Source organism: Caballeronia sp. GAWG2-1 (assembly GCF_023631405.1).
Classification (GTDB): Bacteria; Pseudomonadota; Gammaproteobacteria; order Burkholderiales; family Burkholderiaceae; genus Caballeronia.
Map to the genome: position 1 here is coordinate 1 of NZ_JALQDD010000017.1, position 57671 is coordinate 57671.

General features: G+C 61.5%; 47 protein-coding genes and 3 pseudogenes (1 of these 50 running past the window's edge). 10 read left to right on the forward strand and 40 right to left on the reverse strand.

Going from position 1 to position 57671, the window contains the following annotated elements; translation table 11 throughout:
- The 7 genes and pseudogenes from NCR98_RS33480 to edd all read right to left on the reverse strand — a co-directional run.
- On the reverse strand, window positions 1-4338 hold a 4338-nt coding region (locus tag NCR98_RS33480; RefSeq protein WP_350029507.1), incomplete at its 3' end, for an ESPR-type extended signal peptide-containing protein.
- A gap of 429 nt (window positions 4339-4767) precedes the next feature.
- Complete coding sequence (locus NCR98_RS11245) at window positions 4768-5895, reverse strand: DUF2827 domain-containing protein (RefSeq protein WP_250526235.1); 1128 nt, start codon at window positions 5893-5895, stop codon at window positions 4768-4770.
- A gap of 46 nt (window positions 5896-5941) precedes the next feature.
- Window positions 5942-7093, reverse strand: a complete 1152-nt coding sequence (locus NCR98_RS11250) for a DUF2827 domain-containing protein (protein ID WP_250526236.1) — start codon at window positions 7091-7093, stop codon at window positions 5942-5944.
- Window positions 7090-8247, reverse strand: coding sequence for a DUF2827 domain-containing protein (locus tag NCR98_RS11255; protein WP_284503822.1), 1158 nt, complete (start codon window positions 8245-8247; stop codon window positions 7090-7092). The genes NCR98_RS11250 and NCR98_RS11255 overlap by 4 nt, the downstream gene beginning before the upstream one ends.
- Before the next feature lie 444 nt (window positions 8248-8691).
- Window positions 8692-8799, reverse strand: a pseudogene (locus NCR98_RS11260) (hypothetical protein); the annotation flags it as partial.
- A gap of 1082 nt (window positions 8800-9881) precedes the next feature.
- The gene (gene eda, locus NCR98_RS11265) at window positions 9882-10514 is read right to left on the reverse strand and encodes a bifunctional 4-hydroxy-2-oxoglutarate aldolase/2-dehydro-3-deoxy-phosphogluconate aldolase (protein ID WP_250526237.1); all 633 of its coding nucleotides are present in this window, start codon (window positions 10512-10514) and stop codon (window positions 9882-9884) included.
- 85 nt (window positions 10515-10599) lie between these two features.
- Window positions 10600-12489: a phosphogluconate dehydratase gene (gene edd, locus NCR98_RS11270; protein ID WP_250526238.1), complete on the reverse strand. Its 1890-nt coding sequence runs from the start codon at window positions 12487-12489 to the stop codon at window positions 10600-10602.
- A 299-nt stretch (window positions 12490-12788) separates the two neighbouring features.
- On the opposite strand from edd, the gene NCR98_RS11275 reads away from it, so the two are divergent.
- The 3 genes from NCR98_RS11275 to NCR98_RS11285 all read left to right on the forward strand — a co-directional run bounded on the left by NCR98_RS11275 (window position 12789) and on the right by NCR98_RS11285 (window position 15590).
- Window positions 12789-13628, forward strand: coding sequence for a MurR/RpiR family transcriptional regulator (locus NCR98_RS11275; RefSeq protein ID WP_244826223.1), 840 nt, complete (start codon window positions 12789-12791; stop codon window positions 13626-13628).
- Between the two features lie 337 nt (window positions 13629-13965).
- Window positions 13966-15270, forward strand: coding sequence for a hypothetical protein (locus NCR98_RS11280; protein WP_502799743.1), 1305 nt, complete (start codon window positions 13966-13968; stop codon window positions 15268-15270).
- The gene (locus NCR98_RS11285; protein WP_250526240.1) at window positions 15267-15590 is read left to right on the forward strand and encodes a hypothetical protein; all 324 of its coding nucleotides are present in this window, start codon (window positions 15267-15269) and stop codon (window positions 15588-15590) included. Before NCR98_RS11280 ends, NCR98_RS11285 begins: the two co-directional genes overlap by 4 nt.
- Before the next feature lie 13 nt (window positions 15591-15603).
- Here the strand turns inward: NCR98_RS11285 and NCR98_RS11290 are convergent, their stop codons facing one another.
- The 9 genes from NCR98_RS11290 to NCR98_RS11330 all read right to left on the reverse strand — a co-directional run bounded on the left by NCR98_RS11290 (window position 15604) and on the right by NCR98_RS11330 (window position 25016).
- Window positions 15604-16020, reverse strand: a complete 417-nt coding sequence (locus tag NCR98_RS11290; RefSeq protein ID WP_250526241.1) for a CopD family protein — start codon at window positions 16018-16020, stop codon at window positions 15604-15606.
- A gap of 9 nt (window positions 16021-16029) precedes the next feature.
- A complete protein-coding gene (locus tag NCR98_RS11295; protein ID WP_250465734.1) occupies window positions 16030-17301 on the reverse strand; it encodes a glutamate-5-semialdehyde dehydrogenase in 1272 nt (423 codons plus the stop codon).
- 127 nt (window positions 17302-17428) lie between these two features.
- Entirely contained in the window at window positions 17429-18529 is a 1101-nt protein-coding gene (gene holA, locus NCR98_RS11300; protein WP_250492717.1) for a DNA polymerase III subunit delta, read from the reverse strand.
- Window positions 18530-18551: 22 nt separating this feature from the next.
- On the reverse strand, window positions 18552-19103 hold the full coding sequence (locus NCR98_RS11305) for an LPS-assembly lipoprotein LptE (protein ID WP_244828112.1): 552 nt from the start codon (window positions 19101-19103) through the stop codon (window positions 18552-18554).
- 53 nt (window positions 19104-19156) lie between these two features.
- Window positions 19157-21751 (reverse strand): leucine--tRNA ligase, encoded by a 2595-nt coding sequence (gene leuS, locus NCR98_RS11310; protein ID WP_250526242.1) that lies wholly within the window; start codon window positions 21749-21751, stop codon window positions 19157-19159.
- A 459-nt stretch (window positions 21752-22210) separates the two neighbouring features.
- Entirely contained in the window at window positions 22211-22639 is a 429-nt protein-coding gene (locus NCR98_RS11315; protein WP_244826228.1) for an ExbD/TolR family protein, read from the reverse strand.
- 14 nt (window positions 22640-22653) lie between these two features.
- Window positions 22654-23319, reverse strand: a complete 666-nt coding sequence (locus NCR98_RS11320) for a MotA/TolQ/ExbB proton channel family protein (protein WP_250526243.1) — start codon at window positions 23317-23319, stop codon at window positions 22654-22656.
- A gap of 5 nt (window positions 23320-23324) precedes the next feature.
- Window positions 23325-24122: a 4-hydroxy-tetrahydrodipicolinate reductase gene (gene dapB, locus NCR98_RS11325; RefSeq protein ID WP_250526244.1), complete on the reverse strand. Its 798-nt coding sequence runs from the start codon at window positions 24120-24122 to the stop codon at window positions 23325-23327.
- Between the two features lie 102 nt (window positions 24123-24224).
- Complete coding sequence (locus NCR98_RS11330) at window positions 24225-25016, reverse strand: outer membrane protein assembly factor BamE (protein WP_250526245.1); 792 nt, start codon at window positions 25014-25016, stop codon at window positions 24225-24227.
- A 231-nt stretch (window positions 25017-25247) separates the two neighbouring features.
- Here NCR98_RS11330 and fur point away from each other — a divergent pair, with 231 nt between their 5' ends.
- The gene (gene fur, locus NCR98_RS11335; RefSeq protein ID WP_244826232.1) at window positions 25248-25676 is read left to right on the forward strand and encodes a ferric iron uptake transcriptional regulator; all 429 of its coding nucleotides are present in this window, start codon (window positions 25248-25250) and stop codon (window positions 25674-25676) included.
- Window positions 25677-25861: 185 nt separating this feature from the next.
- On the opposite strand, the gene alc is transcribed toward fur, so the two are convergent.
- Both alc and NCR98_RS11345 read right to left on the reverse strand, forming a co-directional pair.
- Window positions 25862-26881, reverse strand: a complete 1020-nt coding sequence (gene alc, locus NCR98_RS11340) for an allantoicase (protein WP_250526246.1) — start codon at window positions 26879-26881, stop codon at window positions 25862-25864.
- Between the two features lie 41 nt (window positions 26882-26922).
- Window positions 26923-28242: a C4-dicarboxylate transporter DctA gene (locus NCR98_RS11345; protein ID WP_244828113.1), complete on the reverse strand. Its 1320-nt coding sequence runs from the start codon at window positions 28240-28242 to the stop codon at window positions 26923-26925.
- 231 nt (window positions 28243-28473) lie between these two features.
- Here NCR98_RS11345 and NCR98_RS11350 point away from each other — a divergent pair, with 231 nt between their 5' ends.
- The gene (locus NCR98_RS11350; RefSeq protein WP_244826234.1) at window positions 28474-29169 is read left to right on the forward strand and encodes a FadR/GntR family transcriptional regulator; all 696 of its coding nucleotides are present in this window, start codon (window positions 28474-28476) and stop codon (window positions 29167-29169) included.
- A 189-nt stretch (window positions 29170-29358) separates the two neighbouring features.
- Here NCR98_RS11350 and gap read toward each other — a convergent pair whose 3' ends face one another.
- Both gap and tkt read right to left on the reverse strand, forming a co-directional pair.
- The gene (gap, locus tag NCR98_RS11355; protein ID WP_244826235.1) at window positions 29359-30369 is read right to left on the reverse strand and encodes a type I glyceraldehyde-3-phosphate dehydrogenase; all 1011 of its coding nucleotides are present in this window, start codon (window positions 30367-30369) and stop codon (window positions 29359-29361) included.
- A gap of 42 nt (window positions 30370-30411) precedes the next feature.
- Window positions 30412-32463, reverse strand: a complete 2052-nt coding sequence (gene tkt / locus NCR98_RS11360) for a transketolase (protein WP_250465645.1) — start codon at window positions 32461-32463, stop codon at window positions 30412-30414.
- 347 nt (window positions 32464-32810) lie between these two features.
- On the opposite strand from tkt, the gene NCR98_RS11365 reads away from it, so the two are divergent.
- Together NCR98_RS11365 and NCR98_RS11370 are read left to right on the forward strand one after the other, a co-directional pair.
- Complete coding sequence (locus NCR98_RS11365; RefSeq protein ID WP_244826237.1) at window positions 32811-33224, forward strand: VOC family protein; 414 nt, start codon at window positions 32811-32813, stop codon at window positions 33222-33224.
- Window positions 33225-33288: 64 nt separating this feature from the next.
- On the forward strand, window positions 33289-34026 hold the full coding sequence (locus NCR98_RS11370) for a 16S rRNA (uracil(1498)-N(3))-methyltransferase (RefSeq protein WP_250526247.1): 738 nt from the start codon (window positions 33289-33291) through the stop codon (window positions 34024-34026).
- 98 nt (window positions 34027-34124) lie between these two features.
- On the opposite strand, the pseudogene NCR98_RS11375 reads toward NCR98_RS11370, so the two are convergent.
- From NCR98_RS11375 to NCR98_RS11385, 4 genes and pseudogenes are all read right to left on the reverse strand, one after another.
- Window positions 34125-34520: pseudogene (locus tag NCR98_RS11375) on the reverse strand (barstar family protein); the annotation flags it as partial.
- A gap of 69 nt (window positions 34521-34589) precedes the next feature.
- Window positions 34590-34697 (reverse strand): annotated as a pseudogene (locus tag NCR98_RS33665) (barstar family protein); the annotation flags it as partial.
- A 15-nt stretch (window positions 34698-34712) separates the two neighbouring features.
- Window positions 34713-35231, reverse strand: a complete 519-nt coding sequence (locus NCR98_RS11380; protein ID WP_250509480.1) for a ribonuclease — start codon at window positions 35229-35231, stop codon at window positions 34713-34715.
- 452 nt (window positions 35232-35683) lie between these two features.
- Window positions 35684-37978: an NADP-dependent malic enzyme gene (locus tag NCR98_RS11385; RefSeq protein WP_244826241.1), complete on the reverse strand. Its 2295-nt coding sequence runs from the start codon at window positions 37976-37978 to the stop codon at window positions 35684-35686.
- 263 nt (window positions 37979-38241) lie between these two features.
- Here NCR98_RS11385 and thiL point away from each other — a divergent pair, with 263 nt between their 5' ends.
- Genes thiL through NCR98_RS11400 form a run of 3 tightly spaced genes read left to right on the forward strand, consistent with a single transcriptional unit; the run spans window position 38242 to window position 40315 of the window.
- On the forward strand, window positions 38242-39246 hold the full coding sequence (gene thiL / locus NCR98_RS11390; RefSeq protein ID WP_250526284.1) for a thiamine-phosphate kinase: 1005 nt from the start codon (window positions 38242-38244) through the stop codon (window positions 39244-39246).
- The gene (locus NCR98_RS11395; RefSeq protein ID WP_244826242.1) at window positions 39236-39775 is read left to right on the forward strand and encodes a phosphatidylglycerophosphatase A family protein; all 540 of its coding nucleotides are present in this window, start codon (window positions 39236-39238) and stop codon (window positions 39773-39775) included. The genes thiL and NCR98_RS11395 overlap by 11 nt, the downstream gene beginning before the upstream one ends.
- Before the next feature lie 39 nt (window positions 39776-39814).
- Window positions 39815-40315 (forward strand): CinA family protein, encoded by a 501-nt coding sequence (locus NCR98_RS11400; RefSeq protein ID WP_250526248.1) that lies wholly within the window; start codon window positions 39815-39817, stop codon window positions 40313-40315.
- 156 nt (window positions 40316-40471) lie between these two features.
- Here NCR98_RS11400 and pyrF read toward each other — a convergent pair whose 3' ends face one another.
- The 16 genes from pyrF to mpl all read right to left on the reverse strand — a co-directional run.
- Window positions 40472-41284, reverse strand: a complete 813-nt coding sequence (gene pyrF, locus NCR98_RS11405; protein ID WP_250465655.1) for an orotidine-5'-phosphate decarboxylase — start codon at window positions 41282-41284, stop codon at window positions 40472-40474.
- 132 nt (window positions 41285-41416) lie between these two features.
- On the reverse strand, window positions 41417-42550 hold the full coding sequence (locus NCR98_RS11410) for an aldose 1-epimerase (protein ID WP_250526249.1): 1134 nt from the start codon (window positions 42548-42550) through the stop codon (window positions 41417-41419).
- An 81-nt stretch (window positions 42551-42631) separates the two neighbouring features.
- Complete coding sequence (locus NCR98_RS11415; protein WP_250526250.1) at window positions 42632-43507, reverse strand: SMP-30/gluconolactonase/LRE family protein; 876 nt, start codon at window positions 43505-43507, stop codon at window positions 42632-42634.
- Window positions 43498-44286 carry an SDR family NAD(P)-dependent oxidoreductase gene (locus NCR98_RS11420; RefSeq protein WP_244826247.1) on the reverse strand — a complete coding sequence of 263 codons (789 nt, stop codon included), beginning with the start codon at window positions 44284-44286 and terminating at the stop codon, window positions 43498-43500. The genes NCR98_RS11415 and NCR98_RS11420 overlap by 10 nt, the downstream gene beginning before the upstream one ends.
- Window positions 44287-44361: 75 nt before the next feature.
- Window positions 44362-45378, reverse strand: a complete 1017-nt coding sequence (gene araH / locus NCR98_RS11425; RefSeq protein WP_244826248.1) for an L-arabinose ABC transporter permease AraH — start codon at window positions 45376-45378, stop codon at window positions 44362-44364.
- Window positions 45379-45402: 24 nt separating this feature from the next.
- A complete protein-coding gene (gene araG, locus NCR98_RS11430) occupies window positions 45403-46917 on the reverse strand; it encodes an L-arabinose ABC transporter ATP-binding protein AraG (protein ID WP_250526251.1) in 1515 nt (504 codons plus the stop codon).
- A gap of 59 nt (window positions 46918-46976) precedes the next feature.
- A complete protein-coding gene (locus NCR98_RS11435) occupies window positions 46977-47984 on the reverse strand; it encodes an arabinose ABC transporter substrate-binding protein (protein ID WP_244826250.1) in 1008 nt (335 codons plus the stop codon).
- A gap of 113 nt (window positions 47985-48097) precedes the next feature.
- Complete coding sequence (locus NCR98_RS11440) at window positions 48098-48877, reverse strand: SDR family oxidoreductase (RefSeq protein ID WP_250526252.1); 780 nt, start codon at window positions 48875-48877, stop codon at window positions 48098-48100.
- A complete protein-coding gene (locus NCR98_RS11445; protein WP_250465664.1) occupies window positions 48874-49560 on the reverse strand; it encodes a 2-dehydro-3-deoxy-6-phosphogalactonate aldolase in 687 nt (228 codons plus the stop codon). The genes NCR98_RS11440 and NCR98_RS11445 overlap by 4 nt, the downstream gene beginning before the upstream one ends.
- An 18-nt stretch (window positions 49561-49578) precedes the next feature.
- On the reverse strand, window positions 49579-50541 hold the full coding sequence (locus tag NCR98_RS11450) for a 2-dehydro-3-deoxygalactonokinase (RefSeq protein WP_244826253.1): 963 nt from the start codon (window positions 50539-50541) through the stop codon (window positions 49579-49581).
- Entirely contained in the window at window positions 50538-51419 is an 882-nt protein-coding gene (locus NCR98_RS11455; protein WP_244828117.1) for an IclR family transcriptional regulator, read from the reverse strand. Before NCR98_RS11455 ends, NCR98_RS11450 begins: the two co-directional genes overlap by 4 nt.
- Before the next feature lie 443 nt (window positions 51420-51862).
- On the reverse strand, window positions 51863-52615 hold the full coding sequence (mtgA, locus tag NCR98_RS11460) for a monofunctional biosynthetic peptidoglycan transglycosylase (protein WP_250526253.1): 753 nt from the start codon (window positions 52613-52615) through the stop codon (window positions 51863-51865).
- Window positions 52615-53463, reverse strand: a complete 849-nt coding sequence (gene aroE, locus NCR98_RS11465; RefSeq protein ID WP_250492725.1) for a shikimate dehydrogenase — start codon at window positions 53461-53463, stop codon at window positions 52615-52617. Before aroE ends, mtgA begins: the two co-directional genes overlap by 1 nt.
- Window positions 53464-53524: 61 nt before the next feature.
- Window positions 53525-55615 (reverse strand): ribonuclease catalytic domain-containing protein, encoded by a 2091-nt coding sequence (locus NCR98_RS11470; protein WP_250526254.1) that lies wholly within the window; start codon window positions 55613-55615, stop codon window positions 53525-53527.
- An 83-nt stretch (window positions 55616-55698) separates the two neighbouring features.
- Window positions 55699-56298 carry a YqiA/YcfP family alpha/beta fold hydrolase gene (locus tag NCR98_RS11475; RefSeq protein ID WP_244826257.1) on the reverse strand — a complete coding sequence of 200 codons (600 nt, stop codon included), beginning with the start codon at window positions 56296-56298 and terminating at the stop codon, window positions 55699-55701.
- Window positions 56295-57671, reverse strand: partial view of a UDP-N-acetylmuramate:L-alanyl-gamma-D-glutamyl-meso-diaminopimelate ligase gene (mpl, locus tag NCR98_RS11480; protein ID WP_244826258.1) — the 3' portion only. 18 nt of this gene lie beyond the right edge of the window; the window shows 1377 of its 1395 coding nt (coding positions 19-1395); its start codon lies off the right edge, out of view — the gene reads right to left on this strand; its stop codon occupies window positions 56295-56297. The genes NCR98_RS11475 and mpl overlap by 4 nt, the downstream gene beginning before the upstream one ends.

The window sequence follows — 57671 nt, forward strand, 5'->3', positions numbered from 1 at the left end:
CAGCGAGTTCAGGCCCGTGGAGAGCGAGCTGATGCCGGTCGAGCTCGACGCCGACAACGAGTTGATGCTCGTGGAGGCCGACGTCGACAGCGAGTTCAGCCCCGTCGAGAGCGAGCTGATGCCCGTGGAGGTCGAGGACGACAGCGAGTTCAGACCTGTGGAGAGCGAACTCACGCCGCTGGAGAGCGAACTGACGCCTGTCGAGAGCGAACTGATGGCCGTGGAGGTCGAGGCCGACAGCGAGCTCATGCCCGTGGACAATGAGCTGATGCCCGTGGAGGTCGAAGCCGACAGCGAGCTCATGCCCGTCGACAATGAACTGATGCTCGTGGAGGTCGAAGCCGACAGCGAGTTCATGCCTGTCGACAATGAGCTGATGCCCGTGGAGGTCGACGCCGACAGCGAGCTCATGCCCGTGGAGAGCGAGCTGATGCCCGTGGAGCTCGAAGCCGACAGCGAGTTGATGGCCGTGGAGGTCGAGCTCGACAGCGAGTTCACGCCGGTGGACAGCGAGTTGATGCCAGTAGACGTCGAGGACGACAGCGAATTCAGCGCCGTGGACAGCGAGCTCATGCCCGTGGAGAGCGAGCTCACGCCCGTGGACAGCGAACTGATGCCAGTAGACGTCGAAGCCGACAGCGAGTTCACGCCGGTGGACAACGAGCTAATGCCGGTCGAAGTCGAAGCCGACAGCGAGTTCATCCCCGTCGACAACGAACTGACGCCTGTCGAAACCGAGGTGGACAGCGAGTCGAGACTTGTCGAGACAGAATTCACAACCGTCGAAGTTGACGCGGACAAGCTGCTTAGCGTGCTAGTCGTTGTACTCAAACCGGTGGAGAGAGAACTCACGCCCGTCGAGACCATTGTCGAAAGCGACGTAATGATGTCGATGCCCGAAGTCGACAACGCAGTGGACAACGAGGTGATGCCCGTCGACGCCGACGCTGAAAGCGAAGTCAACTGACCGAAGTTCACCGCGTCGAGCGAGCTCGTCCCAGCTGCCACGTTGGTGAGTTTGACCGCCGAGCCGCCTGCATTCAACGTCACCAGGGAATGCGTCGAATCGTCGTACATCACGGCATTGCCGACGACGGTCGACAGGCTCGTGACGTTGCTGTTCGTGGTGCTCAAGCCCGTCGAAAGCACGTTGACGGTGCTGTTGGTCGTGCTCAGACCGGTCGAAAGTATGCCAACCGTGCTCGACAACGAGGTAACGGAGCTATTGGTGGTACTCAACCCCGTCGACAGACTGTTGATCGAGCTATTGGCCGTGCTCAAGCCGGTCGACAGCGAGCTCACGCCCGTCGAAGTCGACGCCGAGAGCGAACTCACATTCGTGGAGAGAGAGCCAACGGTGCTGTTGGTGGTGCTCAGACCCGTGGAGAGGCTGCTCACCGCAGTGTTGGTGGTGCTCAAACCCGTCGACAGTGAAGTAACCGATGTGGACAGGCTATCCACCTTGCTGCTCGTCGTGCTCAGGCCCGTCGACAGACTATCGACCTTGCTGCCGGCTGTGCTCAGACCCGTCGACAGCGTGTTCACCGTGCTGTTGGTCGTGCTCAAACCCGTCGACAGCGAACTCACGCTCGTCGAAGCCGAGGCCGACAGCGTGCTCATGCCCGTCGACAAGCTGTTGACTGAACTGTTGGTCGTGCTCAGACCGGTCGACATGCTGTTCACGGCGCTATTCGTCGTGCTCAAACCCGTCGATAGGCTGCTGACCGCGCTGTTGGTCGTGCTCAAACCCGTCGACATCGAACTCACGCTCGTCGAAAGCGAACTCACTGCGCTCGTCGCTGTGCTGAGGCCGGTCGAGAGACTGTCGACCTTGCTGCTCGTCGTGCTCAAGCCGGTGGACAGGCTGCTAACCGCGATGTTCGTCGTGCTCAGGCCCGTGGAAAGGCTGCTGACCGCGCTATTGGTGCTGCTCAGGCCCGTCGACAGCGACGTGATGCCCGTGGATGCGGAAGCAGAAAGCGAATTCAGGTTTGTCGACAGCGAGCTAACTGTAGTGTTCGTTGAACTCAAACCCGTCGACAGACTGGTTACCGCGCTAGTCGTCGTGCTCAAGCCGGTCGACAAACTGCTCACCGCGCTATTCGTGGTGCTGAGACCAGTCGAGAAAGAGTTGACCGTGGTCGACATGCTCGTGACCGAGCTGTTAGCCGTGCTCAGGCCCGTGGAAAGGCTGTCCACGTTGCTGCTGACGGTGCTGACACCGGTCGAAAGGCTGTCGACGCGGCTGCCGGTGGTGCTCAAGCCCGTGGAGATACTGTTCACGCTGGTCGACATCGAGCTTACGGCGCTGTTTGCCGTGCTGACGCCGGTAGACAGACTGTTCACCGTGCTGTTGGTCGTGCTCAGGCCGGTCGAGAGGCTAGACACAGCGCTGGTCGTCGTGCTCAGACCTGACGATAGGCTAGTGACGGCGCTGTTGGTCGTGCTCAGGCCTGTGGAAAGCGAACTAATGCCGGTGGAAGTCGAAACGAAAAGCGAACTGAGGCCGGTGGACAGACTGCTGACCGAACTGACAACTGTACTTACGCCGGTTGAAAGCGAGTTGACGGTACCGGCGGTCGTGCTCAGGCCGGTGGAAAGGCTATCGACCTTGCTGTTCGCGGTGCTGACGCCCGTGGAAAGGCTGCTTACCTGGCTGTTGGTCGTGCTCAAGCCGGTAGAAAGCGAACTCACTGCACTATTGGTGGTGCTCAGTCCCGTCGACAGCGAACTAACGCCGGTCGATGTCGAGACGGACAACGAACTCAGGTTAGTTGAAAGCGTGTTGACAGTGCTGTTGGTGGTGCTCAAGCCGGTCGACAGGCTGTTCACCGAGCTGTTGGTGGTGCTCAGGCCGGTCGACAGGCTGCTTACCGCAGTGGTGGTCGTGCTGAGGCCAGTCGACAGGCTGTTGACATTGCTATTGGTCGTGCTCAGACTGGTCGACAGGCTGCTCACCGTAGCGGTCGTGGTACTCAGACCACTCGAAAGGCTCGTTACCAGGCTGGTCGTGGTACTCACGCCAATCGACAGCGAACTAACCGTACTGTTTGTCGTGCTCAGGCCGGTGGACAGGCTGCTTACAGCGCTGTTCGTTGTGCTCAAGCCAGTCGACAGGCTGCTCACAGCGCTGTTGGTCGTGCTGAGCCCAGTTGACAAACTGCTCACAGCAACGTTGGCGGTGCTTACGCCGGTCGACAAGCTATTTACGGCGCTTGTAGCTGTACTTAAGCCGGTCGACAAGCTGCTGACGTTACTGCTCACCGTAATCAACCCGGTTGACAAGCTGTTCGCGGAGCTGTTCACGGTGCTCAACCCGGTAGACAAGCTATCGATCTTGCTGCCTGTTGTGCTAAGCCCAGTGGAGAGAGAGGAAAATTGTGTCGACGCTGACGTAGAAACACTGCTCAAGCCAGTGGACGTCGACGTTGACAGCGAACTCAAACTTGTCGACAAGCTATTCACACGACTTGTCGTCGTGCTAACACCGGTGGACAGCGAACTTATGGCGGTTGATAAGGAAGATACAGAGGTTGACATGGAACCGACGCTAGTCGACGTGCTGCTCGAGACTGACGACCAAGCTGTCGAAATGGAACCCATGCCCGTGGACAGGCTGACGGAAGCTGAGCTCCATGCAGTTGACACCGAACTCATGCCCGTCGACAGACTGGTTGAAGCACTACCCCATGCAGTGGACAGCGAACTCATGCCCGTCGACATCGAACTAATATTAGTGGAGAGCGAGAGCGACGCCGAACTGACAACCGTCGAGAGCGAGTTCGATATGGTGAATAACTGGCCTCCATTGACAGCATCCGTGCTGCTAGCCGTGATCGCTCCGTTCGCCAAGTTAGTGATTGAGTGACCAGTCATGTCCAGATACTGGGTCATCTGAATTTTAGTTGCCGCGCCTATGGTGACGACGCCGCCTCCCAATGCCATGTAGGCTGTCGGCGAGGCATTGTCGTCCTGCAGCACGATTCCAGTGAAAGACGCGCCCAAATTCGCGAACGAGTTGTTTCCGCAACTGTTGCCTGAAACCGTCCCGGAACTGCTATTCGTGAAGCCATACCCCGATCCGTTAGTGCACGCGCCCATAGTGGGGACAGCCAAAGCAACGTTTGGTGCAACAAAATAGAGAGCTAACGACGCGCCCGCTCCGGCTGCCGCCTTCAATAGAAGAGATGGCGTCACAACCGTTTGCGACGTCTTTCCACTTTCGCGCGCTACGTTGTTTGCGGTTGTGCACGCCTTCCCACGCGACATTGTAGTTTCCGCAACCGCGACAAACGTTCCAACCTTTTCATTCCAAATACTGCGGTATGACTTATTCATAAACCGTATTGATCCACAAAAAACGACCGTCTTTCACAAAAAACACACGAAGGAAAACCTTCTAACTACGGCACAGAATATTCATGTGTTCGCCGTGTTAGAAGCGGACACCTCCTAAAATCCAGAAATCCAATTAACGGGCGACACTTTCCGCTGTGCCTCGCGCATTTAAGAAAAGTCGCATTGAATACAGCAGAACACAGCTGATGAAAGTTAGGCGCAAACCGCATTAGCCCAGCTAAAAGCGTTTGTGATAATCCGTTGGTTACTGAACAACAGCGGAGACCGGCGCGCGTCCCAATTTACTGAAGGGAAAGAATTCGATATCAATAAAAACGGTTTCCTAAGCTTCAGGAAACCGTGGTGCTCTAGCCAAGCGGTTTTGAAACCGCTGGCCGATTACAGTTGCGACTTAAGTAACGCTGAACCTCAACGTGCAGGTCTTTCCATTAACGAATTTAACAACTGTGTGTATGTTTTTGACAGTGCTTCATTTTCAGGCATGAAACGATTGATCGCTGATCTCTGAGCGTCTCGGTAAGCCATGTATTGGGCGTCGTGCACCTCGATGGCCTTAATTACTTGTTTTGCCCCCTCTTGCACGTTGTTGGCGTGGTAGTAGTAACCAATATCTGTGCACAGAGTGGCGTTGTGAACGAGCGGATATCCCTGCCAGCACACTTCCAAATAGAAGTAATTCAGAGGGTTTTCCCACTGATGAGAGATCACGATATCCGTGCGCTCGGCAAGAAACGTAGGAGTTTCGAAACGGCCCAGGAACACAGCCTTGGACTGTCTTACAATGTCGAGCTGATTCATCAACGAGATAAATTCTTTGCAATTTACTGCAAGATGCTGAGCGTTCGTGACCTGCAGCAGTTCAATACGGTCTGGCTGCTCGCGATAGGCAAGCTCACCAATCATCGTTGGATAAAGACAGAATTTGACAACGTTGATGTTCGGTTCCATCACGCTAAGTCGGCGCGGTCCGGTGCGAGGCCGGTATTCACCCGAGTTCGGCAATTTAGCGGTCCGCTCATTCAAAAAAATCGGACTCCAGATAAACGGCACAACCTGAGCGCTTTGTCTTCGCAAAACTTCGAAATACGCCTGACTAATATTGGCAACCTGCGGAATCATCCAGATATCGTCGTAGCGCTGATTGACGAACAGATTTTCACCAAAGCTCGGCTTGCCAAATATGACGGACTCCATTGCGTGCACATACTCGAAGCCGCAACAATAAGAAATCAGCCGTGCACCGCGCCGCTTGAGGTAGTCTGTCGCGGCCGGATCGATCTGGCCGCCGAGTTCTATCAATACGTCGACGTTGTCTTTCGCATCGTTGAAGGTGACAGTAGGCCAGCGCTTTAAATCCCAAGGCAATCTGTCCGTGATCGCCACATGCGTCGTATTGACCAGCACGACGCTTTCAACGTTCGGGCAATTTTTCAGCGCTTCCGCGAGGAAAACAGCATTCTGTTTAATGCCGTTGTTCCACAGCGTCTCGGCCTCATGATGCAGTCCGATCGTGATTCCAATACGCAACTTCTTCATCGCTCACTACTCCGCATCACAGTCACAGGCTTGCTGCCCGTAGTTGTCAGGTTCTTGCATAAACTGCTTCGATAGCTTGGGTATAAAGCCGTACGTTTTCTTCGTTTTCCGGATCCAGCGTCTTCAGAAACGTTTTCGCGCTAGCCTGGTAGCTGGCGAGGTTGTCGTCATGTACGGCGAACGCGCGACGCAAAGCCCTGCCGCCTTCTTCGCAGTCGAAGTCGTGATAACGATAACCGCAATTGCCGATCAAATGCGAGTTATGAATTAGCGGATAACCACCGTACAAGGCTTCGTAATAGACATAGTTCTGTGGGTTCTCCCATTGGTGGCTCACAACTGCATCAACCGATACTGGTACGATCTGCGCGAACGGATAACGCCCCTCAAAGAAGCCGAGCCCATGTTTGACAATGTTCAGGCTCTGCGCGAATCCTGCGAATCCTGGATGATCTTTGAGTTTGAACGTGTTGTATGCGTACATACGTTCAATCATGTCCGGATTCTCCCGATGCGCCATTTCACAGCAGAGCATGGGGATGTAACTCGTTTTCACCATGCAGACATTCGGCTCAAAGATTCCGATACGCCAGCGGCCACGGCCACGCTGATATCCAAACGTCTGGCCTTCCGGCAATTTCGCAACCTCGCGGTCGAGAACCACAGGACTCCAAAGGTGCGGCATCAGCTTCACGGGCGCACGGAAGAGCGTCTCGAAGTATGGCGCACAACTGCGCTCGTATTCCGGGAGCGTCCAAACCTCGTCATACGGCGCACCCGAGATAAGCAGCGCGTGTTGCAGGTTGAAGACCATTCGCTCGATGTCAATGACGTAGTCATTACCCACGCGCATCGTAACGATCTTTCCGCCGCCGTCTCGAAACTTGATCGACCATTCCTTATTGAGCTGCGCGCTCATCTCGATCATTACGTCGAGCTTCGTCATGGCTGTTTCCATGTCGATGAGCGGTGCCGGCGAATCGACCAAGAAACGCTTGGCGTCCTCCGGGCCACCATCGCCGCCGCCCGTCACCAAATAAGTGGCTTTTACGCGCGGAGAACGCTTAAGCAGCATGACGAGATACAGGCAGTTCTGGAAAATGCCGTTCTCCCAGAGCGACTGCTCGCCTTTTCGGATAAAAATGGAAACGCCGACATTCAACCGCTCCGGCATGCGGGGTTTTGTTTGCTTGTTCATACGCCGAGCTTCACAGTGCTGTGGTTGCAGAGGTGCAGCAACCGATTGGCAAAACTATCGAGATTTGCTTGTTGAAACGGATTGACTGAGTCGATTACACGCTGGGCTCGTGCGCGATAGTCAGCTAGCGATGCGTCGTGTTCGCGAGCAGCCAATAAGAGTTGCTGGCCGCCCTCTTGCGCGTTGAAATCCGGGTAGTAGTAGCCCGCGTCGAGCCAAGGCGAGTTGTGCACCAGCGGATAGCCGCCATACAAGACGTCAAGATAAAGATAGTTCTGGTCGTTTCCCCATTGATGAGAGACGACGGCATCTGCGTACTGCGCCATGAAGCCTGCAATGTCATTTCGACCGTGAAATGTTGCCTTGCTGTCTTTCACGATGTTAAGCGAATTCGCCATTTGCACGAGCGTCGGATGATCCTTCATGTGCAGCGAGTTGAGCACATGCATGTGCGACACGCTCGAAGGTACGGCTCGATAAGCTTCTTCGCATACCAACATCGGAATGCTCGACGTCTTCACAACTGAAATGTTCGGCTCGAACATTGCGACACGAAAGCCCTGCGCATGTGGTGGATCTTCCAATGAAGTTCCGCTCCGACGCTGATATCCGAAATGGAGTCCGTGTTCGCTTACTTCGGCAATGCGTTGTTCGAGAAACTGCGGATGCCAGATGAATGGCACGAGATGAACGTCGCAACGGTGGAGCGTACGCATCATGGGGATTGACAACCGATCTTTCGGCATCAACCAGATTTCGTCATAGCGGTCCGGCCGCATGACGTGAACCGGTTTATCGAAAACAGGCGCCTCAATGAGACCAACGTAGGGCTGCCCGCAGCAGTAATAAACCACCTTCTTGCCGCGTGCGCGCATGAGATCAAGCCACTGGGTATCCAGCGCGCCGCCCATCTCGAAAATCACATCGACAAGATTGGTTGCATCCGCTGCGCGCATGATGCGCACCCTTCTAGACGACAGATCGACTTGCGGCGGCATCGCGTTTTGATCGCCAACATCAATCAACGAAACGCTTTCTACGAACGGCAACCGTTGGAGAGCTTCCGCCAAGAAGATGACATTTTGCCCAAGCCCGTTCTGCCAGATGTTCTGTCCTTGATGCGTTACGACAGAAATTCCGATTCGGATTGTCATTAGTTGTTATCCCAGAAAAGACGAAGCGCATTTTCAGAAATTGAAACGCTGCGCTGTTGGCTTTGCGTTTGAGAGACTGCTGTGCCCAAAGACGCACGCGTTGCCATTTGCCAAACGCTGATGGGAAGCAGGAGAGACCGTAATCAAGCGTTTTTGCCGGGGGACAAAAAGCGGATTCCTTGGTCAAATATATAGAAGAACACCTGAAATTCCCAGTGAACCTGACGGTTTATGAGAGTCGTCCTATGACGGTGCCAGGGTTCTAGTCTGCCAACGCTGCAAGGCAGTCTGGCAGGCTAAAACGTCCGACCGCTTTCGGTGGAAAAGCTAAAAAGTGTCGGGGCGATTAGCTCGAAAGAGCGTGCGGGAGATCGGCGCAAGAAAGCGTCGCCACAGTTCGTAACGATGTCTCGCTTTGTATCACCGAAGCTCGTCTTGACGGCACGATCCCATGCCACGCCGCACTGCATCGATGTCCGTGCCCACCATGTCGGCACGATTCGCCAACTCGCTCATGAACAAGATACGCGTCGCAAGCATTGCATTAGCAGCGTTTTGGTTGCGACGAATGAAAATGCACGAATGCGCGCACCGACGCCAGCACAGTGCAATTCGGTGGCCTCTGTTATTCTGCTATAGCGTCGAGGTACGGTTCGAACCAATACATCGAGCCATGTGTACTTGTTCCACTTAGGAAGAAGCGAAGGCGCACTAAGTGTCGAATCGGGCCTATTTCGCTTCGCGTCGCACGTCGCTTGTTGCTTGCTGATCGCTGCTCGCTCGCAAGCGTCAGCAAATGTCGAGTCTTTCAGAAGCAGTTACTTCTGGTTCAGCATTCTGCGGTCAAGTTCGTTTCTCTGTCACCTGCTTTCAGCCATTCCAGTGCGGATACCAATGATTTTCTTCGTCTTAGCTCGCTCTTTTTATACTACTAAAATCGTTCATGTCCGTGGATCACGAATTCAATTATCCGACGGCGTATAGCGGAGAAAAATTCGCAGAATCTGTTTATTCAAAATCCACACCTGTCTCAGCCTGTTTTAATAAATTGGCGAACAGTATTGGTTCGAACCAAATCGCTCAACAAACGAAACCATCGGGGCGTTTCGCACGTTGAGTAGATTTCAATTTTTAAGATGCTCAAATTCAACTTAGAAGCATCGATTGAATTGTTAATTCACACATCGTCTGCATCTTGCCGTGATGCAGCCAGTGGTGCGGAGCCACTCAGCGACGGCTTGCTCGAGCCGTTGGTCTGACGGATAAGACTAAAAACGTCGACGACCAAGTGCTGAACTCTTACTCAACACGACACAACGCTTGACTCGTCAGTGTCAGCCGAAATTTGTTGAAGAACCCCCAAGCATTTTGAAGGATGAGCTCTTGGGTCCTACGTCACCGCCATCAAGGGTGTGTGCAGAACGGGCGTGACGCACAAAAGTAGAAGTCGATATTTCAAGCGTCACGTCGAAGATGCGGGCCGACAAGAACCGACTAGATCGGAAAAGGGCTCGATAAGCGAGTACCACCACGAAACGCGAGCTCGGCTCAGGGCACGTCACCTTCGTACAAAGGACGCGCCTCCAAGGACAAGCTCATGCGCGAGAGAAATCACACCTCTTTAGCCCAGCAACTCACCCCTGCGCCGCCAACTCCGTAGCCGCCCGCGCCAGCCTCGTAACCTCCTCCCAATTCTGCGCAGCCAGCGCAGCCTTCGGCGTCAACCAAGACCCGCCCACGCAAACCACATTCGGCTGCGCCAAGAAGCTCGTCGCCGTCTCGGCAGTAATCCCGCCCGTCGGACAGAACTTCAAATTCGGAAACGGCCCATGGAAAGCCTGCAGCATCGGAATTCCACCCGCCTGCTGCGCCGGGAAAAACTTCACGATTTCATATCCAAGTTCCATCGCCGTAATGATGTCGCTCGGGGTCATCACGCCAGGCAGCAATGGCAAGCCCGCATCTTGCGCAGCCTTATGCATGTCTCGCGTCAAGCCGGGTGACACACCGAATTGCGCACCCGCCTTCTTTGCCTGTGCACAATGCTCGGGTTTCGTGATCGTGCCGACGCCCACGACGATATCGTCCGCAAGCTGACTCGCCCGCTCGATTGCCGCGATACCCGCGGCCGTGCGCAACGTAATCTCCAACACCTTCACGCCGCCAGCATGCAGCGCGCGCGAGACGTGCTCGCCCTGCTCGACCGAATCGAAGGCAAGAACAGGAATGACAGGACCAAGACGGACGATTTCGCTTACCGTTTTCATGTGATACGACTCCTGGTGTTTGATGCGGCGCCGTTGTCTAACGGCCAAGCCGCGAGGTTTGTTTCAGGCAGCAACGGCCTTTGACTCAATGTGTCGCGTGCGCCTTCACGACATCGGGCGAGCGGTGCGACGGAGCAGACGCGGCGTCAAGCAGCGCGCCAAACACCGACGCGCCCTCTTCCGCCGGCAACGCCGCGTGACGGAACACGCCGAACAGCTCACGCCCGAAGCCCGCCTCGTTTTGCGCCTGATGCAGCGGCGCCTCCACTTCGCGCGCCGCCCATTCATCGGCATCGATATCGACGTCGAGCACACCCGACGGCGCATCGATCACGATCATATCGCCCGTGCGCACCTTGCCGATCGGACCATGCAACAACGCTTCAGGCGATATGTGGATTACCGCGGGCACCTTGCCCGATGCGCCCGACATGCGCCCATCGGTCACGAGCGCCACATGGAAGCCCTGATCCTGCAACACGCCGAGCAACGGCGTCAATCGATGCAACTCCGGCATGCCATTCGCGCGCGCGCCCTGAAAGCGCACGACCGCCACGAAATCGCGCTTGAGCTCGCCCCTGTCGAACGCCTCCTGCACTTCTTCCTGCGAATTGAACACGATAGCCGGCGCCTTCACCACGCGATGCTCAGGCGCAACCGCCGAGATCTTGATCACGCCCCGCCCGAGTTTGCCTTGCATGAGCCGCAAACCGCCATCCGGCTGAAACGGCTCGCCAATGCTACGCAGCACCTTGCTGTCATGACTTTCTTTAGCGCCGTCGACCCATTGGAGCTTGCCGTCGATGAGCTTCGGCTCCCTCGTGTAATGCGACAGCCCATGACCGACGACCGTCTGCACGTCCTCATGCAGCAAGCCGCCTTCGAGCAGATTGCGCACGAGGAACGCAACGCCGCCCGCCGCGTGAAAATGGTTCACATCGGCCTTGCCGTTCGGATAGATCTTCGCGAGTAACGGCACGACCTGCGACAGTTGATCGAAGTCGTTCCAGTCGATGATGATCCCCGCCGCGCGCGCGATCGCCACCAGATGCAGCGTGTGATTCGTGGAGCCGCCCGTCGCCAGCAACGCGACGATGCCGTTGATGATCGCTTTCTCATCGACGACGTGGCCAATCGGCGTGTAGTGGCCGCGTTCGAGCGTGATATCCAGTACGCGACGCGCGGCCTCGGCGGTAAGTGCATCGCGCAATGGCGTATGCGGATGCACGAACGCAGCGCTCGGCAGATGCAGGCCCATCACTTCCATCAGCATCTGATTGCTGTTCGCCGTGCCGTAAAACGTGCATGTGCCGTGACCGTGATAAGCCGCCGCTTCCGCTTCGAGCAATGCGTCGCGGTTGCATTTGCCCGTCGCGAACTCCTGACGAACCTTCGCTTTGTCGTCGTTGGTGAGGCCGCTCGTCATCGGACCGGCGGGCACGAAGATGGTCGGCAGATGTCCGAACTGCAGCGCGCCGATGGCGAGACCCGGCACGATCTTGTCGCATACGCCGAGGCACAAGGCGGCATCGAACATGTTGTGCGTGAGCGCCACGGCCGTGCTCATGGCGATGACTTCGCGCGAGAACAGCGACAACTCCATGCCGGCGTTGCCCTGCGTGATGCCGTCGCACATGGCCGGCACGCCGCCCGCGAATTGCGCAATACCGCCGTGCTGCTGAGCCGCCTGCTTGATGATGTCGGGGAAGCTCTTGTACGGCGCGTGCGCCGACAGCATTTCGTTATAAGAAGACACAATGCCGATGTTCGGCTCGCGCACCGCCTTGATCGCGAACTTTTCCTGCCCTTCGAGACCCGCGAAGCCGTGCGCGAGATTGGCGCACGACAACGCGCCGCGCGCCGGAAACTTGCCGCGCGCGGCGTCGATGCGCGTCAGATAAGCCGAACGAGTGGACTTGCTGCGTTCGATCACGCGGTCGGTGACCTTCTTGAGTTGCGAATGCGGGGAAACCATCGGAGCTCCTTTGTCTCACTCCCGGCGTGCTTGCCGTCGAGGTATTGGGTGGACGTCGCGAGGACTGGCAGCTATCTGATAATTTTGCGTCGTGCCGTGAAACGAAATGTTAGTAGAAAAACTACAAGCAGACAACTTGCGATCCGCCTTTATTTGTTAAGTGTTCGCGTATCTGGCGCTTTTACTGGCAGCGAACTCAGGGAAATCCCCTAAATCTACACATCAGATCGTGTAGTAAATGTACAAAGCAGCGATCAGCTATAGTCGCAGGCAATTTTCCAGCATAGGCGAGATTCCCGATGTTGCTGTCCCAAGTCGAGGCGATGCGAGAACAATTGCGCCCTTCGGAGCGCAAGCTGGCCGACTACGTGCTCGAAGCGCCGCGCGAGGTACTCGACTTGTCGATGACCGATTTTGCGGCGCGGGCAGGCGTCAGTCAGCCGACGATCGCGCGCTTCTGTCAGGCGTTGGGCTTTTCCGGCTTTCGCGAGTTCAAGATTCGTCTTGCTCAAAGCGTGGCAGGGGACGTTCCCACGGTTTATCGCGATGTCCGCAGCGACGAGCCGCCTGCGGGCGTTGCCGCGAAGGTTCTGGACCGCACCATCGGCGCGCTGATCCAGGTGCGCAACAGCTTGTCGTCGGACAGCGTCGCCGCCGCGATTGGCGTGCTGGCCAACGCGCGTCGCATCGAGTTCTATGGCGCGGGCGGATCGGGCATCGCGGCGCTGGATATGCAGCACAAGTTCTTCCGCCTCGGCGTGCCGTCGGTTGCGTATTCGGACCCGCATACCTATACGACTTCGGCGGCGCTGCTCGGACCCGGCGATGTCGTCGTCGCCATTTCCAATACTGGCCGCACAAAAGACATTCTCGACGCGTGCAAATCGGCAATGGATCGCGGCGCGAGCGTGATCGCTATCACGCATGGCAATTCGCCGCTCGCGCGCATGGCGAATATCGGGCTTTTCGCGAATGTCGACGAAGACACGGATATTTTCTCGCCGATGACTTCCCGCGTATCGCACTTGGCCATCGGCGATATTCTCGCGGTCGGCATGGCGTTGGCACGTGGCCCTGAGTTGGCTGCGCGTCTTGCCGAGGCCAAGGATGTGCTGGAACGAAGACGCGTCGACCTTTGATCGACGCAGCACATCGGCCGCGAATGTGACAGTTGGTTCAATCGGCTTACTTTGCCAGTATGATCATTTAGTATGAGCTTCAGCGATTAAGTGATCAGTAGAGCAAATGGAAACCAGCGGCGTATTTTCACTTGAACGTTTCGAGTCCTGTATCAATGGCGAAGACTTCGATGAAGCTCTCGCCCTGTTCGGCAAGTTCTCGGAACGGTTGGCAAGATTTCCGTATATGAATCTGGCCGACCTCATGTCCCGCGGCGACGCCCGAGCGTTCGCCAACAGATCCGAGTCGGACGAGCATTTCGCCAGCCGCGTTTGTCATGCTTTAGGAAGCATGCTCGTGAATCCGCGATTCACCTGGACCGACGTTCGTTTGCAATCGTTGCAAGCGCAGCGTTCGCTCATCTGGAGCATCGCGGCCGCCACGTCGCCCGGTCATACCGACCATTTCGTGCGTGAGTTGCTTGCTCGCCGCCAAGGCAATGCCGACGCATCCACTCTTTCTGCCGACACCGCTCGACGCCTGAGCATTCTGTACAGCCCGGAATCACGCATCGACCTCGATATCGCGCAACTTTGGAACGCCGACCGCGCTTCGGCGTTGAGTCTTGCCATCGGTATCGGAGGAGAACAATTCGGCGGCAGCGCGGTTGCGTGTGCACGACGCATCCGCTTGCTCGAATGGCTGACCGGCTCCATCGACAAACTGAATGAGTCGCCGCCGCTCGATCTGACGAGTCTCTGGGCGCTGTATATGCATTGCACTTACACCGAGGGAGACCGCCATGCCGTGAAACAAGGCATCAACGGTCTCGTGCGCCTGGGTCTTGCGAATTTCGGGCTGACCGATCTCGATACGACCAAGCCACCACCCGAGCGCGAACGGAACGCACGTCCGCTCATGCTGGTCGTCGCGGAAAGTTTCAACAGCGGGCATTCGATCGTGCGAACGCATTCCGCAACGCTCGCTGCGGCAAGACGTTGCTTCGAAACAGTCGCGTTCTGCGCACCTCGCTCTATCGACGATGCGGGTCGTCGGGTATTCGATCGAACTATCGATCTCCCGGAAGGCGCCAACGTGCTCGACCAAGTCCGCCTCATTCGCGACTTCGCGCAAACGGAGCTCCCAAGCGTGCTGTACATGCCGAGCGTGGGCATGTCGGTACTGACCATTTTCTTGTCGAACATCCGCGTCGCGCCGCTGCAAATTGCGGCGCTCGGGCACCCGGCGACGACACATTCGGACCGCATCGACTACGTCAGTGTCGAAGATGATTATGTCGGCGACCCGGCTTGCTTCAGCGAAGAACTCATGCGGCTGCCGACGGACGGACAGCCTTATATCGCATCGAGTTTATTGAGCGCGGTTCCGGCCCGCACGCCGGTTGGCAAGAACCACACTGACATTGCCATCGCCGCGACGCCGATGAAGCTCAATCCGTCCTTCTTCACTGCCTGCAGGGCAATCGTGCAGCGGGCAGAGCCGCAAGTGCATCTGCATTTCATTGCAAGCGGCAGCAAGGTGTTCACCTTGATGCACCTGAATCGCGTGCTGACCGAGTATCTTCCTTCCGGCTCATTCACGATTCACGGATTCTTGCCCTACGAGGAATACGCCGAACAGCTCGCCAACATGGACATGTGAGCCCCTTTCCCTTCGGCAATACAAACGGAATCGTGGATGCCTTCACCGTCGGCTTGCCCGGTATCTGCAAAACGGGACCGGAAGTGTTCGAGCATATCGACGGCGCGATGTTCGCACGCGCGTCCATGCCGGAATGGATGGTCGCCACGACTGTGGACGACTACGTTGAGGCTGCTGTTCGGTTGGCGAATAACCGGGATGAGAGAGAAGCGCTACGCGCGTGGATGCTTGAAACGAAAGTCGTGCAACGCTTCTTCGAGGGACGGCCGGAAGTATTCGGCGAAATGGCGCTCGCGCTACTTGAACAGCGCGACGCGTGAAAATGGCAAGCAGCTAAAAAGGCTTGACCACGACAAGCAACGTCGCGCCTAAAAGACCCAGCACCGGCAATTCATTGAACATCCGATACCACTTATCCGACCGCTTATTCTCGCCACGTTGAAACGTGTGCAGCAAGCGCCCGCAATAAGCGTGATAAACGATGATCAGCGCAACGACGGAGAGCTTCGCATGCAGCCAGCCCTGCCCCGCGCCAATGCCTACCACGAGCCACAACCAAAGCCCGCACGCCAGGGCGGGCACCGCGATGAACGTCATGAAGCGAAACAGCTTGCGCGCCATGAGCAGCAAGCGAGCGGTTGCAGCCGCGTCCTTCTCCATCGCGAGATTCACGAAAATGCGCGGCAGATAGAAAAGCCCCGCGAACCACGACGCGACCAGCACGATATGCAGCGATTTGATCCAGAGCATCGCGTGACCTTACTGACGCACTTCGCCGCGCCCGAGCACGACGTATTTCAGTGAGGTCAGCCCTTCCAGCCCGACAGGTCCGCGCGCGTGCAGCTTGTCGTTCGAGATGCCGATTTCCGCGCCGAGACCGAATTCAAAGCCATCGGCGAAACGGGTCGATGCGTTGACCATCACGCTCGCCGAATCGACCTCGCGCAAAAAGCGCATGGCGCGGTCGTGGTCTTCGGTGACGATGGCATCCGTATGATGCGAGCCGTAGATGTTGATGTGCTCGATCGCTTCATCGAGGTCCTCGACGACCTTGATCGCCAGAACCGGCGCGAGGTATTCGGTGGTCCAGTCGACCTCGGTGGCATCGACGAGCGAACCCACATTCGCCGCTTCGAGCACGGCGCGCGCAAGTCCGTCCACACGCAGTTCGACATCCTTCGCCTGAAACGCGCGCGCGAGCGCCGGCAGTGCCTCATGCGCGATGCCCCGCGCAACGAGCAGCGTTTCCATCGTGTTGCAGGTGCCGTAGCGATGCGTCTTCGCGTTGTCGCAGATCACCGCAGCCTTGGCGAGATCCGCGCGGTCATCGACATAAACGTGGCAGATGCCGTCGAGATGCTTGATCATGGGCACGCGCGCTTCTTCCATGAGCCGCGCGATGAGGCTCTTGCCGCCGCGCGGCACGATCACGTCGACGAACTCCGTCATGGTGATAAGCTTGCCGACCGCCGCGCGATCCGCCGTCTCGACGACCTGCACCGCATCTTGCGGCAAGCCGGCCGTTTCGAGGCCTTTGGCGATGAGCTTTGCAAGCGCCGTGTTGCATTCCAGCGCCTCGGAACCGCCGCGCAAAATGGTGGCGTTGCCCGACTTGAGGCACAGCGCGGCCGCGTCGATCGTCACGTTCGGCCGCGATTCATAAATGATGCCGATCACGCCAAGCGGCACGCGCATCTGCCCGACCTGAATGCCGCTCGGCCGATACTTGAGCCCGCTGATTTCACCGATGGGATCGGCCAGCGCCGCGACCTGTTGCAAGCCTTCGACCATCGTGTCGAGCGCCTTGTCCGACAGCGTCAGACGGTCGATGAACGCTGCGTCGTGACCCTTCTCGCGCGCGCGGGCGAGATCGCGGGCATTCGCCGCTTTGAGTGCTTCGCGTTCCTCGGCAATAGCGAGCGCCACCGCATGCAGCGCCGCGTTCCTGGCCGCCGTCGATGCCCGCGCCATGGCACGCGACGCCTTGCGCGCGCGCCGGCCAAGGTCGGCCATGTAGTGATCGATGTTCATCATGTGTCTCTTTGCGGGCCGCAGGCGTCCGCAATGTCTGGATATCGCGCTTCGTCCGAACAACGGCGAGCACTGAAAAAATCATTCTAAGCGGTTAAGCGTATTGCAACAGCGCCCGCTCAAGCGTCTAGCGACGCACTCGCGCCGGTGGCGCAACGGCGGCGGCATGCGCGGCCTTGCTGGAATGCGCGACAGCCATGGCTAGCTCGAACATGCCGGCCCAGGGATCGGGCGGCGGTTCGCTGCCGCGCTTGCCCGTGCTCCCGGACAGCCCCTTCACCTGCCGATCCAGCCGCGCCGCCAGCGAAAGCGCCTTCTCCAGCGCTTCCTCGGTCACGCGCGAGAGCGCCGGGCCGATCAACCGTTCGCGCGGACCCCAGACGCGGTTCTCGCGCATGAGCGTGGCGAGCGGTTTGCCCGATGCCACGCCGCGCTTGATACGCAGCAGCGTACGCACCTCTTCGACCAGCGCCCATAGCACAAGCACGGCGGCTTCGCCTTCGCCCTTCAGACCGTCGAGCATGCGCGCGAGCCGGCCGATATCGCCGGTCAACATGGCCTCGTTGAGCTTGAAGACGTCGTAGCGCGCGACGTTCAGCACGGCATCGTGAATCTGCTCGAAACTCAATACGCCTTGCGGATACAACAGCCCCAGCTTCTGGATTTCCTGATGCGCCGCGAGCAGATTGCCCTCCACGCGTTCGGCGATGAACAGAAGCGCTCGCCGCCCTTCTTCGCCTGGCGCCACACGCTGGCCTTGCAAAGAAAGCCGCTGACCGACCCACATGGGCAATTGCGCGCGTTCCACTGGATCGATTTTCAGCGCGACGCCCGCGCCGATCAGCGCCGTGAACCACGCGGACTTCTGCGTCGCGCCATCGAGACGCGGCAAGGTGACGAGCGCGAGGATGTCGGGGTTATTGGCGGCGGCGAGCGTCTTCAACGCTTCCGCGCCTTCCTTGCCCGGCTTGCCCGTGGGAATGCGCAACTCGATCAGTTGCCGGTCGCCGAAGAGCGACATCGACTGCGTCGCGCCGATCAACCCGCTCCAGTCGAAACCGCGCTCGACGGTAAACACCGTACGGTCCGTGAAACCCGCCGCGCGCGCCGCGGCTCGGATGCGGTCGCACGCTTCCTGCGCGAGCAGGTGCTCGTCGCCATAAACGACGTACAGACCCTTCGGACCTTTCGCGAGGTGCGCTTCGAGCGCGTCGAGCTTCAACTGCATGATGGTCGATGAGCGCGCGCGATCAAAGCGGCGGCGTCGGCAACGGCGCGCGTGGCGCGATGCCCGGCGTCTGCTCGCTCGGCGCCGGATGCAGCGAACGCACGACGGCAAGCCGGCGCGTCAACTGATCGACGGCGTCGTTACGCATGTCGTTGTAGAGCAGCGTCGCTTCCTGCGATTTCGCGAGCGTGTACTGGTCGCTGTAGGTCATTGCGCGATTCAGCGCGATGACGCTAGGCGGAATCAACAACGTGCCGTCGGCGCCGAGCAGCGAATACGTCAGTCGGAAATCGAGCTCGTATTCCTGCACCACGCCCTGCGAATTCAGACTCAGCGTGCCCATGCCCGTGCCCTCGGACAGCGACAAAGTGGCGTCCGGCTTCTCGCCCGCCTTGACGATGACCGTATCGCTGCCGCCCTGCACCATGCGTTCGAGCCGCGCGACCATTTGCGGCGTGCCGCCCGAAATGGAGAGCCGCTTGAACGCGTAGTCCTGCTGTCCGCGCAACTGGAAGCCGCACGCGGATACGGCGAGCGCGCCCCCAAGCAGCGCCAGAAACGAACGCCTGCCCATGCCGGTTGCCTCGACTCGTTTTCCGGTCACATCCACTCCCTTGGCGCTCATCATCAGACGACCACGTTGACGAGGCGTCCCGGCACCACGACGACCTTCTTCGGCGCACGCCCTTCGGCAAACTTCTCGAACATCTCGTGCGCGATCGCGGCCTTTTCGATGTCTTCGCGCGATGCGTCCTTCGCGACCGTCAGCGCGCCACGCACCTTGCCGTTGACTTGCAACACGAGTTCGATCTCCGATTGTTCGAGCGCGGCTTCGTCGACCTTCGGCCACGGCGCATCGAGCAGCGGACCGAAGCTATCGGCGTAACCGAGTTCCGACCACAACTGAAACGTGACGTGCGGCACGACCGGATACAGCACGCGCAACAGCACGCTGAAGGTTTCGTTGAGCACGCCTTCGCTCGACTGCTTCGCGCCTTCGAGCGCGTTAAGCATCTTCATCGCGGCCGAAACGACCGTGTTGTACTGCAGGCGGCCGTAGTCGAAGTCGGCTTGCTTGAGCACCGTATAGATTTCGCGGCGCAGCGCGCGATCGGCATCGTTGAGTTTCGATGCATCGAGCTTCGCGTGCTGACGCAGTGCTTCAGCGTTGTCGTGTCCGAAATGCCACACGCGGCGCAGGAACCGGCTCGCGCCTTCCACGCCCGCGCCCGACCATTCGAGCGATTGCTCCGGCGGCGCGGCGAACATAACGAAAAGACGCGCCGTATCCGCACCGTATTGGTCGATGAGCGTCTGCGGGTCCACGCCGTTGTTCTTCGACTTCGACATCTTCTCGACGCCGCCGAGCACGACCGGCTGACCGTCCGCGTTCGAGGTCGCGCCCGTGGGACGGCCCTTGTCGTCGTGCGTGACGGTGACATCCAGCGGGTTGTACCAGGTCTTCTTGCCCGCCGCGTCTTCGCGATAGAACGTCTCGTTGAGCACCATGCCCTGCGTGAGCAGATTCTTCGCGGGTTCGCCGAACTTCACGAGGCCCATGTCGCGCATGACCTTGGTCCAGAAGCGCGAGTACAGCAAGTGCAGAATGGCGTGCTCGATACCGCCGATGTACTGGTCCATCGGCATCCAGTAATCGGTGCGTTCGTCGACCATGGTCTTGGCGTCCGGCGCGCTGTAGCGCGAGAAGTACCAGGAAGAATCGACGAAGGTGTCCATCGTGTCGGTCTCGCGCTTCGCCGCCGCGCCGCATTTCGGGCACGCGCAATTCAGGAACGCTTCGGACTTCGCGAGCGGATTGCCCGTGCCGTCCGGCACGAGGTCTTCCGGCAGCACGACCGGCAAGTCTTTTTCCGGCACCGGCACGTCGCCGCAACTCGGGCAATGGATGATCGGAATCGGCGTGCCCCAGTAGCGCTGACGCGAAATGCCCCAGTCGCGCAGACGCCAGGTGATCTGCTTGTCGCCGAAGTCTTTCGCTTTCAAGTCGGCGGCGATCGCGTTGATGGCTTCCTCGGTCGTCATGCCGTCGTACTTGCCGCTGTCGACGAGACGCCCGGCGGTTTTGTCGCCATACCATTCCTGCCAGGCATCGGTCGAATACGTCTTGCCTTCGACGGCGATGACCTGCTTGATCGGCAAGCCGTATTTCTTCGCGAACACGAAATCGCGCTCGTCGTGCGAGGGCACGCCCATTACCGCGCCTTCGCCGTAGGACATCAGCACGTAGTTGCCGATCCACACTTCGACCTGTTCGCCCGTCAGCGGATGCGTGACGAAGAAACCGGTGGGCATGCCCTTCTTTTCCATGGTGGCGACATCGGCTTCCGCCACGCCGCCGCGCTTGCATTCCTCGATGAACGCCTGCAAGTCCGCGTTGTCGCGGGCAAGGCGCGTGGCGAGCGGATGCTCCGCAGCAATCGCCGCGAAGGTGACGCCCATGATGGTGTCGGCGCGCGTGGTGAACACGCGCAGCAGCTTCGCCTCGCCATCGATCTCATACGGGAAACCGAAATTCACGCCGAAGCTCTTGCCGATCCAGTTCTGCTGCATGATCTTGACGCGCTCGGGCCAGCCGAGGCCTTCGAGATCGTCGAGCAACTGGTCCGCATAGTCGGTGATGCGCAGGTAGTACATCGGAATTTCGCGCTTCTCGACGAGCGCGCCCGAGCGCCAGCCGCGCCCGTCGATGACTTGCTCGTTCGCGAGCACGGTTTGATCGACCGGGTCCCAGTTCACCGTGCCGGTTTTCTTGTACGCGATGCCCTTTTCCAGCATCTTGAGAAACAGCCACTGGTTCCACTTGTAGTACTCGGGCGAGCAGGTGGCGACTTCGCGCGACCAGTCGATGGCGAGACCCATCGACTGCATCTGCTTCTTCATGTACGCGATGTTGTCGTAGGTCCACTTTGCCGGCGGCACGTTGTTCGCCATGGCCGCGTTTTCGGCGGGCATGCCGAACGCGTCCCAGCCCATGGGCATGAGCGTGTTGTGACCGTTCATGCGCAGATAACGGTACATCACGTCGTTGATGGTGTAGTTGCGCACGTGCCCCATGTGCAGCTTGCCCGACGGATACGGCAGCATCGAGACGCAATAGAACTTGGGCTTGGTCGACGTCTCGGTCGTCCGGTAGACGTCGTTCGCGCGCCAGTTGCTCTGCGCGGCGGATTCGACGTCGGCGGGTACGTATTTATCGTGCATGGTGTGGTGGCTTTACGCAAATGCTGGGAACGGACCTCGGACGCGCTTTGCGGCGTGTCGGTCTGGATTGGCGCTGCGCCCGGTGTTTCGTCCTGCTGCTGACGAGCAACGCAAAGCACGGGCAAAGGGCGATTATACCGTCGTGTCAACTTGCTCAGGCGATGGCGGCAGGCTTCGAGATGCGTGTGCAGGGCTTTCTGGCGGAGGCGGCGAGGTGCTTGGCGCCGATGCAAAGCTTCGAGCGCCCGCCGGTGAGAAGTCAAACGCCGCCAAGTAAGCCGATCGAGCGACATACGCGCAATGCAAGCTTGATCGAGGAGCGCATTGGGATTGTGCCGCGCTTCGCGTCTCCCGTCGCTGCAAAGCTCAAGTGTACGAAGCGGGAAGATACATTTGACCGGCATGTTGAAGTTGCATCCCGCCCGGCGCCGCCAACCGCCGCAAAACTAAAGGACGCGCCTACCGCGCCGGTTGCCCGACCGCTTGCGTAACGAACCCAATCCGCTCCAACCCCGCCTGCTGCGCCGCGCCCATTACCTGCGCGATGACCTCGTAGCGCGTCGCGCTCGACGCCCGCAAATGCACTTCGGGCTTTTGCGCGGCCTTGGCGGCATCCGCGAAACGCGCGCGCATGTCGTTCATGCTGATGGGCGCGTCGTTCCAATAGAGCTTGCCCGCATCGTCGATGGAAAGCGTGATGGTCTGCGGCGTCTCGCGCGCCGGCTGCGACGCGACTTTCGGCAGATCGAGCCGGATCGCATGCGTGAAAAGTGGCGCGGTGATGATAAAGATGACGAGCAGAACGAGCATGACGTCGATGAGCGGCGTCATGTTGATGTCCGCCATCGGCGCGTTATTGGGCTTTTTGTCGAGTCCGCCGAACGCCATCGCCTCGCGCTCCCCTACTTGCCTTCACCGCACACGAACGCGTGCAGATCGTGCGCGAAGCCGTCGAGTTCCTCGGAAATCTGCCGCACGTAGCGCCCGAGCACGTTGTAGGCGAGCACCGCCGGAATGGCCACGACGAGCCCGAAGGCCGTCATGATAAGCGCCTCGCCAACCGGACCGGCGACGGTTTCGATCATTGCCTGTCCGCTCGCCGCAATGCTGGTCAGCGCGTGATAAATGCCCCACACGGTCCCGAGCAGCCCGACGAACGGCGCCGTGCTGCCCACCGACGCCAGCAGAACCTGCCCGAACTCCAGCCGCCGCTGTGAATTCAGCAACGCTTGCCGCAACGCGCGCAGCACGCGTTCGCTGCGTTCCACGCGCGCGAGCAACGCGCCCGGCATCTCGGCTTCCGACGCACGCCACGCAGCCTCGGCGAGCGGCAGATATACGCGCTCGCGATCGACTGCACGCAAGGCGCCGATGCCATCCTTGAGCGTCGCCGCCTGCCAGAACCGCTGCACCCCGCGCGGCCCCTGACGCTTCGCGCGCGTGAGCACCCACGCCTTTACCAGCAGAAAACACCAGCTCGCGAACGACATGGCGAGCAGCACGCCCGCAATCGCATGCGTGACCGCATCGCCGCTTTGAAGATAATGAATGACGCCTGTGGCCGCCATGAATTTCAGCGCAGCCCGAGGACGTCCTGCATGTCGAAAAAGCCTTTGTCGTGGCTCGCGAGAAACCTCACCGCGCGCAGCGCGCCCTGCGCGTAAGACAGACGGCTCGCCGATTTATGCGTGATCTCGACGCGCTCGCCGATGCCCGCGAACATGACCGTGTGATCCCCGACGATATCGCCGCCGCGAATGGCCGCGAAACCGATAGTCGATGGGTCGCGTTCGCCGGTCACGCCTTCGCGCGCGTAGACGGCGCAGTCCTTGAGGTCGCGGCCGAGCGCCTTGGCCACTGCCTCGCCCATGGCAAGCGCGGTGCCAGAGGGCGCATCCACCTTGTGCCGGTGATGCGCCTCGATCACTTCGATGTCGTAGCCTTCCGCGAAGTGCTTCGCCGCGAATTCGAGCAGCTTGAGCGTGACGTTCACGCCAACGCTCATGTTCGGCGCGAACACGACGCCGATCTTCGCGCCCGCGGCTCGCAATTGCGCCTTCTGTTCATCGGAGAAACCGGTCGTGCCGATCACCATCTTCACGTTGTGACGCAGCGCGGCTTCGAGATGCGCGAGCGTGCCCTCGGGGCGCGTGAAGTCGATCAGATAATCGGCGGCGGCGAACACGCGTTCGATGTCGTCGGTGAGCAGGACGGCCGTGGTCTTGCCGAGAAACGCGCCCGCGTCCTGGCCGAGCTGCGGCACGCCGGGCCGGTCGAGGGCGCCGACGATTTCCGCGTCGGGATCGTTGAGAACGGTTTCGATCAACATCCGGCCCATGCGGCCCGATGCCCCGGCGATGGCGATCTTCATGGCTGTCTCGTGTCGAAGCGCGCAACGGTCACGCGCTGGATGATGCAGATTGGAAGCAACGGGAACCGCGCGAGGAGCACGCCGGTTCCCGTCGGCGCCGCGTTACTGCGGCATGGAGAACTGCGTCTGACCACCGGCGTTGGAAGGCGTGGGCGACGTGCTCGCCGGGCCTACCGCGCTGCTATCCGGAATGTTGATTTGCTGCGGCTTGCGCTGCAACTGGATTTGCGAGTTGCTGCCGCCCGCGCCCGCCGAACCCGGCGCACCGCCCGCGCTTTGCGGCGCGCTGCTGTAGGCCGAAGAGCGCTGACGGCCCGTTGGCGTATCCACCTGAGCGGTCGCGCGATTCGCGGCCTGCGCCGCTTGCTGGTTCGCGTCGCCCGAAAAAGCCGCCGCTGCGTTTGGCTGCGTGGAAGGCTCGCCCGCCGGAGCGGTCACGGCCACGGTGGATGCCGCGACCGGCGCGGAAGCGGGAGGCACCGCGGCCTTCGCGACCTTCACGCCCTTGTCGCCGTCGATTTCCGCGAGCAGTTCGAGGTTCGAAGGCAGATTCTCGCCGCCCGACCAGCTCACCACGCGCTCGCTCGCGAAGTTCACGACGAAGTCGCGCTGCTGCACGACCGACGTGGAACCGCGCTTGAAGTAAAAGACGTAGTCCCAGCGATCCGCGTGGAACATGTCGGTGAGAAGCGGCGTGCCGAGAATTTGCTTGACCTGATCGCGCGACATGCCGACCTGCATCTGGCTTGCTGCTTCCTGCGAAACGAAATTGCCTTGCACGACCGTGATCCGATACGGCGTGATGCTCTGCGCGATCTTCTGCGTGATGCTGTCGTAAGTCGAGCAACCGGCCAGCAATGCGGCCACGGTTGCAGCGATCATGGTTCCCCGCATGCGACGGCTCTCCCTGCAATTCGATAAAATTTTTGAGAACATTTCAACCTTTCGCGCGAGGCGTTTTCGAAGGCCGCGCCAATCCAAGCCAATCCAAGCCAATACGTGAGCCAATACGCGACAGTCACGTGCTCATGCGGACCGATCCGTGTCATTTCTGTTCATGATGTCGGGAACGGTCAAAACGCATTACTATGAGAACCTCAAATTGTACTCTAGGGATGCCTAGCCATGACCAATCCCGCCGATCTCAAAAATATCGGGCTCAAGGCGACCCTGCCCCGCCTCAAGATTCTCGAAATCTTCCAGCACAGTCCGGTGCGCCATCTGACCGCTGAAGACGTGTATCGAAACCTGCTCACCGAAGAGCTGGATATCGGTCTCGCCACGGTTTATCGCGTGCTCACGCAGTTCGAGCAAGCCGGACTTTTGTCGCGGAGCAATTTCGAATCGGGCAAGGCCGTCTTCGAACTCAACGAAGGTTCGCATCACGATCACCTCGTGTGCATCGACTGCGGCCGCGTGGAAGAGTTCTTCGACGCCGAGATCGAACGCCGTCAGCAGTCCATCGCGAAAGAGCGCGGCTTCAAGCTCCACGAGCATGCGCTGGCTTTGTACGGCGCCTGCACGAAAGAAAACTGCCCGCACCGTAAGCATTGAGCGGATGCGCCGGGTGCCCGGCGCGCAATAGGCAAAACCGCCGCCCATCGGCAACGATGGACGGCGGTTTCATTTCGCCTGTACGGTTTGCGAGATGCGTATGCGCACGATTCGCAATTACGTTCACGTACCTTGATCGATGAACGCGAACGCTCGGCGCGCGAGCGAGACAAGCATCGGCGTCTTCATTGAATTTCGCCGAAGACGCGCAGCCGCGACACGCCGCCATCCGGAAAAATATTGAAGCGCACGTGCGTCACGGGCCCGAGCTTCGCGAGCTCCTTCTCGAAGCGATGCACCTTGTCCATAGCGAGTTTTTGCTCGTCGAGCAGCACAGGCCAGAACATGGCTTGCGTCACGAGCGATTCATCCGTGCCGCCCTCGACACGCGCCGCCTGCAGCGAGCAGCGATCCGGGAAATTGCCTTTGAAATGCGCGGTATCGACTTCGATCGCGCGGATCACGCCGGGCGCGGCCAGCGCTACGATCGCCCAGTCGTTGCCCGGCTCGCGACGGCGACGCGTTTCCCAGCCATCGCCCATATTCACGCCGCGTCCCGGCATCAGCATTTGCGATGCTGGCCCGAAGTGCTGATTGTTCGCCGCGACCAGATACGCGCCGTTCTCGACAGCCGCGAGGTCCAGCAGCGTGCCGCGCTCGATGCGCGAAAAATCCGTCTTCGGCTGACCATACACACGTAGCCGCGCGATCCCGCCATCGGGGTAAATGTTCACGCGCAAGTGCGTGTAAGCGCGCGTATCGGCGATCTCGACATAGTGATGACGATTGCCCTGCAAGGTCGTCGCCGGCACGATCTCGCGCCAGTCGCCGTCTTCGGGCGCGCTCGCCGGATCGGCGTTCGGGCTGTAGCACGCCTCGACCGACGCGGCCGGCGGAAAGTTGCCCGTGAAATGACTCGTATCGATATCGATGCCGTGAATCGTGCCCGCGCGCGCGAGCTTGACGACGCAGAAGTCATAGCCCGTCGTGCGCTTGCGGCGCGTTTCCCAGCCGTCCATCCACTTGCCGTGTTGGTCGTATTTGCCGGGAATGAACACCGCCGGCTGCGGCTCCAGCATGCGTTCCTTCGGCGCGAAGAATTCGTCCGTGGCGAAGAGCGCCTGCGCGCCGAGACGCGGGTCCGCGAGGTTCATATAGCGGCGCGTGAAGGCGGGCGCATCGGGATCGAGAATCGGGTTTGCCATTCGTATGTCCTTTTATTTGAAGATCGAGCGCAGCTTCGGCATCAGATCGCGTGCGCGTTCTCATGCCCATGCGAGGTTTCGGGCGCGGCCGGCACGAAGCGATAATCCGCGTCCTGGTCGAGCACACGCCTGGCGCGCGCCCGGTCGATGTCGTTCTCCCACACGGCCACGACCACGGTCGCCACGCAATTGCCGATGAGATTCGTCACCGCCCGCGCAATGCCGACGAACCAGTCGACCGGCAGAATCAGCACGAGACCGAGCACGGGAATCGCGGGAATGGCCGACAGCGTGGCCGCAAGGATCACGATGGCCGAGCCGGGAATGCCGTGCGCGCCCTTCGAGGTCACGAGCGACACGAGCACCACGACGATCAGGTCATGCAGCGAAAGCGGCGTGTTGGTCGCCTGCGCGATGAAGATCACCGCGAGCGTGAGGTAGATCGAGAAGCCGTCGAGATTGAACGAATAGCCGGTCGGAATCACGAGGCCGACGGTCGAGTCCTTGATGCCCATCCATTCGAGCTTGCGCATGATCTGCGGCAGCACGGCATCGGACGATGCAGTGCCGAGCACGATCGACAATTCTTCGCGCAGATAGCGCACGAGCTTGAAGATGGAGAAGCCCGCGAGGCGCATCACCACTGCGAGCACGACGAACACGAAGAGGAAGCAGCTTGCATAGAACACGGCCACGAGCAGGCCGAGTTGCTTCAACGATTCGACGCCGTACTGCCCGGTCGTGAACGCAATCGCGCCGAGCACGCCGAGCGGCGCCAGCTTGATGATGAACGCCATGATGCGAAAGAACACGTGCGAGAGTTCGTCGATCAGACCGGTCACGCGCTTCGCCTTGTCGCCGAGCAACGAGAGCGCCGAGCCAAATAGCACGGAAAACACCAGCACTTGCAGGATGTCGCCCTTGGCGAAGGCGTCGATGGCGGTATCGGGAATGATCTTCAGCAGAAAACCCGCCGTGTCCTTGAGGCTCTTCGCGTGTTCCGTGTAGGTCGTGAGCGACGACGCGTCGAGCGTATGCAGGTCGATGTTCATGCCGACGCCCGGACGCGTCACCCACGCGAGGATCGCGCCGATCACGAGCGCCAGCGTAGTCATGATCTCGAAGTAGACCACCGCTTTCAGACCGACGCGCCCGACCTTCTTCAGATCGCCCGCGCTCGCCATGCCACTGACGACGACGCAAAACACGATCGGCCCGATCACCATCTTGATGAGCTTGAGAAAGCCATCGCCGAGCGGCCGTAGCGACTGGCCGAAGTGGGGAAAAAGCGCGCCGACCACGATACCGATGACCAGCGCAATCATCACCCTGCCGAACAGCGAATTCAGGAATCTCGACACGACCTTCTCCTTGTCGTTGAAGGGTTTCATTTTCAGGCAACTGTTCCGACTGGTCGGACCAGTGATGTGATGAGGCATATTAGAAAGCCGATATAACCGCGTCAAGCAACGCGTGCTAACGGTTTACCCTGTTGCCTTCTGGCATGGAATCGCTTGATTCGAACCGGAGCACACGCGTACGAAAGGCGCGCATACAATGGCGGTCAGACCGGCCATTCCCCAATTCTTCCTATGAAAAACGTTCCGCATACCGTGACCGATGCCGCCATCGCGACCATTCGCGAGCGTATCGAGTCGAGCATGTATCCCGTGGGCAGTTTGCTGCCCGCGCAGCGGCAACTATCGGAGGAACTGGCGATCAGCCGTGCTTCGTTGCGCGAGGCGCTGACCACGCTCGAAGCGCTCGGCATGCTGCACATCCGTCCCGGCAAGGGTGTGTATGTGAGCAGCGCGCAGGCGTCGAGCGCGCATGGCTGGCGGTTTGCCGATCAGGCGTCGTTGCCCGATACGTATCAGATGCGCTTCGCGCTCGAGGGATTCGTCGCGCGGCTGGCGGCGCATTCCATCGGCGACGCCGACATCGACTGGCTCGATGACAATCTGAACGCGCTGCAAGGCGCGCTCATGGCGGCGGAACTCGAGGAGGCCGCGCAACTCGACTTCGCATTCCATATGCGTATCGTGAGTCTCGCGGGCAATGCGGCCATCGAGTCCATCTTGCGTGGCAGCGCCGACATCATGAAAGAGAGCCAGCGCTTGCCGTTCTATCGGCGCGAGCTCGTGCTTTCGACTTATAACGAACACATGGTGATCGTCGAAGCACTCAAGGCGCGTGACGGCGAGAAAGCCGGCATTGCAATAGAGCGGCACATCGTCAACGCGGCGCAACGCGCGGGCGTGCATTTTCCGGTGCCACACCGAGCGTAGGTCCGGCCTTTCCAGCGATGCGCTGTCGAATCGATCTCAGGGGCACGGCATCGGCGAACGCGGCTGCGGCGGCTGCGGCTTACGTCGTGTCGCATTGCCGGCAGCAATTTCGCGTAAGCCGGAACACGCGCGGGAAAAGAAAAGCCGCTCCGAAGAGCGGCTTTTTTTACGTCGGTCAGTGCAGCAAGCTTACTTCGCGTTCGCGAGCGCTACAGCCGTGTCCAGCATGCGGTTCGAGAAGCCCCACTCGTTGTCGTACCAGCTCGACACCTTCACGAGACGGCCCGACACCTTGGTGAGCGTTGCATCGAACGTCGACGAAGCCGGGTTGTGATTGAAGTCGATCGACACGAGCGGCGCCTCGTTATAGCCGAGAATGCCCTTGAGCGAACCTTCCGCTGCTTCCTTCATGATCTTGTTGACTTCCTCGACCGTCGTATCACGTGCGGCGATGAACGACAGATCGACCACCGACACGTTGATGGTCGGCACGCGAATGGCATAGCCGTCCAGCTTGCCGTTCAGTTCCGGCAGCACGAGACCGACCGCCGAAGCCGCGCCCGTCTTCGTCGGGATCTGGCTATGCGTGGCCGAGCGCGCGCGACGCAGGTCTTCGTGATACACGTCGGTCAAAACCTGATCGTTCGTGTAGGCGTGGATGGTGGTCATCAGACCGTTCACGAGACCGATCTTGTCGTTCAGCGGCTTGACGAGCGGCGCAAGACAGTTCGTCGTGCACGACGCGTTCGAGATGACCGTGTCGGATGCCTTTAGCACGTGGTGGTTCACGCCATACACGATGGTCGCGTCCACGTCCTTGCCGCCCGGCGCCGAGATGATGACCTTCTTCGCGCCACCCTTGATGTGCGCGCTCGCTTTTTCCTTCGTCGTGAAAAAGCCCGTGCATTCCAGCACGACGTCGACGTTCAACTCGCCCCACGGCAGTTCGGCCGGGTTGCGGTTGGCCAGCACGCGAATCTTGTCGCCGTTGACGACGAGGTAATCGCCGTCCACCGACACTTCGCCCGGGAACTTGCCGTGCGCCGTGTCGTACTGCGTCAAATGCGCGTTCGTCTTGGCATCGCCGAGATCGTTGATGGCGACGATCTCGATGTCGTGTTTCTTGCCGTTTTCGTAGAAAGCTCGCAGCGTATTGCGGCCGATCCGGCCGTAGCCGTTGATTGCAACGCGAATCGTCATGGTCAATCTCCTGATGGCTAAAAAAACCGTTGACTGCCGGGTTCAGGCCGCGAGCACAGACTTCGCCGTCTCGACGACATGTTCCACCGTGAAGCCGAAATGCTTGAACAGCTCGCCCGCCGGTGCGGATTCGCCGAACGTGTCGATGCCGACCACGCCGCCTTCGAGGCCCACGTACTTGCGCCAGAAATCCGTCACGCCCGCCTCGATCGCCACGCGCGCCACGCCCTTGGGCAGCACGCGCTCGCGGTATTCGGCGTCTTGCTTGTCGAACACGTTGGTGCAGGGCATCGAGACGACGCGCGCGCCAATGCCGTCCTTCGCCAGTGCCTCGACCGCCTGCATCGCGAGCTGCACTTCCGAGCCGGTCGCGATGAGGATGATCTTGCGCGCCGGAATGTCGTCGTTCCAGTCGCGCAGCACGTAGCCGCCCTTCGCGATGTTCGCGATCTGCACGTCGTTGCGCGGCGAGAATTGCAGATTCTGCCGGCTGAAGATCAACGTGGACGGACCTTGATGTTCGATTGCATGCGTCCAGGCCACCGCCGTTTCCACGGTGTCGGCCGGGCGCCACGTCTGCAGTTGCGGAATCAGACGCAGGCTCGACACGTGTTCGATCGACTGATGCGTCGGGCCATCTTCGCCAAGACCGATGGAGTCGTGCGTGAACACGAAGATGGAGCGCGACTTCATCAGCGCCGCGACGCGCAGCGCGTTGCGGCTGTAATCCGAAAACGTCAGAAACGTGCCGCCGAACGGGCGGAAGCCGCCATGCAGCGCGAGACCGTTGATGGCCGTGCTCATGCCGAATTCGCGCACACCGTAATTGATGTGGTTGCCCCACTGGATGCCCGCGTGACCGGGGTTCGCGTTTTCTGCGTCGCCGGCGGCGCGTACGGGCTTCGACGCTTTCCAGTTCGTGAGGTTCGATCCCGTGAGATCCGCTGAACCGCCCAGCAGTTCCGGCAACGCAGCGGCCAGACCTTCGATGGTCTGTTGCGATGCCTTGCGCGAAGCGACCGTTTCGGCGCGCTGGTTCGCATCTTCGATGATCTTCGCCGCGCTCGCCTTCCAGTCAGCCGGCAATTCGCCCTTCATGCGGCGCGTGAATTCGACCGCTTCGCTGCCGTACTTCGCGCGGTAGGCCTCGAACGCCTTGTTCCACTCGGCTTCGGCGTGCGTGCCTTGTTCCTTCGCGTCCCACGCTGCATAGACTTCCTGCGGAATCACGAACGGCTCGTAATTCCAGCCGAGGCCCGCGCGCGTCGCGGCGATTTCCTTGTCGCCGAGCGGCGCGCCGTGCGCGTCGTGACCGCCCGCCTTCGTCGGCGCACCCTTGCCGATGACCGTGCGGCAGCAGATCAGCGTGGGCTTGTCCGAGTTCTTCGCCGTGGCGATGGCGGCATCGACCGCTTCGACGTCATGGCCGTCTACCGCGCGGATCACGTTCCAGCCGTAGGCTTCGAAACGCTTCGGGGTGTCGTCGTGGAACCAGTGTTCGACGTGACCGTCGATGGAGATGCCGTTGTCGTCGTACAGCGCGATCAGCTTGTTCAGCTTGAGCGTGCCCGCGAGCGATGCGGCTTCGTGCGAGATACCTTCCATCAGGCAACCGTCGCCGAGGAAAACATACGTATGGTGATCGACGATCTTCGCGTCGGCCTTGTTGAACTCGGCCGCCAGCAACGCTTCGGCGAGCGCCATGCCGACCGCGTTGCCGACGCCCTGACCGAGCGGCCCGGTGGTGGTCTCGACGCCCGGCGTCATGCCCACTTCCGGATGGCCCGGCGTCTTCGAATGCAGTTGGCGGAAGTTCTTCAGTTCACCGATCGGCAGATCATAGCCGGTCAGGTGCAACAGCGAATACAGCAGCATGGAGCCGTGACCATTCGACAAAACGAAACGGTCGCGGTCGAACCAGTGCGGATTCGTGGGGTTGTGCTTCAGATGGCGCGACCACAGCGCGACGCCGATTTCGGCCATGCCCATGGGCATGCCGGGGTGACCGGAGTTGGCTTGTTGAACGGCATCCATGGCAAGCGCGCGGATCGCGTTGGCCATGAGGGCGGTCTGACTGGAGGGCTGGGTCGTCATGTCGTGTCGAGTGCTTGGAAAGCTCGGGAGCTTCCGGCTGGTCCTGAAATAATCCGCAGTGATTCTGCTACGCGCCGGACCCGCGGCACACAACGTTTTCAGGACCGGAACGACGAGAAACGACGAGGATCGGGAGGCCGTCATTCTAACAGACCGGTCCGATTGACAGGCCGCGAGCAAGCGCCAAAGCATCGCCGTTCGACGCGCATCGCTGACCATCGCGGCGGGCACGTTCCGTGCAGCGGCTGCTTCGCTTCGAGCGCCGGCGCCTCCGGATGGCATGCCGGGCTTCGTGGCAGAATGTCCCTCACCGTATTCGTGCAGCAAGGCTTGAAGGAGTGCTTTCGATGACAGACCCACGCCCGGCCGACGTGCCCTGGTTGACGCCCTATCTCACCGTGCGCGATGCGCGCGTGAGCATCGGGTTCTACGAGAAGGCGCTCGGCTTCGCGGTGCGCGACAGCGTGAACGACGATGGCAGCATCATCCACGTCGAGATGACGTATCGCGGCCAGTTGATCGTGATGTTCGCGCCGGAGGGCGCTTACGGCTCGCAGGCGCGCACGCCGAAGAGCTCCGGCATCATGGCGCCGCAGTCGTTCTATCTTTATGTGGACGACGTGGATGCCACCTTCGCGCAGGCCATCGCCGTGGGCGCGAAAGCGCTCATCGAGCCACAGGATCAGTTCTGGGGCGACCGCTTCGCGCAGATCGAAGATCCGGATGGCTATCGCTGGGCGATTGCGCGGCATCTGAACTAAGCGCTGTTTCATTCCCTCAAGGCAACTTCACTATCCGCGGGTTCTGCATCCGCGATCGTTACCTATGCCACGCTTTTACGTTGACGGCCCGCTCGCGGTGGGCCAAACCTTGCCCCTCCCCGACGATGTCGTGCGCCACGTGCACGTCCTGCGCCTCCAGACCGGCGATGTCATCACGCTCTTCGATGGCGAAGGCGGCGAGTATCGCGCGGAGCTGACCGAGATCGCGAAACGTGCGGCCAGCGCGCGGATCGACGAACACGACGAACGTGACGCGGAGCCGCCGTATCGCGTGATACTTGCGCAAGGCGTCGCGGGCGGCGACAAGATGGACTGGCTGATCGAGAAGACGGTGGAGCTGGGCGTCGCGGATATCGTGCCGCTGACGACCGAGCGCGGCGTCGTGCGGCTTGCGGGCGAGCGTGCGCTCAAGCGTCAGGCGCACTGGCAAGCGCTCGTGCGCGCCGCCTGCGAGCAATGCGGACGCAATCGCGTACCGCACGTCGCGCCGCCGCGCGATCTCGACGCCTGGCTCGCCGACTTGCCGCCCGCCTCCGATGGTGACCTGCGCTTGCTGCTTTCGCCGCGCGCGGAACTCGCGTTCGCGACGCTGCCCGCAAAAGCGCCGCGCGAACCGGTGACTTTGCTGATTGGACCGGAGGCGGGATTTTCGCCATCGGAAGAAAGTGAGATCGTGGCGGCGGGTTTCTCCGCGCTCGGTCTCGGACCGCGCGTGTTGCGCACGGAGACGGCGGGAATCGCGGTGCTGGCGGCACTGGCCGCGCGTTGGGGCGGCTGGTGAACGGGACGACAGCCCGCAAACAAAATCAGCCCGATGAGCAAGACCCATCGGGCTGATTCATTTTCAAACGTCGCGCGAGCAGCGCTCGCTTCAGCGCGTCACACGAACGAATAGAACACGCGGAACGCCACGCGCCGTTCGGCCCAGAACTCGGCCGCGTCGCGGAACACGTCGAGCAGCGTCTCGCGCCCTTCCTTGTCGAATTTCTGCGCAATCGGCAATTGCTCCAGCACGATCACGAAGCCCGGTTGCGAGCCCGCCTTGTGGACGAGATCGGTCAGCGAGTCGTACAGCGCGTCGTAGTTCTTGCCGAAGTGCTTGGGAAACAGGAACGACGTCGCAATGGTCTCCAGGATTTCCTGCTTGCTCTGCGCCTGCCCGAGATACGCGTAAAGAAAATGCTGTTCGAGTCGATTCGCTTCGTCGGCGAGTTCCTGAACACGGAACGCGCGGATGGATTGCACGATATTCGGCCGCACCGTCGCGAAAAGAGACTCGGATTCCTCCGCCGGTTCCTGAGGATGCGCCTGCACCGGATTCGGCTCGTCATCGGGTCTGTTGTCGTGTTCTGTCATGCGTAGCCGCAATACTCGCTGGAACAGGTTGCCATCGCCGGTTGCGAAAAGATCACTCGCGACGCCGTTGTCGTGCGCGTAGATGTTGTCGCTCATGCCGTTAATCCCTAGTTAGTCCGCAATGCGTTTGAAACTGGCGTAATGGTCGTCCGTGTAGTAGCAGTCGCCGGTCTGCCGCTTCGACCCGCCACACACGATTCGCCGGGCGCCCCGGTCACGCGAACGCGGCGTGGGCACCGTGTACTCGTGGTAATAACCACGCGGATGCCGCGGCAGCACACGCTCGCGATTGCCGAACACGACTCCGTCCTTTGGATAAGGGAAAGGGCCGCCCGCTTCGATCAGCCGCAATGTCGCCACTGCCTGCTTCGGCAACTGCGCAATGCCGATGGTGGCGAGCCCGTCACGCTCAGGCCGGCCGGATTCGGCAGACCGTTGCGTGGGTTCCCGCACCGGTCCCCGACCAAGAGACCCTGCCGATTCGGCGGGCGTTCCCGGCGCCTCGCTTGCCTGAATGGCAGCGGGACCCGCGGATGCCGCGTCTGGTGCGCCGCCACGGGATTCGTCCTTGCCACATCCGCCAAGAATGAGACTCAAGGCGACGATGGTTGAAACCCATGCACGCATCACGAAACGGTTGTCCCCGCGTTATCAGAATTCGACGACCATGAAAGATGCAAGGGTATCGCTAATGACAAGGGGAAGCAACGTTCCGCGAGAAATCGGCAATTCTTCCTTAAAATTGCCAAAAAGCATGGAGATTGGCAAAAAATCAAGTCAATATTTAGCCCAAATCTGAGAGATTTTTATCTCGAACGAGATAATAATTTGTCCCGCAGAGCCGCGAAGCCATATGACGAGTCGCCTCACTTGTCGGCTTCACGGCAGGCGCTCCGCCGAGGCTCTGTTTTTGACCCTTGGAGGGCGAGTGAATCCCCTTTGCTCTTGCCTCGAAGCGTGCCAACGACCCACGGCACGCTTTTTTTTCGCCCGCGTTTTTTGCTGCCAAAAAAAAACGCGGCGGAAAATTCCGCCGCGTTCAATTGGCACGTCGTCGTACGGCAGACGCTCAGTTCATTCGTTCACCGCGCAGCCGTCGCGTCGGCCACGAGCAGCGCCGTCATGTTGACGATACGCCGCACCGTCGCCGATGCCGTCAGCACATGCACCGGTTTTGCCGCGCCGAGGAGCATCGGACCGATGGCGATGTTGTTGCCCGCCGCAGTCTTCAGCAGGTTGTACGAGATGTTCGCGGCGTCGATGTTCGGCAGGATCAGCAAATTGGCGTCGCCTTCGAGCGTCGATTCCGGCAGCACTTCCTTGCGCAGACGTGAGTCGAGCGCGACGTCGCCGTGCATTTCGCCATCGACGTCGAGATCGGGCGCGCGTTGCTTGAGGATAGCCAGCACGTCGCGCATCTTCTGCGCGGTCGGCGCGTTGCTCGTGCCGAAGTTCGAATGCGACAGCAGCGCGATCTTCGGCACGATGCCGAAACGCTTCACCTCTTCCGCCGCCATGATGGTGATTTCCGCGAGTTGCTCGGGCGTCGGGTCGACGTTGACGTGCGTGTCGGCCAGGAAAATCTGGCGGCCCGGCAACACGAGGCCGTTCATGGCCGCGTAGACCTTCGCGCCTTCCTTCTTGCCGATCACCTGATCGATGAAGTGCAAATGCCGATGCGTCGTGCTTACCGTACCGCAGATCATGCCGTCGGCTTCGCCCTTTTCCACCAGCATCGCGCCGATGAGCGTGGTGCGGCGGCGCATCTCGAGCTTGGCCATCTGCTCGCTGATACCCTTGCGCGCCATCATCTTGTAGTACGTCTGCCAGAAGTCGCGGTAGCGCTCGTCGTGATCGGTGTCGACCATCGTGAAGTCGACATCCGGCGTGAGACGCAGACCGAACTTCGTGATGCGCTGTCTGATGACCGCCGGCCGGCCGATGAGAATCGGCTTGGCGATTTTTTCGTCGACGGCGATCTGCACGGCGCGCAGCACGCGCTCTTCCTCGCCTTCCGCGAACACGATGCGCTTCTTCTCCGGCTCCACGCTGCGCGCGAGCTGGAACACGGGCTTCATGGTCGTGCCGCTGTGGTAGACGAACTGCTGCAAGTGCTGTTCGTAGGCGTCCATGTCCTCGATAGGACGCGTCGCCACGCCGCTGTCCATCGCGGCCTTGGCCACTGCTGGCGCAATCTTCACGATGAGACGCGGATCGAAAGGCTTCGGAATCAGATACTCGGGGCCGAACGACAAGTCCTGAATGCCGTACGCGGTCGCGACGATATCGCTTTGTTCCTGACGCGCCAGTTCCGCGATTGCGTTCACCGCCGCGATTTCCATTTCCTTCGTGATGGTGGTCGCGCCCGCATCGAGCGCGCCACGGAAGATGAACGGAAAGCACAGAACGTTGTTGACCTGATTCGGGTAGTCCGTGCGGCCGGTGGCGAGCACGGCATCGGGGCGCACTTCGAGCGCGAGTTCCGGCAGGATTTCCGGCGTCGGATTGGCAAGCGCGAGAATGAGCGGCTTCGCGGCCATGCCCTTGACCATTTCCTGCTTGAGCACGCCGCCTGCCGACAAGCCGAGGAACACGTCCGCGCCTTCCATCACTTCGGCGAGCGTGCGCGCGCTGGTCTCGCGAGCAAAGCGTTCCTTGTCCGGGTCCATGAGTTCGGTGCGGCCTTTATAGACCACGCCGGCCAAGTCCGTGACGAAGATGTTCTCGATCTTCATGCCGAGATCGACGAGCAAGGTGAGACAGGCCAGCGCCGCCGCGCCCGCGCCGGACGCCACGAGCTTCACTTCGGCGATGTCCTTGCCGACCACCTTCAGGCCGTTGGTGATGGCTGCCGCGACCACGATAGCCGTGCCGTGCTGATCGTCGTGGAAGACGGGAATCTTCATGCGCTTGCGGCACTCGCGCTCGACGATGAAGCAATCCGGCGCCTTGATATCTTCCAGATTGATGCCGCCGAACGTCGGTTCGAGCGCGGCGACCACTTCGACGAGCTTGTGCGGATCGCTTTCGTTGAGCTCGATGTCGAACACGTCGATGCCCGCGAACTTCTTGAAGAGCACGGCCTTGCCTTCCATCACCGGCTTGGAAGCGAGCGGACCGATGTTGCCGAGACCCAGCACCGCCGTGCCGTTCGACACGACGCCCACGAGGTTGCTGCGCGCGGTGAAGCGTGCGGCGTTGAGCGGATTTTCGACGATCGCCTCGCACGCGAACGCGACGCCCGGCGAGTAAGCCAGCGCGAGATCGCGCTGGTTGATCATCTGCTTGGTCGGCGCAATTGCGATCTTTCCGGGGACCGGAAACTCGTGATAGTCGAGCGCGGCTTCGCGAAGCTTGGTATTGGCGTCAGTCGTCATAAGGCGGGCTAGCAGTGCGGGAATTAGAATGGAAGTTCGAACGCATTGTAGCGCCATTCGTGTAGCGCTTTAGCCCGCAGTCCATGCAATTCAGCTACAAGTGCCGTGACTTTAAAAGTTCTGATCCTGAAGCGCAGTAAGGCTTTCAGCGCATCGGCCGGTTTTTTCGAGACACGATGCGGGTACGTTCACCGCTCGCCGATGCATTTTGCCGTCCAATACATTTCTATCTTGCAGCGCAACAATCAGCCTTGACGCCCACGATGCTCTCCGAGTTTTCACTGATCGATCGATACTTCGCCCGCCGCGCGAGCCCGCCATCGTCACGACACGACAACGCGGCCGCCATGCCGCTTGGCATCGGTGACGATTGCGCGCTGATCGCGCCGCCCGCCGGACATCAACTGGCTATTTCCACGGACATGCTGGTCGAAGGCCGTCACTTCTTTCCCGATGTCGATCCGAACGCGCTCGGCCACAAGGCGCTCGCCGTGAACCTTTCCGATCTCGCCGCGATGGGCGCGAAGCCGCACGCGTTCACGCTTGCGCTCGCCTTGCCGCGCGCCGACGAAGCGTGGCTCGCCGCATTCAGCGACGGCCTCTTCGCGCTCGCGCAGCGCTTCGACTGCGCGCTGATCGGTGGCGACACCACGAGCGGTCCGCTCAACATCTGCATCACCGTTTTCGGCGACGTGCCGCATGGCGCGGCATTGCGTCGCGATGCCGCGAAGCCCGACGACGACATCTACGTTTCCGGCACCTTGGGCGATGCCCGCGCGGGACTCGGCGCAATATGCGGCGAATGGCCGGCGGCGTCGTCCGCATGGAACGTGGCGCTCGAACGCCCCGAGCCGCGCGTGGCGCTCGGTCTCGCGCTGCGTGGCGTCGCGCACGCGGCGCTCGATATCTCCGATGGCCTGGCCGGCGATCTCATGCATATCCTCAGGCGCTCGAACGTGCGCGCCATCGTCGATGCCGACGCCGTGCCGTGCTCCGATGCCGTTCGCGCGTTGCCCGAAGCCGCGCGCCGCCAATGCGCGCTCGCGGGCGGCGACGACTACGAACTCTGCTTCACCGCGCCGCGCGAGCGGCGTGACGCCGTGGCTCGCATTGCAGAACGCGTGGGCGTGGCGTTGACGCGCATCGGTACAATCGAAGCGATGAGCACGCCGTGCACGACGAGTACGCCCGCCATCGACTGGCGCGACAACACGGGCGCGCCGCTTTCACTGACGTTGCAAGGCTTCGACCACTTTCATGCAGACTGACCCGACCCCGGCGCTCCCGGGCGATCCCCCAACTGCGCGCGGCGCGCCGCGCAAGCCGAGCGCACGCTTCATGCTCACGCATCCGCTGCATATTCTTTCGCTCGGTTTCGGCAGCGGGCTTTCGCCGATCATGCCCGGCACCGTCGGTACGCTCTTCGCGTGGGTTTCGTTCGTCGTGTTCAATCAGTATCTGACGGTGGCCGAATGGGGCGCGCTGATCGTCATCGGCTTTGTTGCCGGATGCTGGTTCTGCGGCTTCACCGCGAAGAAGATGAATGTCGCGGACCCGTCGGCGGTCGTGTGGGACGAGATCATCGCGTTCTGGCTCGTGCTGCTGCTCGTCACGCCCGCGACGTTCACCGGACAGTTGTGGGCGTTCGTCGTGTTTCGCTTTTTCGACATGGTCAAGCCACCGCCCATTCGCTATTTCGACCGCCATTTGAAAGGCGGCTTCGGCATCATGTTCGACGACCTGGTCGCGGCGTTCTTCTCGCTGCTCGTGATCGCGCTCTGGCGCATGACCGTCTGACGGTCGTTCTTCTCACCTTCAACCCTTCGGAACATCGTCATGGCAACCGATACCGTGGTTCACCAACTCGCGATTCGCGTCGGCAACAAGCTGCGCGACGAACGGCTGACGCTCGCGACCGCCGAGTCGTGCACGGGCGGCATGGTCGCGGCGGCGATCACGGATATTTCCGGCAGCAGTGCGTGGTTCGAGCGCGGCTTCGTCACGTATTCGAACCTCGCGAAGACCGAGATGATCGGCGTGCCGGCTGCGTTGATCGAACAGCATGGCGCGGTGAGCGAGCCGGTGGCGAAAGCAATGGCCGAAGGCGCCTTGCGCAACAGCCGCGCGCAGGTGGCGGTGTCGATCACGGGCGTGGCGGGGCCAGGGGGCGGCAGCGAGGCGAAGCCGGTGGGAACGGTGTCGTTTGCGTGGAGCAATCGGCTGCATACGGCTGTCGAGACGCAGTTGTTCAAGGGCGACCGCAAACAAGTACGCACGCAGGCGGCGGCGCATGCGTTGAGGGGTTTGCTGGAGTTGCTGGAGCGCAGGGAGAAGTGAGCGGCGATGTGGCTTCGATCGCATCGCGTTCTGACTTCGCGGTATTGGTCGTGAGTTGGCGTAGCGTTGAAACGCCGCGAATTCATCGATACCCGCTGATCCACGTTTCAGCGCGGCTTTAATGCATCGTCGCATTGCCGAAGCCGCGCATCGTTCTTATCGATACGCGTTGATCGAATCGCGCGTTTTCTTCGCCGCGTCCGCAGCGGCTTGAGCGTAATCCTCGCCCTTGCTCGCGTAGATGATCGCGCGCGACGAATTGATCAGCATGCCCGTGCCGTTGCCAGTGCGGCCCGCGCGCACGGTTCTTTCGACATCGCCGCCTTGCGCGCCGATACCTGGAATCAACAACGGCATCTCGCCGACGATACAACGCACCGCTTCGATTTCCCTCGGAAACGTCGCGCCAACCACGAGTCCGAGCTGACCGTTCTTATTCCACCTTTCGGCCGCAAGCGTCGCGACCACGTGATAAAGCGGCCTGCCGCCTGTATCGAGAAACTGCAGATCGGAGCCGCCCGCGTTCGAGGTCCGGCACAACACGATCACGCCCTTGCCTTTATGCGCGAGATACGGCTCGATGGAATCGAAACCCATGTACGGGTTGACCGTGACCGCATCCGCACGATAGCGCTCGAACGCCTCGCGCGCATATTGCTCCGCCGTGCTGCCGATGTCGCCGCGCTTGGCATCCAGGATCACGGGAATGCCGGGATGCTTCTCGTGGATATGCGCAATCAGCGCTTCGAGTTGATCTTCCGCGCGATTCGACGCGAAGTACGCGATCTGCGGTTTGAACGATGACGCGTAAGGCGCGGTGGCATCGACGATATCGCGGCAGAACTCGAAGATCGCGTCCGAACGGCCCTTGAGCGCGGCCGGGAACTTCGACGGCTCGGGATCGAGACCGACGCACAGCAGCGATTGCGTGCGCGACCACGCGGCGTTGAGCGATTGAATGAAGGACATGGCGGGAGGCTTCTCGAAGAACGTCGATGGCACGCATTTTAACGTGCCGGCGTTCCACCCTACTCGTCCGAATCGTCCGGCAAGCCGCCGCTTTTATCGCTTGCTCTCAGGCGTCTGTCATCTGGCTTTCGTTCAGCCATCCACGCGTGCATGCGTTGCGCGTGCCTTCGCCTTCGCGCCCGAACCCGCGCGTGCGCGCGTGCGTGGGCTGGCCCGCCGCGACCCATCGCCCGTTCGCTCGACCGTGAAGCGAAACGTACGCGCGAGCCGCTCGCCCGGTTCGAGCACCGTCATGCCGTGCGCCTCGCCTCCACCGGGCAGGTTCACCGCGTTGATCGGATGATCCACCGGCTCGAAGCAAAAGAAGTTCTCGCCGGGCGGCGCGTAGAGCACGTAGTAGTCGGTATCGGCGGCGATGATGAGCGACAGCCGACGCCTGGGCCACAGCACGCTCGTGCGTCCGCTCCAGCCGGTGAAGGCGTTGTTCACCATCTCGGACGGCATCGGGTATGCCACGCCGAACTGCCACGCGGGCGGCGCGGGAACGTGACGCACCGGCAGCCAGTCGTCGCCGCAAAGCCACAGACCGCCCGCCGCCGCGGATAACTCCGTATCCGCTTCGCGCATCAGAAACGGATGCAGCCCGAGACCGAACGGCAGCGCCTGATCGCCCGTGTTCTGAACGTCGAGTGTCACGACGAGCGTCGCGTCGTCCAAGGCATAAGTCTGCGTTGCGCGATACGAATACGGCTTGCCGTCGCGCCGGTCGAGCGTCATGCGCACATGGGCTGCGTCTGCCTCTTCGTCTTCCACTTGCCACTCGCCGAGCCAGCCGTCGCCGTGAATGGGCAGCGGTTCGCCCGCGCGGTTGCACGGCACGTCGATGGCGCGGCCGGAAAACTCGAACTGCCCATTGCCGATGCGATTCGAATACGGCAGCAGCGGATAGCAGGCGAGCTGATTCGGATCGGTGTCCGGGCCCGGTTCGATGCAAGGTCGGAAGATCGGCACGAGCGCGCCTTCATGACGCCAGTCGAATCGGGTGATGCCGCCGCCGAGCGAAGGCGCGACATCGAGCCGCAAATGCGCGTTTGCAAGCGTGATGCAGCCAGCGACGCCCGCGCTGCCGATAGCGACCGCCGCGGTGCCCGGGCCGGGGCGTATCGGCGGCTCCTTGGCGGCGGCGAGACGAGAACGGCGGGCGTTCGCCTGCGCCGTGGATGCGGATACCGCGTTCGATCCTGTTTCTGTGCGCGCAGCAGTCATGGCTCGTACTCCAGCGAGAGGCGAAACTGCCCGGCGTGGCCGGGCTTGGGCGCGCTTGAACGCAGAGCGCGGCGCCTTGTTTTATGGCTTGCCCTGAAATACCGCTTCTTCGATTCCGCGCACACCCGGTGTGGCGATGAACACGCCGCCTGCATGCGGATCGGTCTGCAAGGCACGCTCGTTCAGTCCGACGCGCGCGCTCGTCACATACATCGAGGCGAAGTCCGCGCCGCCGAACGCGACGCAACTCGGTTGCGCGCTCGGCACATCGACACGCGCGCTTTCGCGGCCATCGGGTGCATAACGCACCACGCGATAACCGCCCCATTGCGCGTTCCAGAGCCCGCCATCGGCATCGACGATGGAACCGTCGGGAACGCCCGTCGCATCGCTCAATTCGACGAACACGCGGTCGTTCGCGAAGCTCGGGTAATCGCACGCGCGAATCTGCCGCGTCGGGGAATCGCAGTAGTACATCGTCGCGCCATCTGGGCTGAAGCCGATGCTGTTCGAGATCGCGCAGTCCGGAAGCGGCAACCGTTCGAGCGACAAATCGTGATTCAGCCGATAGAACCCGCCGACCGCCTGCGCATCCTCCACGTCGTGCTTGGTGCCGAACACGAAGCGCCCTTCGCGGTCGCAGCGGCCATCGTTCAGACGCGTCGGCAAGTCGGCTTCGACGAGCATGATGGTCTCGATCTCGCGCGTCGTCAGGTCGAAGAACGCGAGCCGCGATGCAAGGCCGAGCAGCAAGCGTCCCGCATCGGCGCACGGCGTGAAGCACGCGAGCCGCTCGGGCATTTCGAAGGATTCGCTTTTGCCATCGCGCGGATCGTAACGCCACAGACGCTTGCCTTTGATATCGGTCCAGTAGAAGCGGCCGCTTCGCGCGCACCACGTCGCGCCTTCGCCGAGCGCGCACTGGCTGTCGACGAGAAGGCGCGCTTTCACGCCCATCCTCCGTCGACGACGATATCCTGCGCGGTCAACATGCTGCTGTCGTCCGACGCCAGGAACAGCGCCGCGCGCGCGAGATGTTCCGGCATCAGTTCGGCGTCGATGCACTGGCCGAGCTTGATGGCTTCGCGGCCTGCGTCGTCGAGCCAGAGCGTCTTTTGCTTTTCGGTCATCACCCAGCCCGGGACGAGCGTATTCACGCGAATGCCGAACTTGCCGAGATCGCGCGCGAGGCCGCGCGTCATGCCCTGCACGCCCGACTTCGACGTGACGTAGACCGGGAAATTGCCTTGCTTGAGCATCCAGCTGATGGAGCCGAGATTGATGATCGAGCCGCCGCCGAGCTGCTTCATGTCTTCGATGACCGCCTGCGCCGCGAAGAACTGATGGCGAATGTTCACCGCGATGCCGGCATCGTACGATTCGGGTGTCACGGATTCGATCGAATGACGCTTGTCGTTCGCCGCGTTGTTGACGAGCACGCTGATGGGCCCGAGCGCCGAGCGCACATCGACGATGCCTTTACGCAAGGCGTCGATGTCGGTCAGATCGATACGCAGGAAGAGCGGCTTGAAACGGCCTTCGGGCAGCGACGCGCCGAGCCGGTCGGCGAGCGCTTCGCCCGCGGCCGTATCGATATCGAAGAACGCGACCTTCGCGCCCTGACCGGCGAAGTTTTCCACGAAGGACGCGCCGATACCGGTGGCGCCGCCCGTGATGAGCACGGTCTTGCCCGCGAGGCTGGGATAAACGGCGAGCTTCTTTTCAGTGGCTGACATGGGCTTGTTCACAAGAGTTTGGCTTCGCGAAAGCCGTATGGCTCTCGCGGCGATGCAAACGACACGACCGGAGGCTCAGTCCCGCGACCCGCGATTCTTCAGCTGATCGAGCAGCACGGCGGCCAGCAGGATCGCGCCGCGCACGAGGTACTGATAGAACGCGTCGATGTTCAAAAGGTTCATCACGTTTTCGACCGTGCCCATGATGAGCACGCCGATCACGACGCCAGAGATCGTCGCGCGTCCGCCGAGCAGCGACACGCCGCCCAGCACGCAAGCGGAAATCACGTTCAATTCGAAACCTTCAGCGGCATTCGGCTGACCCGACGTGATCCGCGAAGCGAGAATGACGCCCGCGAGCGCGGTGACCGCGCCCTGGATCAGGAAGATCCACACGCGCGTGCGCTCCACGTTGATGCCCGCGAGCCGCGAGGCTTCCGGATTGCCGCCAATTGCGAGCGTATTGCGGCCGTACACAGTCTGGTTGAGCAATACGCCAAAAACGATGAAACATGCAAGCGTGACCCAGATAGGCAGGGAAATCCCCAGCATCGACAGTCCGCCGAGTTCGATGAAGGTGTCCGACGACACGCCCACCGCCTGACCGTGCGACACGATGAAGCCCAGGCCGCGCACGATTTCCATCGTGGCGAGCGTGGTAATCAGCGCGTTGATGCGCAGATAGGCGATCACCGCGCCGTTCACGAAGCCGATCACCGAACCCGCCGCCACCGCCGCGATGATCGCGATGAACGTATTGCCCGTCGCGTTTAACACCATCGCGCAGAGCACGCCGGCGAAGGCGATCGTCGAGCCGACCGAAAGGTCGAAGTCGCGCGAGGCGAGGCAGAACATCATCGTGCAGGCCACCATGCCGATCTGCGAGATCGACAAGGCCAGTCCGAGCATGTTTTCGATCGAAAAGAAGTGATCGACCGTCAGCGACATCGTGGCGAACATCACCACGAAGATCACGATCAAACTATATTCCGTCAGTTGCTGATACCACTTTTGCTTGTCGTTTTTCTGCGGAATCAGCGCGTTCGCCACCGCCTCACCCGCTTGCCCGACGATGTTTTCTCTTGCTTCCATGATGTGCTCCCCTGTCTTCTCTCTTTAAGCCGCTTCCGCGACCGTGTCCGATTGCGGCAGCGCCAGACTCAACACCGACTGCTCGTTCGCCTTCCCGCGCGGCAATTCGCCCGCTATACGCCCTTGCCGCATCACCACGATCCGGTCGGACACGCCCAGCACTTCGGGCAGTTCCGACGAAATCATCACGATGGCGCAGCCGCGCTCCGCCAGTTGATAGATCACGTTGTAGATCTCGTGCTTGGCGCCGACGTCGATACCGCGCGTCGGTTCATCGAGGATCACGACCTTGAGATCCGGCTCCGCGAGCCAGCGCGACAGAATGGCTTTCTGCTGATTGCCGCCCGACAAAAAGCGGATGCGCTGTCTGCGGCTCGGCGTCTTGATCTTTAAGAGCTGGATGAAGCGATCCGCCGTCTGCGCTTCCTTCTTGCGATCGAGGAACAAACCCGCGCGCAGATAATGCCTGCGGCACGAGATGTTGATGTTCTCCGCGACCGTCGCCATCGCGACAATGCCCTCTTCCTTGCGATCTTCCGGGCACAGCACGATGCCGTGTCGAATCGCTTCGCCCGTGCTGCGCACCTTGATCGGCTGACCGTCGAGTTCGATCGCGCCTTCCTTCTTCTTGTCCGCACCGTAGACGAGGTGCATCAATTCGCTGCGCCCGGCGCCCACCAGCCCGAAGAAACCGACGATCTCGCCGCGCCGCACTTCGAAATTCGCCGGCGCGCTCAGGGCGGCGCCTTGCAGGTTCTTGACCGAGAAGCGCACGTCGCCGAGCGGCCGCGCGCGATAGTTATAGATATCGCTGATCTCGCGGCCGACCATCTCCTGAACCAGCGTGTCGCGCGGCAAGTCTTTCAGCGAAAGATGCGACGCGATCTTGCGGCCGTCGCGGAAGATGGTGCAGGCATTGCACAGCTCGTAAATCTCGTCCATGCGATGCGAGATGTAGATAAGCGCGCGGTTGTCCGCCTTCAGATCGCGCACGAGCTTGAACAGCACTTCCGTCTCGCGATGCGACAACGAACTCGTCGGTTCGTCGAGCGCGATCACGCGCGCGTTGCGCAACAGCGCCTTGCAGATTTCCACCATCTGCCGCTGCGCGATCGAGAGCTTGCGCAGCTTGGCGTTGGGATCGAGATCGACGCCCATCGCCGTCAGCCGGTCGCGCACGTGCTTCTTCGCCACGCGCTTGTTGACCCAGCCGAGCCGGTTCGGCAGCGCGCCGAGCAGCAGGTTCTCGGCCACGGTCAAGTCCGGCACGTACTGCAATTCCTGATGGATCACCGCGATGCCCGAAGCAATCGAAGCCGCGGCGCTTCCGAAATGCACTTCCTTTTCGTCGATGAGCACGCGCCCCGAATCGGGCTGATACTCGCCGCCGAGAATCTTGAGCAAGGTCGATTTACCCGCGCCGTTCTCGCCCATCAAACCGTGAACTTCGCCGGCGTTGACGTCGAACGACACGCCGTCGAGCGCGCGCACGCCTGGAAAAACCTTGCCGATATTGTCAAAACGCAGCGTCGCTGACACATCGCCTCCTTATGCTTCGAGCGAGCCACGCCACGCGCGGCCCGCTCTCGTCCAATGACTTAGTTCGATGCCAAGCCCATCTGCTGACGCACCGACGCCACGTTTTCACGCGTTGCCAGCATGCCGGTCGTGAGCGTGAGTGCCGGCGGCGCCTTGCCGTCCTTGATCCACGCGTACATCAGGTCCGAGGTTTCCTCGCCGTGACGCTTCGGGCTGATGATGACCGTGCCGTAGAAGCCCGTCGGGTTCGGTTTCTTGAACTCGTTGATCGCCGAATCCGAGCCGCCGATGCCGATGCCGATCATGTTGTCAGCCTTGAAGCCACGGCCTTCCGCCGCGCGCACCGCGCCGAGCACGCCTTCGTCGTTGAGCGCGTAGGCCACCCAGTGCTTGAACTGCGGGTTCTTCGTGAGCGCGATGTTCGCGGCGTTGAACGCGTTTTCGGTGTCGGTCTTCGCTTGCGGCGCCATGATGATGTTCGCCTTCGGAAAGCCCGATGCCACGAGCGCGTCGGTGGCGCCGGCCGTGCGGTCATGCGCGGTCGGCAGCTGTTCGTAAGTCACGTCGATGGCGCCGACTTCCTTCACGTCCCAACCGCGCTTCTTGATCTCGGCCGCAATGCCGTCGCCGACTTGCTTGCCGATGTTGTAAGCCGAAATGCCCATGTGCGGCACGGCTTCGATCGGCTTGCCGGAACCGTCGACGAGACGGTCGTCCACGGTCATCATCTTGAGTTTGTCGGCCTTCGCCTTAGCCACGATGCCCGGTCCGAGCTTGACGTCAGGCGTGCAGATGATGAACCCCTGAGCCTTTTGCGCGGCGAGGTTGTCGATCGCGCTCATGACCTTTTCGCCCGACGGCGCGCCGATCTTCACGAGGGTGAAGCCCTTCGCTTTCGCGGCCATTTCGGCGAACTTCCATTCGTCCTGGAACCACGGTTCTTCGGGTTGCTTCACCAGGAAGCCGATCTTGACGTCGTCGGCGGCTTGCGCAACCGGCGCGGCGATCATGGTGGCGCTCGTGGCCGTCGCAGCGGCGAGAAGCGTAAGGAACAGTCTGCGTTTCATCGTTTTGTCTCCCGACTTTTTGCTCGAATCATGCCCGCGCACGGGCGCTTAGTTGGTTGGCGGCCGCGTTTTTGTAGTGATGCCGCACCACGGCCAGTGCGTCATTCGTGACTTCAGTCGTGGTAGAGCGCAGAGCGCCCGCCATCGATCGTGATGCAACTCGCGTTGATGAACGGCGCCTCCTCGGATGCGAGGAACACCGCCGTCATCGCCACTTCTCGCGGCTGGCCGATACGCTTCATCGGCTGCAAATCCAGTGTGGCCTGGCGCGCGGCCTTTGGATCGGGCTGGCCGTTCCACCAGTCGAGCGTCAGTTGCGTTTCGATATAACCCGGCGCGATGGCATTCACGCGCACGTTGTTCGGCGCGTATTCGATGCCGAGCGCGCGCGTCAGTCCGATCACGCCGTGCTTGGCCACCGGATACGGAAAGCAGCCGGGGATGATCTTGAACGAATGCGTCGAGGCGATATTCACGATGCTGCCCGCGCCGCGCTCGACCATGCCGGGCAGCGCCGCGCGGCAGCCGTTCCAGACGCCGTCGAGATCGACGGCGAAGCAGCGCCGCCAGTCTTCGTCGGTCATCGTGAGCGGGTCGCAGAACACGTTGATGCCCGCGTTGTTCACGAGCACGTCGAGCGGGCCGAACGCGCTTTCGGTTTGCGCGACCGCGTCCTTCACCGATGCGCTCTGCGTCACGTCCGTGCCGATCGCGACGACGCGCGTCGAATTCGCTTCCTTCGCGATGCGTTCAGCCGTCGCTTGCGCCGTCTCGATATCGAGTTCGGCGAGCGCGACCGCCGCGCCCTCGCGCGCAAACGCCAGCGCGATCGCCGCACCGATGCCGCGCCCGGCGCCCGTGATCATCGCGACCTTGCCGGCGAGGCGGTTCATTGCTTCTCGCCCCGTGTGGAACGCGCGACCGCTAGTCCGTCGATGAACGCTTTCGCATGCGATGCCGTCGCAGTTTCGCTCTGCCCCGGCTTGTACAGCGCCGAGCCGAGACCGAAGCCGTTCGCGCCCGCGCTGAGAAATGGCCCCATGTTGTCCGGCGCGACGCCGCCCACCGGCACCAGCGGCACTTCTTTCGCGATCACCGCGCGCCACGCCTTCACGACATGCGCGCCGAGTTGTTCGGCGGGGAACATCTTCAATACGTCCGCGCCGTTCTTGAGCGCGAGAAACGCTTCGTTCGGCGTTGCCACGCCCGGCGCGCAGGCGAGCCCCTGCGCTTTCGCCGCGCGCACGACATCGGCGTCGCTGTGCGGCATCACGATCAGTTCGCCGCCTGCCGCGCGCACGCTGTCGACGTAACTCGCATGCAGCACCGTGCCCGCGCCGACGATGGCATCGGCGGGCAGCGCCTGGCGGATCGCCGCGATGCTGTCGAACGGCTGCGGCGAATTGAGCGGCACTTCGATGATGCGAAAGCCCGCTTCATACAGCGCGCGGCCGTGCGCCTCGGCTTCCTCGGGCGTGATGCCCCGCAGGATCGCGATCAGCGGACACGCGGCGAACGCTTTCGCGAGGCCGCCGTGCATGCCGTAAGGCGCGGGTAGATTGATGGGCGGTTGCATTCGTTTCTCCTTTCCGTGTCACATGCGCGCGGGCTTGGCGATCAACCCGGCCTGCAATGCGATTCGATAAAGCCCGGATTCGGTCGCTTGCGCCACCGTCTGCGCGTCGTTGCATCCGTATTGCGCGAGGGCCGCGCGATAGCGGTCGCACAGCGCATCGTTGCCGATCAGACGCAACGTCTTGCCCGCGAGCGTCGCGTTCTCGCGCGCCAGCACTTCGTTCAGGCCGCGCAGTTCATGGCCGATCAAAAGTCCCGACAGATAATCCGGCTGCTCGGCCGCCGTGAGCTGACCGGTCAGTCCGAGTGTGCGCGTGCTGAAGATCGTCGCCAGAAGGCCGGCATGACCGGCATCGCGCGCGGTATCGACGCCTCTCAGAAACGCCGCGCTGTCCGGCTTTGCGTCCTGCTCCATCGTGCGGCCGAGGATGGTGTGATCGCGCAGTGCGCCGAAGGTCTCGCCCGTCATGAACGTATAGAAGCGTTCGATCCGTCCCGCTTGCACGAATGCCCACTTGGCATGCGTGCCCGGCAGACCGATGAGCGCGCCACTCGCGGTGTTCAGCGACGCATCGCTCGCGAGTGCGCCGAAAATCTGCGTCTCCTCGCCGCGCATCACGTTCGGCAGCGTGCCGCGTTCGAGCACGCCCGGCACGACATGAACGGTCGCGCCCCGCGCCGCCTTTACCGTGACGATGCCCGCGACGAGCGCGTCGGCATCGGCGGGCGTTTCGACGTAAGGCGCCTCCATCCAACCCTGCGCGCTGCCGACCATGCCCGCCGCGATGACGGGTAGTTGCGCATTTGCGCTCAGCCAAGCGCCGCAGGTTTCCTCGAAAGCCTGATCGAAGCCGCCAGCGGGCAGCTTCATGATTCCCGCCGACGAAGCGCGCGTGTCGAGCGCGGCGCCCGCGGCATCGAGCAGATAAGCGCGCAGGGACGTCGTGCCCCAGTCGAGCGCGATCAGAACGGGCGCGCTCATCGCTTGATCCTGCGGTTGGCTTGCGGCGCGCGCCAGCCGAGTTCCTCGGAGATCGCGCGCGCTTCGCGCTGCACGACCGGAATCAGTTCTTCCATGCGTTCGTGGGGCATATAGGGAATCGTGCTCGCCACCGAAAGCGCCGCGACGATCGCACCCGACGCATCGCGCACGGGCGCCGCCACGCAGCGGATCGACGCCTCGTTCTCTTCGAGATCGAAGGTAAAGCCACCTTGCGAATAGCGTGTCATGCGCTGCAAAAACGTGTCCATGTCCGGCCGGTTCTCCGGCTTGAAACTCGTGCGGGCGAGCGCGCGCAGCGATGCATCGAGCAGCTTCTTCCAGACGTTGGCTTCGAGGTCGAGCATCATTGCCTTGCCGATTCCCGTCGATGCCAGCGGCATGCGATGCCCCACGCGCGAGCGCATTTCCAACCCGCGCGTGCCCGGAATCTTGTCGATGTAGAGCACGTCGTCGCCGTCGCGCACGCCGAGGTGAATGGTGTCGTGCGTGTGTTCCGCGAGCGACTGCAAATGCGGACGCGCGACCGCCGTGAGCGGCATCTGTTCGAGCGCGATGGTGCCGAGTTCGATCAGTTTCGGTCCGAGCAGATAACCGCCCTGCACTTGCCGGAGATAACGCGCCTGCACGAGCGAACTCACGAGCCGATGCGTCGTGCTGCGCGTGGTGCCGAGCGCCGCGCCGAACGAGCGCAGATCGCGCGCGCCGTTGGCGGCGGCTTCGAGAATCGCGAGGCCGCGCAAGAGCGTTTGCGTGCCTGCCTGCTGCGGCGTGATGTCGACGAGCGCGCTCGGCAGCGCGAAGGCGTCCGGATCGCGCCGATGATGGCCGTTGCTTTTCTTGTCGGCGCCGTCGTTCATGGCGTTGGCCGACATATCGCGCACGTTCGGCGCGGATTCGGTTTGTTCGATTTTGGTCATGCCGCTCGTTCCTCGATGAACACGACGCGCGTCATGCGAAGCGTGCAAGCTGGACGGCGCGCGCGGCACAAGCCCAAGCGCCCGCCGAAGCGATGACGAATCCGAAAGATGAGGCGCGTGACGCGACCCGCGAACGCGGGCAGGCGATCGATTGCATGACTTGTCTCCGTTGTTCTGGATATTCTTCGTCGCGCCCGTCTCGGAGGACTGGCGCGTGTGCTTTTTATGCTGTGGTCGGATTGTAGTTCCGCCTATCTCGATAATTCAATATGTGATCGCACTGTTCACATAATGGGAGTAAAGCTGACGGCCGACAGCCTTTTGAAAACAAAAAAGCCCTGATAAATCAGGGCTTTAACTTGTTTATCGCGGCCAGCTAAATTTCACTCGGGCAACTCGGCCGCGCCCATTCGCCGCGCGATTACGTTGGCGCGCCTGGTCAGATACGGCGTCGCGCGGTGATCGTCGAAGTATTTCGGACGCGGCAGCATGACGGCAAGCCGTGCGCTTTGCGACGCGGACAGCTTTGCCGCCGTCGTCTTGTAGTAATACTGGGCCGCAGCCTGCGCGCCGTAGACGCCATTACCCCACTCAACCGAATTGAGATAGATCTCGAAGATGCGCTGCTTGTCCATCAAAAGCTCGAGCATCGACGTGACGACGAGTTCCTCGGCCTTGCGGATATAGCTTTTCTCGCGCGACAAGAACAGATTCCGCGCCAGTTGCTGCGAAATGGTCGAACCGCCCGCGACGATCTTTCCGCGCGCCTTGTTCTTTTCCCAGGCTTGCAAGATGGCGTCGGTTTCGTAGCCGTTGTTATTGACGAAGTTGGAGTCTTCCGACGCGATGATCGCGCGCTTCAGATTGCGCGAAATCTGGTCGTACGGAACCCACGTGCGTTGCAGTTCGATGCCAGGACGCTCTTTCGCGAGGGTCCAGGCGTCGGCGCGCATGAAGGCCGTCGCGCCGGGATTCACCACGGTCCAGACCGCGATCTGCGCGAAGAAGTAGAGCTGCGTCGCGAGCGCGGCGATAACCAGTACCGACACGCCATAACCGATCCAGCGCGCGGGACCGAGCCGCACCCCGCGCCGCTGCCGCGTGCGCGTGTGCTCGGAAATGGGTGCGGTCGTCATCAGACTTTGGCTGCGAGCACCTGGCGCAGCTCGCGCAATACCGCGCCGCCGTCCGGGCGCACGCCGCGCCAGATGAAGAACGATTCGGCCGCCTGTTCGACGAGCATGCCGAGGCCATCCGCCGCGCGCGCCTGAAGGCGTTCGGCGTGCTGCATGAACACCGTTGGCTTCGCGCTGTACATCATGTCGTAGGCGAGCGTGCCGGCGCCGAACGCGGCGTCGTCGCAGTCGGGCAAGGCGGCGTCGAGACTGCCCGCGGTGGCGTTGACGATGACGTCGTAGCGCCCTTCTTCCGCGCTCTTCGCGCTGCCGCCCGCAAACCGCACGTTCGACGCGAGCGCGGCTTCCGCGAACTGATCGACCAGTTGCAGCGCCTTCTCAGCCGTGCGATTCACGATGGTGAGCGCCGCCGGCGAGCGATCGAAGATAGGCAGCACGACGCCGCGCGCCGCGCCGCCCGCGCCGAGCAGCAGCACGCGCTTGCCCGTGAGGCTCACGCCGAGATTCACTTCGATGTCGCGCACGAGGCCGACGCCGTCCGTGTTGTCGCCGCGCACGCCATCCGCACCGAACGACAGCGTGTTGACCGCGCCCGCAGCGGCTGCGCGCGGCGAGAGTGTATTGGCGAAAGCGTGGGCGTCGAGTTTGAAGGGCACAGTCACGTTCATGCCGCGTCCGCCCGACGCCATGAACGTTCTTGCTTGCTCCTCGAAGCCGCCGAGCGGCCCGAGGATGCGTCCGTACTCGATAGGCTCGCCGGTCTGGATAGCGAATTTCGCGTGAATCCACGGCGATTTGCTGTGCTCGATCGGGTTGCCGATCACCACGTATTGATCGCGTTGCGTCATCGCGCGCGTCCCGTGAGTTGGCGCGCGGCGTGCGCGCTCTGGATCATGCCGGCGCGCGGCTTCATTCCGCCCGCTCCGAAGACTCTTGCGATTCGCCTGCACCCTCGACTCCGCCGGCACCTTCGGCACCTTCGGCCGACGGCTCCGTCGCGGAGACTTCCGCCTGCGCTTCGGCTTCGCTTTCGGCGCTGAGATCGACGGTTTCGACGATCTCTTCCTCGGCTTCGTCTTCTTCCGCCGGCGCGCTTTGCGTCGGCGCGTCGATCACGTGCAGCAGGCGGCACGACGCCTCGACGGTCAGTTCATCGATAGATACGACTTCGAGCATCAAACGCGTGCCGCGCGCATGCACGCCGAGTCCGGGCACATGCAGGATCAGCGGAATTTCTTCGAGACGCACCAGATCGTCCTTGATGACCGATGCCGGAACTTGCCGCTTGTTCTCCTGCTTGAGCCAGCGCAGACACCAGAAATACTCCATGCGGCGCTGATGATCGGCATAAGCGGTGTAGGTATCGTCAAAACCTTGCACCACGGCGAAGAGATCCGCGTCCTTCGGTTTGAACGGCGCGGCGAGCTTGGCCGTCACGCCATGCTGCACGCACGCGAGCAATTGCCACTGATTCACGAGATCGACATAACGGCGCAGCGGCGAGGTGCTCCACGCATATTGCGCGACGCCCAAGCCTTCGTGCGGCGCGGGCGTGGTCTGCATGCGCGTGCGCTTTGGACCGGGACCGCCAAAACCGCGCTGCGATCGGTAGATGCCCGGTACGCCGTGATCGTTGAGAAACGCGCCCCACGACGAGTTCGCGAGAATCGCCAGTTCGGCGACGATCAGATCGAGCGGCGAGCCACGGCGGCGCGGCGTAATGGTGATGTGCTCGCCTTCGACATAGAAATTGAAGTCGTTATTGCGCTGCACTTCGCGCTTCAGACCGTAAGTGGCGCGCGCCTGCTGTCGCTTTTCGAAGAGCGCTTGAGCCAGCGGCCAGAGCACGGCAATGTCCGCCTTGTGCGGATAATCGCCGCTGCCGTCCGCGAGCGTCTCTTCGGTGACGTGTTCGTCGAGATGGTTGTGGCGCAGATTCGACTTCACGAATACACGTTCGGCGCGCGTTTCGGTGGCGACGATCTCCTGCGTCTCGCGATTCACGATGATGTAAAGCGACAGCGCCGGGCGCAAGCCGCCTTCACCGAGCGTGAAAACATTGACGACGTCGTCGGGCAACATGGTGATCTTGTCGCCCGGCATGTAGACCGTGGACAGCCGGCCACGCGCAATGGCGTCGATCGCATCGCCCCGCGCGATGCCAAGCGCCGGCGCCGCGATGTGAATACCCACGCGCACGCGGCCATCGGAGAGATGCTGGACGGAGAAGGCGTCGTCGATTTCGGTCGTCGTGACGTCGTCGATGGAGAATGCTTCGACATCCGCTTCGGGCAAGTCTTCCGGGAAAGGCGCGGGTTGCAGCGACGGAAAACCGACGCCGTGCGGAAAGAACTCCGACAGGAACTTCGCTTCGTGCAAGGCCCGCGCCGAGGCAATTCCGCCGCATTCCAGCATGAGCCGCGCTTGCGAAATTCCGCGCGCGGCCGCCGCCGCTTCGAGCGCCTTGTACTCGATGGAGTTCTTGTCGGGCTTCGTGAGCAAACCGATTGCCTTGCCCGCGAGCGCCTCGGGCAACTTACCCGCCTTCAGTTCCTCTTCGTAGCCCGCTTGCACGAGCGCCTGCTGACGCTTGCGTTCGAGCCCGGCAAGCGCCATCTGCAATTGCTCTTGCGGCGCTCGCTGATACTGCCCGCGCCCCTTGCGGCGAAAGTACACCGGCGCGCCATGCATGCGCAGCACGAGCGCCGCGCGTTCGGCCGCGCCGAATTTGTCGCCGAAGTAATCCGCGCCGAGCGTGGCGAACGGAAATTCGTCGTCGGGCGCGCATTCCCACAGAAAGTCGAGATCAATCTCCTGCGCGATGGCGTCGGCTTCCTGCATCAGCTCGCCCGCAGCGGGTTTATCGAATTCGATCAGCACGTCTTTCGCGCGCACTTTCGCACGCCGTCCGCCCGGCAATTCGACCTGGAAGGCATCGCCCTGTTTGGACAGCACCGATCCGGCCTTGAAACTACCCGATTCCTCGAAGAAAACGTTCACTCAATACTCTCGTAAAACGGTGGACCGGGTCGCGGCAAGCGCGCCGGCGGTTGAATGGGCTATGTCCTCGCGCCGCGCGCGTGTCACGCGGCCGCAGATGCGACGGCGGGCGGCGGTTCGCGTCCGCAGAACGCGAGCACGTCGTCCAGATAGTCGGGGAAGTCGCTGATGGCGTGATCGCCGCCTTCGATCAGCGTGGTGCGCACGCCGGGGTAGTGGGCGAGCATGGTGCGGTAATCGAGCACTTCGTCGCCGGTGGCCGCAATCAGATAGTAACGCTCGGCCTGCGTGATCTTCTCGACGGCGAGCGCGCGCAGTTCGTCCAGATGGCGCGGCAACACGGTGATGCTGCCGCCGCCATGCCACAGCGGCTGTTCGCCGAGATAGTGGCTCAGATCGCGCTGCGGCACCACGGCGGGATTGAGCAGCACGGCGCGCCAGCCGTGCTTTTCGGCGAGATACGTAGCGTAGAAACCGCCGAGCGAACTGCCGACCACGGTGATTTCAGCAGCGGACGTATTCGCGACGAGCGATTCCGCCAGTTCGATCGCTTCTTTCGGCGAGACGGGCAATACCGGACACTGCCATTCGCTCAGCCGCCCGAGGTCCGCCAGACGCGCACGCATGACGCGCGCCTTGAAAGATTGGGGCGAGGAGCGAAAGCCGTGTAGGTAGAGAATCACGCGTTTCCTCCGGACGGACGCGCCGAAAGTGCGTCGAGCAGCTTTTGATGCACGCCGCCGAAGCCGCCGTTGCTCATCACGAGCACGTGGTCGCCGGGGCGCGCGGCGGCCGCGACCGCCTTCACCAACGGTTCGATCTCGTTGAATGCCTGTGCCTTGTCGCCGAGCGGTGCGAGCGCTTCCGCCAGATCCCAGCCGAGTTTGTCGCGGCCATCACGCGCGCCGTAGCCGAACACGAGATTCGCGTCGGCGAGACTGCCGGGCAACTGCGCTTTCATCGTGCCGAGTTTCATGGTGTTGGAGCGCGGCTCCAGCACGGCCAGAATGCGCGCGTCGCCAATACGCGTGCGCAGGCCTGCAACCGTGGTTTCGATGGCGGTTGGATGATGCGCGAAGTCGTCGTAGACGGTGACGCCATCCACGCTGCCCTTCACTTCCATGCGCCGCTTGACGTTGCGAAAGCTCGCCAGCGACTTGACCGCTTGCGACGCCGGCACGCCGACCGAGCGCGCCGCTGCGATCGCCGCGAGCGCGTTCATGCGATTGTGTTCGCCCTGCACTTGCCACTCGACCACGCCTTGACGCTCGCCTTCCCAATACACCGCGAATTGCTCGTCGACGCGCGCGCCCTCGGTCGCGGGTAGCGCTTGCCAGCCGCCATCCACACCGAAGCGTTCGACGCTCGACCAGCAGCCGCGCGTCAGCACGCGTTCGAGCGCGCCTTCGCGCCCGTTCGTGACGATGCGTCCGATGCCCGGCACCGTGCGCACGAGATGATGAAATTGCGTTTCGATGGCGGCGAGATCGGGGAAGATATCGGCGTGATCGAATTCGAGATTGTTGAGCACCGCCGTGCGCGGCCGATAGTGGACGAACTTCGAGCGCTTGTCGAAGAACGCGGTGTCGTATTCGTCGGCTTCGATGACGAAGAAGCTCGAGTCGGTCAGTCGCGCGGAAATGCCGAAGTTGAGCGGCACGCCGCCAATGAGAAAGCCCGGATTCAAGCCCGAATCTTCCAGTAACCACGCAAGCATGGAGCTCGTCGTGGTCTTGCCGTGCGTGCCCGCGACCGCCAGAACCCACTTGCCCGCAAGCACGTGCTCGCCGAGCCACTGCGGACCCGACGTGTAAGGCAGGCCGCGGTCGAGAATGGCCTCCATCAGCGGATTGCCTCGCGACACCACGTTGCCGATCACGAACAGGTCGGGTTCGAGCGCGAGTTGCTCGACGCCGTAACCTTCGATCAGTTCGATGCCTTGCGCTTCGAGTTGCGTGCTCATCGGCGGGTAGACGCCGGCGTCGCAGCCGGTGACCTTGTGGCCCGCTTCGCGCGCCAGCACGGCGAGTCCGCCCATGAAGGTGCCGCAGATGCC

Bases quoted from the DNA above. Each gene is read 5' to 3' on its own strand.
- NCR98_RS11245 (WP_250526235.1), bottom strand. From the start codon at position 5,895: ATGAAGAAGTTGCGTATTGGAATCACGATCGGACTGCATCATGAGGCC.
- NCR98_RS11250 (WP_250526236.1), bottom strand. From the start codon at position 7,093: ATGAACAAGCAAACAAAACCCCGCATGCCGGAGCGGTTGAATGTCGGC.
- NCR98_RS11255 (WP_284503822.1), bottom strand. From the start codon at position 8,247: ATGACAATCCGAATCGGAATTTCTGTCGTAACGCATCAAGGACAGAAC.
- eda (WP_250526237.1), bottom strand. From the start codon at position 10,514: ATGAAAACGGTAAGCGAAATCGTCCGTCTTGGTCCTGTCATTCCTGTT.
- edd (WP_250526238.1), bottom strand. From the start codon at position 12,489: ATGGTTTCCCCGCATTCGCAACTCAAGAAGGTCACCGACCGCGTGATC.
- NCR98_RS11275 (WP_244826223.1), top strand. From the start codon at position 12,789: ATGTTGCTGTCCCAAGTCGAGGCGATGCGAGAACAATTGCGCCCTTCG.
- NCR98_RS11290 (WP_250526241.1), bottom strand. From the start codon at position 16,020: ATGCTCTGGATCAAATCGCTGCATATCGTGCTGGTCGCGTCGTGGTTC.
- NCR98_RS11295 (WP_250465734.1), bottom strand. From the start codon at position 17,301: ATGAACATCGATCACTACATGGCCGACCTTGGCCGGCGCGCGCGCAAG.
- holA (WP_250492717.1), bottom strand. From the start codon at position 18,529: ATGCAGTTGAAGCTCGACGCGCTCGAAGCGCACCTCGCGAAAGGTCCG.
- NCR98_RS11305 (WP_244828112.1), bottom strand. From the start codon at position 19,103: ATGGGCAGGCGTTCGTTTCTGGCGCTGCTTGGGGGCGCGCTCGCCGTA.
- leuS (WP_250526242.1), bottom strand. From the start codon at position 21,751: ATGCACGATAAATACGTACCCGCCGACGTCGAATCCGCCGCGCAGAGC.
- NCR98_RS11315 (WP_244826228.1), bottom strand. From the start codon at position 22,639: ATGGCGTTCGGCGGACTCGACAAAAAGCCCAATAACGCGCCGATGGCG.
- NCR98_RS11320 (WP_250526243.1), bottom strand. From the start codon at position 23,319: ATGGCGGCCACAGGCGTCATTCATTATCTTCAAAGCGGCGATGCGGTC.
- dapB (WP_250526244.1), bottom strand. From the start codon at position 24,122: ATGAAGATCGCCATCGCCGGGGCATCGGGCCGCATGGGCCGGATGTTG.
- NCR98_RS11330 (WP_250526245.1), bottom strand. From the start codon at position 25,016: ATGCGGGGAACCATGATCGCTGCAACCGTGGCCGCATTGCTGGCCGGT.
- fur (WP_244826232.1), top strand. From the start codon at position 25,248: ATGACCAATCCCGCCGATCTCAAAAATATCGGGCTCAAGGCGACCCTG.
- alc (WP_250526246.1), bottom strand. From the start codon at position 26,881: ATGGCAAACCCGATTCTCGATCCCGATGCGCCCGCCTTCACGCGCCGC.
- NCR98_RS11350 (WP_244826234.1), top strand. From the start codon at position 28,474: ATGAAAAACGTTCCGCATACCGTGACCGATGCCGCCATCGCGACCATT.
- gap (WP_244826235.1), bottom strand. From the start codon at position 30,369: ATGACGATTCGCGTTGCAATCAACGGCTACGGCCGGATCGGCCGCAAT.
- tkt (WP_250465645.1), bottom strand. From the start codon at position 32,463: ATGACGACCCAGCCCTCCAGTCAGACCGCCCTCATGGCCAACGCGATC.
- NCR98_RS11365 (WP_244826237.1), top strand. From the start codon at position 32,811: ATGACAGACCCACGCCCGGCCGACGTGCCCTGGTTGACGCCCTATCTC.
- NCR98_RS11370 (WP_250526247.1), top strand. From the start codon at position 33,289: ATGCCACGCTTTTACGTTGACGGCCCGCTCGCGGTGGGCCAAACCTTG.
- NCR98_RS11385 (WP_244826241.1), bottom strand. From the start codon at position 37,978: ATGACGACTGACGCCAATACCAAGCTTCGCGAAGCCGCGCTCGACTAT.
- thiL (WP_250526284.1), top strand. From the start codon at position 38,242: ATGCTCTCCGAGTTTTCACTGATCGATCGATACTTCGCCCGCCGCGCG.
- NCR98_RS11395 (WP_244826242.1), top strand. From the start codon at position 39,236: ATGCAGACTGACCCGACCCCGGCGCTCCCGGGCGATCCCCCAACTGCG.
- NCR98_RS11400 (WP_250526248.1), top strand. From the start codon at position 39,815: ATGGCAACCGATACCGTGGTTCACCAACTCGCGATTCGCGTCGGCAAC.
- pyrF (WP_250465655.1), bottom strand. From the start codon at position 41,284: ATGTCCTTCATTCAATCGCTCAACGCCGCGTGGTCGCGCACGCAATCG.
- NCR98_RS11410 (WP_250526249.1), bottom strand. From the start codon at position 42,550: ATGACTGCTGCGCGCACAGAAACAGGATCGAACGCGGTATCCGCATCC.
- NCR98_RS11415 (WP_250526250.1), bottom strand. From the start codon at position 43,507: ATGGGCGTGAAAGCGCGCCTTCTCGTCGACAGCCAGTGCGCGCTCGGC.
- NCR98_RS11420 (WP_244826247.1), bottom strand. From the start codon at position 44,286: ATGTCAGCCACTGAAAAGAAGCTCGCCGTTTATCCCAGCCTCGCGGGC.
- araH (WP_244826248.1), bottom strand. From the start codon at position 45,378: ATGGAAGCAAGAGAAAACATCGTCGGGCAAGCGGGTGAGGCGGTGGCG.
- NCR98_RS11435 (WP_244826250.1), bottom strand. From the start codon at position 47,984: ATGAAACGCAGACTGTTCCTTACGCTTCTCGCCGCTGCGACGGCCACG.
- NCR98_RS11440 (WP_250526252.1), bottom strand. From the start codon at position 48,877: ATGAACCGCCTCGCCGGCAAGGTCGCGATGATCACGGGCGCCGGGCGC.
- NCR98_RS11445 (WP_250465664.1), bottom strand. From the start codon at position 49,560: ATGCAACCGCCCATCAATCTACCCGCGCCTTACGGCATGCACGGCGGC.
- NCR98_RS11450 (WP_244826253.1), bottom strand. From the start codon at position 50,541: ATGAGCGCGCCCGTTCTGATCGCGCTCGACTGGGGCACGACGTCCCTG.
- NCR98_RS11455 (WP_244828117.1), bottom strand. From the start codon at position 51,419: ATGAACGACGGCGCCGACAAGAAAAGCAACGGCCATCATCGGCGCGAT.
- mtgA (WP_250526253.1), bottom strand. From the start codon at position 52,615: ATGACGACCGCACCCATTTCCGAGCACACGCGCACGCGGCAGCGGCGC.
- aroE (WP_250492725.1), bottom strand. From the start codon at position 53,463: ATGACGCAACGCGATCAATACGTGGTGATCGGCAACCCGATCGAGCAC.